Below are 57,671 nucleotides of genomic sequence, written 5' to 3' on the forward strand. Positions count from 1 at the left end.
CATCGCAGCTCGTTTGAGCAACGGTGCCTGTAGTAATTACAGGCAACACCGTATTGTTCAAAATCTGAACCACAGCTTTACTGGAAATACATCTTGTAACTTTATCAACCGCCACTACAGTATAATATCCTGCAGCAAGCCCAGCGTACGTGGCGCTTGCTTTATAGTTTGCAGCAGTGGTATCAGGGGTTCCAATATTTCCATTGAACCAATAATATCTAAAAGGACCTGTCGAGCCTGACCCCGTTGCAGTAATTGATCCATCGACCGGTGAACATTTAACCTGATGGGTGTTGATGATTGTGGAGACGGAAGGTGTGGTAAGGTTATCAACCACCGTTACAGTTTCAGTATCAACGCATCCATTGGCATCTGTAGCCTGAACAGTATATATACCGGCAGCGAGTCCAGAAACAGTTGCTGCGGTACCAATCTGGTTTACCGCCAGTGTATTATTTCCTTTAAACCATTTCCATGTATAGCCCGCCGTTACACCTGCTATATTTGCACTCGCAGTTCCGTTCGGAGTTGGTGTACATGAAGTTTGCTGTGCAGTAACCGTTGCTGTAACAGGCTGTATAGCTTTCGATTTGATCGTTACCAAAACCGTTGGTGAAACGCATTCACTCGTATTGTTGGTTGCCGTAACCAGGTATGTTCCGGCAGTAAGACTTGCATACGTTATACCGGTGAAATCAGGTGATGGCTTTACACTCGATCCGTTATACCATTGAAAAGTATATCCTGTAGTTACTCCACCAACATTAGCAGAAGCACTACCTGAATTAGGGGGTGTACATTTTGCATCGACTGTGGTAACAGAAACCGCCGGCTTTATCGTTGCATCGGTGACGTGACCTGATTGAGATGACTGGCATCCGGTTGTCTTCTCAGTAACCAAAACCGAATACGTCAACCCATCTGTATTGGACAACTCATGGCTCACGGATAACACTGTTCCCGTCAGCACAAGGGGACCTGCATACCATGCATAATTAAAATTACCAGGGGGTTCACCGCCATTGATAATGGCGTGCAATTTTCCATTGGGATTTTTGCAGTTGGTATAGCTTCTGTCTTCTACGATCTGAACGTTCAGTGTACGGGACTTCACGCCAACGGCAATGGTTTTAGAAGAAGAGCCGCATAATAAACCTTTATGAACAGCAAAAACAGAATAGGTTCCTTCTGTCAAACCCGTATAGGTAGATCCTACATAAGCTGCGGAAGCAGTTGTTCCCGTAGTAGCACTGTTGAACCAATAGAATGTATAGTCTGCAGTTTGCTTTACACCACTTACCAGCCTGTACGCTTCTACCGCGCCTGAAGGCAATGAGCTGTTACCACATTTTATATTATCGGATATAAGTGCTGTCTCAATTGCAAATGGATTTGGACTCACACTGGCAGAGGCCAGGTTGTTTGAGTAATCGCATTCTTTGAAATTGGTACTTGGAAAAGTCAACGGTGTAGTACTGCCGTTATCATTCAACACTACATATAGTGTAAAGGTACTCCCGGTACCTTGTACCGTAAGGTTACTGGCCGAAAAAGTATCACCAATGTTAAGGTTGTTCAGGGTAAGGGTAACCGTATTTAGTTTTACGGCACCGGCAACACGCGGATCTCCGCTATAAAAAGTTACGGGAAAAGAACCTGAAAGTCCAAGGTTACCAGAGTTCTTTATTCCAAACGAAACTGTAAAATTCTTATCGGGACATGTAGGCTTGTTAATCGTAATGGCGGTGTTGGGATCAAATATTATATCAGGCGATGCATAGGTTGGACATCCTTTTGAATCCAGGAATGGCGACTGATTTAAAAATGAATTTAATGCACGTTGTTGTCCTGCATTACAGGGAGATCCTGTTGAAAAAACAAGATGATGGAGCTGCTGTACCTTTGGAATTGTAAGATCGTCATTAACGTTCACATTGAAGTATGCATGTTGATTCCATACTTTACGCGAAGGCACCCATGATTCAAGGCTTGATGAGTATGTACGAACCTGTCCGTAGGCTGTGCGTGAGCCGTCATTTATATCATCATTATTATTCGTTGCGCAGGTTACGCATATCTCGGTTGATCCGTCACCATCTACGTCCACAACAATGGGATACTCACTGGAGGTACGCGACCGGCAAAGTGTTTGTGTTAATATTGCACCCGTTTTACCATTGATGATATATAGATAGCCTTCATCACGATATACTATTTCATTTGACTTGTCATTATTAAAATCAAAAACGGTTGATCCGGTAAAACCAGATGTCATCTCGGAAATATCAGATGACCATAGCAGTGTCATGTCCTCCTTCAAGGCAAATAACTTCTTTCCTGAAACGAACGTGGTGTTTAGTTTTCCATCACCATCAATGTCAGATATATTAAGGCGTCCCGTTCCTTCAGGCCAATTGTTGGGCGTGGCATATCTCTTATAGGCGTTGTTCTTAACGTCCCAGAAGAAAGCATGCGTAGCTCCGGTGGTTGATCCGGTAGAACCGCTGGTAAGAACATCCAGATAACCATCCTGATTGTAATCCGCCACACTGGACATACTGGTTACATAACCAAAGCTGGATTTCTTAGGAAAATAATTAGATGCGGCAGGGATTGATTTTACAAGCGTTAAAGATCCTGCATCTGCAGTACGGGCACCAAGGTTAACGGAATATATACTTCCACCCAAAACAAGTTCGAGTCCGGTGCAGGATGCGCAATCTGTTGTAGTCAACATATCAACGGCTACAGGTCCGCCATCTATATCGGTCCATGATCCACTTCCTTTTACAATTCTTAAACCTGTGGCCGCATCCAGAATCTCATTTCTATAATACAATTCAACTTTTCCGTCACTGCCAAAATCGGCAAGCCCTAGTGTTATCGGCAAACCGTATGCTGCTGTACTCCAAAGCTTAACGCCTTTACAGTCGTACGAGGTTATATAAAAAGTTGTCCCTATTTTTTCCGCTATAAAGATCTCCGCACAACCATCACCCTTTACATCGGCAATTACGTGGTCATAGAATTCAGCGGTACCTGTTATCGCAGCAGTATACTTAACGCTTAAGTTCTGTCCGTTTAATATATAGAGCTTTTTGTCACCGGGGTGTAACGTCACAACTTCTGGTATACCATCACTGTCCAGGTCACCAATCGCCATTCTACCATACGAATAAGTAGACCGGTCCTGAGAAGCTGACTCCAGTTTCATACCGAAATTGGCAACACCCGTGGGGGGAACCTGACAGAATTTGTCTTGACCTATATAGAAGTCTTTACAAAGTGAATTTTTAGCGCAGTCACCATCAAAACAGTCAATAAATCCGTCACCGTCATTATCAACTCCATCACCGCAACTTGATTCCTGTGCGAATGATGCGAAGTATAGCACCAGACACAGTGCGGTCAGCAGTAGTTTTTTACTCATAAGCTCAACTATAGACATGAATACAACCTGGAAAGAGAAAGTGAGAGACCGATCTTTAATTCAGGTTCAAATACCCCAGAAAGGTATTTTCTTTTAAAATGATAAAAATTGAAAGATCAGAAACATTCAGAGTCACGTAATAATTGGTATGTGTTTTACGATTTTTTACTAAAAAATAAGGCAAGCTTTATATTAAATTTATCATTAACGCAAACCATGTTAGCGAAAGTTAAACCCATTTCACGACCAAATAGTCAACTGAATACTAAATGTATCGTTATTCTTCTCTGCCTCCTTTCAATTGCTGCTATTGAAAATGTCACTGCTCAAGTAGTAAGAGTTGGGGTAAAAATTGGGGGACAATATGACTTCGTAAAAGTCGATCAAAAACGTTTCAAGGATACTGTAAAATTAGCTCCGGGTATAGGTTTCAACGCGGGACTTGTGCTTTCTTTCAAAGTAAGGAATCGGTACTTTTTGCATACTGAATACCTATATTCTACAAAAAGCAAAACTATAACGGGTAAATTCGATCCTGATCTAAAGGATAAAGTGACGTATCATTATTTTGAAGCGCCTATTTTATTCACCATGCACTTCAAAGGGCAGCTCGGAGAGAATAGAAATTTCAAATGGTATCTGGGGGCCGGGCCGAACATTGCCTACTTATTAGGAGGGCGCGGTGTTATATCTTCCGGTGAATTAGAAGAGAACGGCATTAGTTCACTATCCTATAAAATCAAATTCACACCGCGCGAGGACCGCGATCATATAGACGAGATTCACTACACCAATGTCAACAGAGTTCAATTTGGTATAAATATAGGTGCCGGAGCATTACTGGAGCCCATTCCCAAGCACAAAGTAATGATAGACCTGCGCTATACTTTCGATCAGACTTTATTTGGAAAGCAAAAGGCGGATTACCTCGTTCCTCATGACTATGATGATGACCTCCGGTTCAGAAACAGAGGCGTGCGAATCTCCCTGATGTATCTTCTTGAATATAACATTAGTAAAAAGGCACGAAACACAGGTAAAAGCACTATTAAAAAGTCATGATCTTACTTTTCTGGATATTCTTCCGGGTAAGCTTGTTACTCCTGAAATGCAAACTATATATATACTATAGTCAAAAAAAAGACTACGATATATAGAAGCACGGGGAATCGTACGTTACTATCAAATTTTCTCTTCAGGACTTATGTTCTGAAGGTCAGCGCTTTTTTTGCCGGGGAACAACGAACGGTATAAGAAGATGCTTGTCAACTCCCAACAATCAAAAGAAGCAATAAGAGCATCATTACTATCACCATTGTGGTTTTAGTAGCATAAAGAAGTGTGATCGTTTTCATTCTTGTATCGGATATTCTTCTCCTCACTTTTTTACAATAGTCTGTTCCTTCTCAACCTTGATGATCAAAGACCTTGTTTTATTGAGATTCGAAAGTTCTCAAGGCTGGGCGTAGAGTATAATGACCACCATCACTATACTCACACGCACCAACACATAACAGTGCACACACATTTTTAATCACAACATTTCAGTCTCTTATTAACCTTACCATCTGCCTAAACATAAACCATACATAATGACACAATATCTAAACATCACCTTGCAATTTTATTGGCAAGTGAATCCGTTTAGTATATAGCTGGTCTTGACTGCTGTATTCTTTATACTGAGATCGCTATCCAGTATAGTTTCCCGTATCCAACCTTTGGTTGCATCCCCGGCAGGTATAGATAGAATCGATTGATAGGTACCATCAGAGGTAATATCGAGTGAAGGACACATCACCGGTGGATTATAGTTATAGTATCCATTGCCTGGCCCCCACTCCCATACATAGTATCCCATGTTATGTTGATCAGCTTCTTTCAGCAACGTCTCGTAATCAATCGATCCTTTTGTTGAGCACGACTCATAGTCTGGTTCTTCATCGCCAGGCCAGCCACCGTATGCTGCCAACTCCCCTATAATAAAGGGAACATTCAGGTCGGCAGCTTTTTGAAGCTGGTCTTTTATAAAAGTAGACTGCACATATTTAATTGCCTCCTTCGACCAATAGGTATGCACCGAGAACATCACATTGTGATCGGGATCATGCGCCATTAAATCGGCTGCAGTATTTATGAATATATCCAGATTTTTTCCGCAGCCTGTGGCATCAATAATAAGCGGTGGACGAATACCTGCATTGCGCATATTCGTGATGGCGGTTTTGTAAGCACTCAGGAATTGTGACTCGGTCACATTATCATCTCCCGCCTCATTGGCTATGTTAACCAACAAAGCATGTTCATATTTTTGTACCAAGGCCACTACATCAGAGCGCGTCCAATAGTTAACCACTTTTGTGAGTTGCGAAAAATCACAGGTGGCGTCATGCATCTCTACCATAGGAATCATCTTCTGTGCGATGCAGTTCTTGATAAGATTTTCGAGTTGATTCAGAGATGTAGTCGTACCGTTGTCTGATACGGTTTGCCATACGATACGCACCGAGTTGGCGTTTGTCTTGGCGATCTCCGGAAAGTATCCGTCACCATTGGGATCCCCCTGATCAAAAACACTCATCTTGTTAACACCCTTTAATACAACAGTATTTCCACAAGGATCGGTAAGATGATCACCACTTACCTTAAATGTTTCCTGAGGCGATGTACTACCGGATTCTGAATCATCATCACTTCCACACCCTGAAAGGTATAGCAGGCAAACGAGCGGCAAAAATTTTAAAATTGCAATGGGAATTTTCATGAGAGTAACGGGTTGTTTGGTAATACAAAGCAATGCGATCATATAGCATAGATCAATTCCCTATTTGGGTAATTATACTATATTAAGAACCGTATAAAAAATAGCGTTAAAACTCCGGCAGGTTCACCAAGGAATTATAAGAAGGTATTATATACTGGCCGGCTTTTCTTGAAATATTACTAAATGATCTTTGCACGTATGGCCTTGGCAACAGCCTCAGGGCCACATTGGACGTGGAGCTTCTGGTATATATTTTTCAAATGCTTTTTCACTGTTTCAGGGGAGATCAGGATTTCAAGAGCAATCATGCGATACGAGAATCCCCTGGAAAGAAGTTCAAGTACTTGCTGCTCACGCTCAGAGATCCTATACTCATTTTTTGGAGCCGGTATCGTTTCACGAAAAGCGTTCAACACGCGGTGTGCAATACCGGGTGACATGGGGGCTCCACCCTCGAACACTTCCTTTATTGCCTGTACCAGTTGAGCTGAAGAATCTTTCTTTAGCAGGTATCCATCGGCCCCGTTGCTCAGGCATCGAAACAATTTATCATCATCATCAAATACGGTATGCATTAACACGCGAATCTCAGCGTGCTTTTCCTTAATGAGCCGCACCCCTTCTATACCACTGCGCTCAGGCATATCAATATCCATGATCACAACGTCTGGCCTATCCGTCTCTATTTCACTCACAACAGAACGACAATCGGGATGAGAACCTGCCACAGCAAATCCCTCAGTTTTACCAATGAGCAATTCCAGTAAATCACGCAGCTTGGTATTGTCCTCGTAAATAGAAACACGGATGGTTTGCATGGTATATAGCTATAAACGGAGTGCGGGTTAATCTTCAGTAGTATACAAAGCAAATTGGTTCATGCTCCATTAGCAATACCCTTTTCGGGTAGTCAGCCAATCGGAAATTCAAGTCGAAGTTTTGTTCCTTTGCCGGTATCGGAAAGGATATTTAGCGTTCCTTTCAGGCTCGCAGCACGAGCTTTAAGATTCAAGAGTCCATTCCGGTCACGCGGTATCTCCGGGTTAAACCCTACACCATCATCTTCAATGATCATCAATAACTTTTTGCGCTCCACCACAACTTGAACAGATGCATTGCTACAATGTGAATACTTGATGAGATTATTGACGGATTCTTTGAAGATGAGGTAAAAATTCCTGCGTTGCTCCATCGATAATTTGATATGTTCAAAATGCTTGGGCATGGCGAAGTTATAGTGGATCTGCTTTGCTTCGAATAGCTCAGACGCATACCGGGTCATGCGCGCAATCAGACTGGAGAGTGCATCATTTCTTGGACTGATGTTCCAGACTATATCATCGAGTGAACTGCTGATCTGCTGGGTCTCTTCTACCATTCGTTCTATAAATGAAGCTGACGGATGCGTTTGTGAGAGCTCCTTTCTGGCCAGTGTTCCCATGATGCTGATACCACTTAGCGAAGAGCCAAGTTCATCATGAAGATCCGCTGATATACGGTTGCGCACATGCTGAAGGCGAATAATCTGGTTGATACGATACCGGTAAAATGCATATAGCAACGCAATGATGGTGGCAATGATCAGAAGTTTAAACCACAGTGTCTCATAATATGCCGGCATTACTTCGATGCGAATGCTAGAAGCCTCCGGGCTCCAGTTGCCGAGGACATCACCGGTTTTCATGTGAAGTATATATGTGCCAGGGTTCAGGTTTGTAAAGTATGCCTGGTGATTGGTACCGCTATAATTCCATTCCTTGTCAAAGTCCTCCAGGTAGTATGCATATTCGTTGTCGTGATGCTTCCTGTAGTTGAGTGCTATAAAATCTACGCTGAAAGCATTCTCGTCAGGAGCAAGTTCAATTGGCTTTGAGAAATCAACGAAGTGCTCCTTACCATGAATTTTAAAGCTGGATATACCCAGCACAGGATTTTCAACAGGCCCAAGAATGCGGGCTACATTGATGATATTTATACCATTCTGATGACCAACATATAGTTCTTTGCCATCCTGACTGGTATAGATGCGCCCCATGGTATTGTTGTTGATCAGACCATCATTTACCGTGAAGCGTTTTAATTTCCGGGAAGTTGCATGATAGCAGTAAAGCCCTTCATAATTACCAGCCCAGACATTGCCGGCATGATCCTCGGCCAATCCCGCGATCTGCCTGTCAACAAATCCATCTTCGCCTGTGAGCACCAATGAAATTTTCCCGTCACGATCGGTTTTGGTAAGGCTTCCCCAACGGGCTGCCCACACGTTTTTTTGTTTATCGAGAAGAAGCGAGTTCACCGAACGATCCTGGATTCTGTCATCTATATCTGCAGGCTCTGCAAGCACAAAATTACCCGCACGTTCATCGCCCCTATATATACCTTGCATCGTGCCTAATAAAATAGTGCCGTCTGTATCCAGAAGCATATCATTGATCAGGTTGTTATTCTGTATCAGCGAATGCTGCATGGCATCCGGCCAGGGCGTTGCGTTTTTTCCGGTATTGAAATCCAGTATACGAATGCCTTCATCAGAGTTACCAATCCACAAGCGATCGTGTTTATCAAACAAACCGTACATAAAAAACGGCACCGAAAAATAACGATTGGCCTGCTCACTCAGCGGGGTTGAAATAAACCGTTCCTCTTCCGGATCATAAACAAATATACCGGGCCGCTTATAGTTCCAGCGGTTGGTTCCAATCCACAAAGTCCGATCTGGTCGTTGCGTAATCCACCTTGTATCTCCGCCATCCGGATAGCGGATCAGTGTAAATTCATTGGTGACTTTGTTCCATTGTACAATCCCCGTATGTGATAATCCGAGATATACTATATTGGGATACTCTATATCTGCAAGAATGACATTTACCGTGACCGGAAAAGATACTATACCTTTAGGGAGCCACAGTGCCCGAATTACATTACTGACTGGATTATACTTAATGATACCATCGGAAGTGCAAGCCCACACTATACCATCCTGCTTGTCGCGAACGATAGCATTGACTTCATAGGGATTCGGGAGCACGTCACTGAAAAAATAGAAACGTTTTTGCTCGGGCCGGAATACGCCAAGTCCAGAGTTATCACCAACCCATAAAATTGCATTCCCGTTTTCATCGACTCCATTTTCAAGAGCATTGATTTGGTTGGCGATGCGCCCGGTACTATAATGCTCATAGGTATTGCTGTGAGTATCGTACCGGATCAATCCCATGTTATAACTGCCGATCCAGAGAATTCCATTTTCCCCGGCACGGGCATCCGAAAGCAGTACAGGCTCCTGTGGCGCAACGTCATGGCTATCCGCACCAAAAACACAGTATAATGTATCTTTTAGCGGATCATACCGGAATAAACCATTATCCCTTCCAATCACCCACAAGTTTCCATCGGTATCCTCTGTAAAGGAAGCTTTGGTCCATACATACATGGTCTTCCGGAATGCATAATGTTTTGTCTTGCGGGTTTTTAAGTCCATGCGGTTTACGCCTTCACGATCACTATACCAGCCGTTGTTATTTTTATCGATAAAGAAAAATCCGGTAGTCTCTATATCTGGTTCCTGAGTTTTAGGAGAGCACTCCATTTGTAAGGAGATAGCATCAATCCTGCATATACCGTTGCGATCGGAAGATATCCACACATTGTTCTCATGGTCCGCAACAACGCCCGTCACAAAATTGGTTTCAGGCGAAGTATAGGGCTGGAACGTTGCACCATCATAGCGTACCACACACTGACGTGTACCGAACCACATAAAACCTGAATGATCTCGTGTTGCTGACAGCACTGTATTTCCGGGCAACCCGTCTTTCGAACTGATTACTTCAAAAGTAATTGCAGGCAATTGCGCATATACCGGCTTATATCGGGTAATGAAAATACACAGCAGTGCAATTATAAAATGTATCCGGAACGATGAGCGAAGAGTCATTGATTTTTTCCAATCGTGTACTAAGTTACAGCAGAATATTGCAGTATCACTGCGCTTGCACTAAAAATCATTTTACAAATATTTCATAAATGACTTAAGCAACGTAAAAAAAACCAACACACCTGCTATTTAAAATTACGAATGGTATACGTTAGGGTAAGCATAAAATAACGTGTCAACACATTGGTTTGCCGGTCTTCAATATAGGTCTCTGTTACATCGCGGCTGATGCTGTTGTTTTGATTGAGAATATCAAATGCATTCACTTTGACTTCAAGCGCATCATCTTTGAGGAACTTATAGCCCAGCCCCGCATTCCAGAACCAGATGCTTTGATCATACTCGGCTGATAGACCTTTATATAGGGTGTTGTTAAGATTGCTTGTGAATACAAATCCTTTCCAGAAGATCCAGTTAAGCCGCAAGGATGAGGTGTGACTAAAGTAATTATTATCGGATTGCTTTTGCAGCGTATTTTTTACAATGGTATAATTTGCTGTATACGACAATGTGAAATCAATCTTTTCGCTGATGTTGCTGCTCAATACGAGGCCCTGGCTGATACCATAGTTATTGGCCAGGTTCTTACTGCTGTTGATCATTGCAGGCGTACGATTATAGGTAAATCCAGTATTGAGGTTCATATTTGATTTTAGAAACGCAACGGGAAGACCATACGTCACCAGCGTTCGGAGTGTACTATATCCACTGATATTAATAGGGTACGACAATTGTGTACCACGCGTGAGTGCGATGTCGTTGACCACCGTATCTTTTACAGCAATATAGGATGCATTGGTGATATAGTCTTTGGTAAGACTGCCGCTCAGTAAAAACAACAAACTGGTAGATGCCTTCGGATCTGTTTTACCATAGCGTATGGTGAGGTTGTGGCTATAGTCTTGTGACAAATCAGGATTACCAGTCTTTAGGAAGAGTGGGTTCCGGTTATCGATTACATTTTGTAGCTGTGAGATGGAAGGTGCGTTGGTGGAAGTACGGTACATGACGCGCACATTCTCGCTTTGCGTAAACCTGTAATTGAAAGTCGCCTGCGGCAGTACATTCTGAAATGACCGATTCACCTCGAAGGCAACGGGAAACTCCTGATCACTCGAAAGACTGGCATGCTGAAAATTAAGCCCAGTATTGAAATTCAATTTTTTATTATTGAACCTATAACTCACTCCCCCCCGATTCGATATATATTTATTCTCAAATGCATTGGTGAGCAGTGTATCGAGTTCGGTATACCGGCCTGTTTCCGATGCGAGATTGTAGGTATTCTTATCGGTTGTGCTTTTGGTAAGCGAAGGCGTATAATTAAATTGTAACTGTCCTCTTTTTCCAATCGGTTCGGTATAGGCCAGAGTCGATGAAAGCGTATAGCTATTGGTATACTGATCGGATTGCTGATCTATAATGGAAGACTCCCCGGAAGATTCATATTCATTGAGAGAGTATAGATATGAATTACCGTCACGGTTATTGACATCGGTATTGACATTCCACGAAAGTGACCTCCCTCTCTTTTTAAACCGGTGCCGGAAGAGAACGCTATTCGAGAAGACAAATCCTTCATTATTGGCATTGTTGGTATTGGTAATCTTGCTTTCCAACGCGCTTGATGCTGAAGAATAATCGCCTTTCAAATTTGCCTTTGAATCATTCTTCTGAAAACTAAATTTAGGTGTCACCACAATGGAATTGGCCGTGTCAATAGTATACTCCAACCTGAAATTTAGCCGGTGGTTATAATTGGTACTGTTGGTGCGACTACGCTCATCATATACCAGACCACTGTCCTGTTGGGTGATATACATCCGATTCAGATTGGTGATCTGCTCGTTATCCGCCTGATTAAAAAAGTAACTTCCCGTAACTTCTGTTTTAGCATTCCATTTATCACTATAGTTTAATCCAACGGAGTGGGTAGTGGAAATACCGTTTTGTTGTCCTACTGAAAAATTGTTGCTACTTCCACCCCCGCCACCACGCTGCCCTCTTCCACCGCGGCCACCACCTTGCGGACTACCCGAAGAGCTTGTGACTCCCAATAAATCTTCATTGCTAAAATTCTGCTGGTTGATATTATTGCTAAGTCCTACCAGCGAAAGTTTACGATCACCTTTAAACGCATTTATATTTCCTCCGGCAGTATATCTTCCATCCTCTCCTGCCCCCGCATATACCCTTCCGAATTGTCCATTGTTCTTTCCCTTCTTGGTAACGATGTTCACCGTCTTACGCGTTTGCCCATCATCGAAACCCGTGAACTGCGATTGTTCACTCATCCGATCAAACACTTCAATTTTATCGATGATCTCTGCGGGAAGATTTTTCAAGGCAAGTGTTGCATCATCACCGAAGAATTGCTTTCCGTCCACCAGAATTTGCTGCACCGCCTCTCCTTGCGCTTTCACCCCGGTGTTGTCGGAGGTCATCCCCGGCATCTTGCCGATCAGGTCTTCGGCTGTTGCATCGCGGTTCGTTTTAAAAGCGTTGGCATTATACTGAATGGTATCACCTTTTTGTTCAACCTGTATAGATGTACCTTTGATCTCAATGCTCTTCAAGGTTGTTGCCGACTGATTCATTTTGATCTGTCCCAGATCGACTACGTCACTGTCGACACGCACACGAATACGTCTTGGCGTATAGCCTATATACGAGATCTTCAATATATACCTTCCGGCAGGTATAGCATTGAAAGTAAATTTCCCGTCAATATCTGTAACAGTACCTTTTTGTTTTGTGGAGTCGTTGAGTTGCTGCAAGAGCACCGTTACACCAATGAGTGACGTGTTGTCAGTGCTATCGGCCACTACGCCAGAAATGCCCGGCTGCTGAGCAAAACCGGTGTTGTAAATCAGACAGAGGAGCGCAATCCAACGTTTCATAAATATCGTAGAGGGATTAAAAAAGGGATATTAATCAACACAAATCAAATGAATAGTTATTCAGCACGGTTCTGTTTATGTAAGCGGAATAAAATCACCCATTTCGCGCAGGCGATTCCGGCAGAGGTGTAAACGATCTGCGTCTCATTTACAACATCCACAGTGTCAACGAAATGAAAGATATCTCATGCGTGCTGTTCGACCGGAACATTCACTCTGTTATATTTGAGGTTGAAAATGAAGGAGATGAAGGAGACAAAGCCGGGACGCATTCGCGATTTAATTTTTACATCCGACAACTCCTGTTTCATTGATTCTTACTGGCGGAAACGCTTCAAACATTCTGGTCGCACGATACGCTACGAACAACTCATCCATGCTTTTTGACCAACCAAAAATTGAGAAAAAAAATACTGCGCGTCCGGTTCTTCCACCGGGCACAGTCATCGATTATAAAATAGCTTTCTTATTCAACTTTGTTTCAGGAAAGTCAACGCGATTTGACCTGGAACCTGTTCTTGTATTTGAGAAGAATGGTGTTGTAGAGTATAAACGAATTTCGCTTCAGGCGGAAAGAGGTCTTGCTTACCTGCAACCTCTGGAAGATTCTTTTTACAAGGACTTGATGGAATTCTCGGACAATCAGTTGTTGGACTGGATGACCCGTACCGGCAATCGCTATATACGGAATCACTCCGGCTCGTGGGCACATGTATCTGCAAAGGAATTGATAAACCTGCGGAAGCACTATATCAATCTGCTGCACAAGCTATGGCCTACCTTGAGTACATGGCCCGCTATATTTATACTGAAAGCCGGGCGATTTCTGAATTATTCACAACTTCCGGTTAAGCTTGGCAAAGAACCTGCACGATTTAGTTTTACAGCAGATCGCAACGGTGATTTGATTGTATTGAAATTAGTGTTGTGGCTCGATGGTAAAAAAGCAGATCTCCGTTTACTCTCCGGCTTTATGCTCGAGCACGAAGGTATACTATATCTTCCCCCCGACCCTGCAGCACTGGCATTGATCGATCTCTTTCGCAACGGTCCACTGACATTTCCAATGTCTCAACGGGCAGATGTGATGCAGCGCTATATAAATCCGTGGCTTGAGAAGTATGAAGTGATCATCTGCGACAAGCTGGGGATTGAATTTGTGAGCCCCGAGTTGCAGCCACGCGTTATGTTGAGTGAGTTGAATGAAAGCAACCTGATGATCCGTCCACAATTTTCATATGAAGACGTAGTGGTGGATTATAGTGAAGAGCGTAGTCATGTAGCGGACTCAGCCGAAAAACTACGTGTGATTAAACGTAACGCTGACGAGGAGAAAAAACTATATGAATACCTGCGCACGTTGCATCCGTCCTTTTCCAGCCAACGCAATAATCAATATTACTATCTTCCGTTCGCAGATGTTATGAAGCATGGCTGGTTCATTGGCATGATGCGCAATGTACAACAGGAAGGCTATGCAGTGCATGGGTTACAAGAGCTTAAAAAATTCCGCTATACTACACATATACCACGCTTCAACATTACGGCCAGCAGTAACACCGATTGGTTCGATCTGAAGGTAACGATACAATGGGGCGACCATATGGTATCGCTCAAGGAAATCAGGCGTGCTATCCTCAACAAACAGGATACGATCATGCTGGAAGACGGCACTCTCGGTCATATACCCGAAGAATGGATCAGCCAATATAGTTTACTCTTAAGAACAGGAACAGAAGAGAACGGTACATTAAAAGTGAGCAAGCTTCACTATACTTTGCTCGAAGAGATCCTGGACAAGATTGATGACAACACAGTACAGCAAGATATAGCAGCACGTAAACGCAAATTGCTGGAATATGACACTATACAAAAAGCATCACTCTCAACGGAAATAAAAGCAAGCCTGCGTCCCTACCAGTTATCCGGATTTCATTGGTTGCAAACACTGGACGAATTGGGATACGGGGGCTGTCTGGCCGATGACATGGGTCTTGGTAAAACGCTCCAGACTATATCTTTCCTGCAGTATCTGAAAGAAAAATATCCGGGCAGCACGCAACTGGTGGTTTGTCCTACATCTCTTATTTTTAACTGGGAAAATGAAATTCAAAAGTTCTGTCCTTCGCTGCGGCACTATACTTACTATGGACTGCAGCGTGAATTTACAGAAGCACATTTTTCAGAGTATGATATTGTACTCACTACCTACGGTGTGGTGCGAAACGACCTTGAAAATCTAAGCGGTTTTCTATGGCAGTATATAATTCTGGATGAGAGCCAAGCCATAAAAAATCCGGATGCACGTGTTACCAAAGCTGTACAACAACTACATGCCGTGAACCGCGTTATACTTAGCGGTACTCCTGTGCAGAACAATACATCTGATCTTTTTGCACAGTTTAATTTTCTGAATCCGGGCTTGCTGGGCACGCGTGAATTCTTTAACCGTGAATTCGCACACCCTATAGATAAGCAGGGGAATAAAGAAAAAACACAGTATCTCAAACGACTCATTCATCCATTTACCCTGAGGCGCACCAAAGAGCAGGTAGCCAAAGACCTTCCTGACAAGACGGTAACCGTGCTGTGGTGTACGATGGATGCTGCGCAACGAAGGATATATAACCAGTATCGCGACAATTACCGTAACCTGCTATTGAAACGAATTGATGAAGAAGGTATAGCCAAGTCCGGTATATATGTACTCGAAGGTTTATTACGCCTTCGCCAGATTTGTGATCACCCTGCCATGCTGGATCATATTCCCGGTGATGATGAAGACGCCGTAAAGAGCTCTGTAAAGATCGAAGAACTTACACGCGAGTTGCAGGAGAACGCGGGCAATCACAAGTTCCTGGTGTTCTCTCAGTTCACCGAAATGTTACACCTTATCAAAAAGGAATTTGATGAAACGGGTATAAGTTATTGCTACCTGGATGGAAGCACTTCACTTGCAAAACGTAAAACTGAAGTTGAGAGATTCCAGGAAGACGAAACCGTTAAGGCTTTCCTCATTTCATTGAAAGCCGGTGGTGTTGGTCTTAACCTTACGGTAGCCGACTATGTCTACCTGGTAGACCCGTGGTGGAACCCGGCTGCCGAACAACAGGCCATCGACCGTGCACATCGTATAGGCCAGAAGCGAAAAGTATTCGCCTATAAAATGATTTGCAAGGATACGGTAGAGGAAAAAATCTTGCAGATGCAGGAGAAAAAGAAAATGCTCGCAGATGAACTGATTCACGAAGATGCTGGATTCGTCAAAAATCTATCCCGTGATGATATAGAGTTTCTATTTGGTTAGGCACACGGCTTTTACAATATTAGTCCCTATACAAGGCCATCTTCCAACGGAGATGGCTTTTGTCTTTTATCGTTTTACGCCGACTCGCATATATACCTATACCATCTTCATAGCACTGGATAGTTCTGACCCTGCGATTGGGTAGCGGGATGGTCAGAGCCCCCGCTGGTCTTGCCAGGGATTCTACAATCTGAAAGGCCTCACGCTTTTTTCCTATGACAGGATGAACTACGCTTCGAACAGTCAACGAAAGAACAGACCGGTAAAATCGCGCTGGTGTAGTCTTGTCATAAATCGGGTAAAGCATTACGAAGTTGGTATGATTATTTATTCCCTTCACCAGCCCGGAAAGCGAAAGGAAAATTGATGAGAGTTGGGAAAAGATATTTCCGGAATATATAGAAAGCTTCCGTGTTATACCGGAGACTTCTTGTTTACATCGACACAAATTTCAGTTACATCTATATAAATAAAGTATTCGTCACATATAGGAAGAAATTCTTTATGGATCAGTTTCGTGTATTTATTTTAGGTAGGTCTATATATCGTGTAAACAGTTTTTAACTCTATGCATTTTTTTTACAGATCCTTCAAGTATACACTGGCAATATTCTACATCGTTGCCTCAGCCTATTCAACATTTGCTCAAACCGTTATTCACTACGACAGTGGGTATACGCTTCGTAACAACCAACTGGGGCACTATTACAAAATGGCAAACTTCAGTAACGAAGCGTTGCTGCGGGAGTTTACATATTGGAAAACTGTAAACGGTGCTGTTACAGAGTTCCTGAATTTCAGAGTGATGTTTCCGACGGGATTCAACAAGAATAATACTTCCACGAAATATCCACTTATCGTGATGATGCATGGTGCCGGTGAATCCGGACGCTCGTGGGAAGGACATTATAATTACGGACCGGAAGATGCGCGCTTCGATAACAACAGTACGAACACTGCATATCCGGGGCCCTCACACGTAGCGGCTGTGCTCCGATCTCCTTCTGATGCGCGTTCATTTCCCGGCATTGTCATTATACCGCAGGTAAGTCACAGCGGCAGTTGGCAAAATGGTTGGGAAGACGGAGCGCTTGGCGCCAATATGCGCATGACCATTGGTGTGATTGAATATTTCATTCAACAGTATAATGTTGATCGCGATCGTATCGCTGTACACGGACTGTCCAATGGAGCGAAGGGTACATGGGATGCGGCAGCCAAACGGCCTGACCTTTTCGCCGCCATGCTGCCGATGTCTGGTGTAGGAAGTAATTTCGAGGCGATGTCGGATATACTCGTGACTATGCCCATCTGGTTGTTCCAGGGAGGCACGGATACAAACCCGAAACCACAGGCATCACAAGATTTGGTAGACCTGCTCAAAAGCAAAGGTGGCGATCCCATCTATACTGTATATCCAACCTTAGGTCACAACACATGGACTACCGCCTACGCGGAGCCCAATTTCTTTTCCTGGATTCTGCAGCAAAATAAAAAGAGTATATATGTATTTGGACGCCAAACGGAGCTTTGTGAAAACGGTGCTATAAAACTTGGCTTCTCGGATGGCTTCCTTGCATACCAATGGACCTTTAACGGAGCAGATATACCGGGTGCTACATCGCGGTTCTATACCTTGAATCAAACTGGTATATATACCGTGAAATTTAAAAGAAGCGAAACCGAGTGGGACGAATCATTCCCCGTAGAGATCACACCCAAATCTGCCTCTACCTATTCTCCTGAACTCACCAATAGCGGAACACGGATTATACCCATTGATTTCACGGGAACAAAAAATGATACACTTAAACTTATAGCACCCGAAGGCTTTCCTCAATACTACTGGTATAAGAACGGAGCCCCGTTTGATACCACAACGACCCACACAAAAGTTGCTTACTTCCTGACAGGTTCAGGAACGGTAGGCACAGCCGCGCAGGCCGGTGAATATGCTGTAAGAGTAAAAGAGAATTCAGGGTGTGAAAGTTTACTATCACCGCCCGTCACTGTAAGCTATACCAGCCCGCATGTTATACCGAATGCTCCAACCCTGGCAGCAAGTGGTATATCTGCTGTCTCTGAAAAAGAAGTACAACTCCAGTGGACCGACAACTCTGCCAACGAAGAGTACTTTGAAATCTGGAGAAACCGGACCAACACGAATGGCTATACCAGTCAACCTTATAAGTTGGTTGCCACGGTACCGGCCAATACAACAAGTTATAACGACACGAACTTGCGTCCGCTGGCCCGCTACTTTTACCGCGTTCGTGCTGTCGGCTCAGGCGATGGAAAGTTTGCCACCACCGAAGTGAACATTACCTTGCCAAATGATGCAACCAAGCCAACGCCACCTGAAAATCTTACCGTCACCGATATTGAAGATACCCAGATTTCCATTTCATGGGATGCTTCCTCCGATAACGATCAAATTGCAGGTTATGAAGTATACCTTGGTTCTACTATTGTAGATACAGTTACCACCACCAGCTATACTTTTACAGACCTCACACCCAGCACAACCTATTTTATTAATGTCCGCGCAATAGATTCCCGCGGCAATTTTTCAGATTTTCCCGGTGAAGCTATAGACGTTACCACGTTGGCTCCTCAAAATGGATTGCTATACTCCTATTATGAACCGCTGAACGTGCCCACGACCTTTACATTGGCGGAATACTTCAGTACGCCACAAACGCCTGTAAAGCAAGGCGTGGTCAGTAACTTTGATATATCTGTGCGAAACCGGGACATAAAATTTGCTTTCGTATTTGAAGGGTATATCAAGATCAACACGGCAGGCAACTATATATTTTATTCAAGGTCCGATGACGGAAGCCGGGTATATATAGACGGCGTTCTTCAAATCGACAACGATGCGCTGCACGATGGTACTGTTGAGAAGAATAAAACGATAAACTTCACCACAACCGGCAAGCACGCCATTCGCGTGGAATACTTCTATGCGAACAGCCTTGCACAAACATTAGCCGTTACCTACGATCCGCCTGGCACTGGAACCGGGCTCGGCAAGCAAACCATCCCTGACACCCTGCTATACCGTACCTCTGCCACTCCGGTCTCATACTACTCGAAAGCATCCGGTGATTTGAATGATGTCGCCACCTGGGGAACGGCAAGCAACGGAGGGGGTACTGCACCGATAAACTTCACAGACGCCTATCAGTATTTTTACATCAGCAATCGCACAGGAACCACTACACTATCTGCGCCCTGGGCGGTGACAGGTGCTGGCTCCAAAGTTATCCTTGGATCGAACTTAACTCTTACGCTAAACGAAGCATTGACGGGAACATTGGAAGCTGGTGATAACACGGTGATCAACCTCAATCACGAGACTATACCTACACTCGGCACATTGGCGCCAACGTCCACGGTAAACTTCAATGTTACCGGTACTGTGCCGAACAGTGCTTATGGAAATCTAAACCTGACCACCGCGACAACAACTAAAACTTTACCGCTTAGTTCCATTGCTGTAAGGGGTAATCTTACCGTTGCTGATGGTGTTACCCTTCAGGGAAGTGAAGCGAATAAATCTATAGTAACCGTAGACGGGGACATGACTTTCCTCGGATCGGCTAGCGGACTTCCATCCGGTCAATTATATTCCCTGGCTTTCAGGGGTGGCAAGAATCATACATTAACACTAAGCCCGGAGGAAGGCTTGAATATATACCAGCTTATGCTGGACTATGGTGATGCGTTAACGCTTGAGAAAAGTTCATCCGATCCGGTCGATATTCAAATTGGTAACAGCAGTGGTGGCGGATTGATACTCAACACGGGCGCTATATTTCAAGTGGATAATAACAATCTATCGCTCACCGGTAATGTAGCCATGAATCCAAACGGTGAAACCGGGGTGATTGCAATGAAGGGTGGTGACCTTACGATCAACACAACCTCTGCATTATCTTCTACCATTGCCTTTGCTGAGACTGCCGATAGTATTCACAACCTTACTTTGTCATCGACCAATGCCGGTAAATTTAATTTACAGAATTCTGTTAAGGTCAAGAACCTGGTGACGCTCACCAAAGGCGAACTCAACAGCTATAGCGGCAACCTGGTATTGGTGTCCGATAAAAATGGAAGTGCGCGTATAGGTTCTCTTCCCTCCGGAGCAAAAATTATTGGTGATATTGTTTATCAACGGTATATGGATGGTGAGGGCAAAATATACCGCTATATAGCATCGCCTATAAAAGAGTTTCGCGTTGCCGACATCCAGAACTATATACCGGTAACCGGTTTATTCAAAGGACAAAGCTCAGGTCCCGGTATCAATTCAGCAACGCCATCTTTATTCTACTACAACGAGCCTGCTGGTGGATGGCAGAGTTTCCCTCCTGAAGGCGGCTCCAATGACGATACATTACGCATCGGCAAAGGATACTCGATCTTTGTTCGTGAAGCAACAAATCCTACAACGTGGGAGGCTACGGGTAATCCGTATCAAGGTAACTTTGTGTTCCCCTTAACCGGAGGAACACTCGGCCAGGACAATGGATGGAATTTACTGGGCAACCCATACCCTGCTCCTATACAATGGACAGGTGCTGCCGATACAAAATGGAATTCACTCCAGAACGTAAGCAACACGGTACATGTACGCGAAAATTTTGGTACCGAGTATAGATGGCGGGTATGGAATGGTACCACTGGAAATCTAGCCAATGGTATTATTGCACCGGGCCAATCGTTCTGGGTACAAACAACATCGAATGCTCCTGCATTGAGTATAACTGAAAACGCCAAGGTTACCACAGACGGTTCTTTTTACAGGGATGACAACGCTCCGGAAGCTATCGAAATCAGCATGACCAATGGCACCTTTACCGATGAAACCTATATCCAGCTTGCGTCCACCGGAAGCAACCGGTATAGCAAAACTGAAGATGCCGTCAAGCAATTGAACACATACTTCAATCTCTCGTCACGATCAGAAGATAGTGTTGCTCTTGCCATCAACAGAATCTCAACAGATTTCTGCCAGCAGAGTATACCCTTGCAAATCGATAACGCATCCAATGGCGGCTATGCGTTGAAATTCAAAGGTGTTGATAATACGATCACGAAAGTATATTTGAACGACAAGTATCTCGACAAGAAAGTGGAAATCACCAGCGACCTGGTATATAGTTTCGCAGTCACCAGCAATGCGCTGTCAAAAGGATCACGGTTTGAAATTATACTGGACAGACCGGCTGTTACATCAGTAACTTCGATGAGCGCATCATCAGGTTGTGAAAGTGATCCTCTCATTACACTTGAAGATACACAGCCTGATGTAGGATACCAGGCATTTCTGGGAGATATACCTGTATCGGAGAGACGAATATCAAATGGTGGCATAGTTGAACTTCCGCTTAATTATAGCCGAATACACAGCGGTGCTTTTGATATTGTCATTAAGGCCGGATATGGATCCGGAGATTGTCCTGCCGTTGCTATGGCTAAGACGGTAAACGTGGTCATCGACTCTTTACCCAAGCCCTATATTACCGTTGCTGGCAACACACTATCTACAACACATCGGAATGGACAGCAATATCAATGGTCGCTGGATGGTGAACTTCTGGCAAATGAAACTACTTCGTCCATCACCCCGATTGTCTATGGAGAATATGCAGTCACTGTCACCTGGGGAAGTTGTCTGAAAGCATCGGATACGATTCGCTATATGCCAACCGGCAGCGAAGTTTCATTGGAGAAAATGGCAACCGTCTCTCCCAATCCGTTTACAGATAAACTAACGATCATGCTGCGGGATCGGTCGGTAAAAACAATATCCATTTCTAACCTGGTAGGAAAAGTGATCACTGAAAAAACGATAAGCACGCAGGATGAAAGTGTAACCTTCGACCTGACCGATATAGCGCAAGGCACCTATATATTATCGATTGGTGATGCACGGTATAAAGTCGTTAAGAAAACGTAAGTCGTCAATCATTCACAAACCTTTATACCTTAATGATTAAACTTGATTGCATACACACTGGGCCAGAACTTGCCCGTGACGTAAACATTTCGGCTGGCAGAATCATATGCGATACCGTTCATCTCCAGTGAATTTTCATTCCTGGAGCGAGCATCCATTGCAAGAGAAGTCAAATCTATACGCCCTGCTATCGTACCGGTAGCAGGGTCTATTTTTAAAATATAGTTTGTGGTATAGAGATTGGCATAGATAAAGCCGTGGATATACTCGAGCTCATTTACATTGCGCACAGGGCCGGTATGATCGTGAACATGAATAGTCTTCACCGGTTTTAACGTGGCCGAATCAAGATAGATAAGTTTATCCGTGCCATCACTCATAATGAGATGTATACCATCCGTTGTAAGCCCCCATCCTTCCGGGGTGGTCAATGCAAATTCTCCTGTCTTGCGAAAAGTCGTTGCATCATATATATAGCCCTTCTTTTCCCGATAGGTTAGCTGGTATAGCTTATGGTTCAGGAACGTGATGCCTTCACCGAAAAGGTTTCGATCAATCTCTACTTTCGGGTCAATCTTCCCGGTCTGCAAATTCAGGACACCCGCCAGTGATCGCGTGTTCGGCATTTCGAGTGGCGAGCCTGTGCTTTCATATAGCATCCCTTGATGCATAAGCAATCCTTCTGTAAATGAATTTGTATCGTGCGGATAGGTCGCCACCACACCATAGTTTATAGCAGGGGGCGCATCCGCTGATGCCGGCTGTGAAGTCTTATCCTTGCGATCTGTATTGCATGCAGACAAGAGCGAAAGGAGAGTTACCAGCAATGGAAAGAAAACACGAAGTATGCGCAAAGGAGTATTGTTTAATGCGCCTCGAAGATACAGATTAAGTTTAAAATTCCGCCCGTATTTCAGGTACCTATATCTTTCATGATATATCCTACACCGCGAATGTTTTCGATCTTTAATGCCGGGTCATTCTTTAAATATTTCCGGAGCTTTGAAACAAAAACATCCATGCTGCGGGCTACAAAAAAACCATCGTCTTCCCAGATCGCTTTCAGGAATACATCGCGCTCGATAAGCTTTCCGGTATGCCGGAAAAACATTTGCAATAGTTTACACTCTTTATAGGTCAGGCGTGTATCCTCACCGTTGGCATGGAGTAACAGGTTATGAATGTCAAGCATGGAGTTACCGGCCTTCAGGATTGAAGACCTGTTCGTGGTAGCCGCAAGCCCGGATGAGCGCTTTAAAATCGCCTCTATTCGATACTTGAATTCCTGTATACTGAAAGGCTTGCACACATAATCATCCGCGCCAATCTGAAATCCACGGATGCGATCATCAAGTTGATTTTTAGCCGTCAGAAATACAATCGGGATCTGCTGATTATACTTCCGTACTTCGATGGCAAGATCAAATCCATCTTTCTCCGGCAACATGATATCAAAGATGCACAAGTCAAATATACCATTGTGAAAGGCCGTTAATCCTTTCTCACCACTCGCATACAGATGTACCTTCCAGCCATGCGCATCCAGGGTGTCCTTGATGAGAAAGCCAAGACTTTCATCATCTTCTACGAGCATTATTTGAGGACTTTCGCTCATGCCTTCGGAAGTATAATTTTCACTTCTGTCCCCTTATTCAATTCACTAAAAAGATTTACCTCACCGCGATGAGCTTGTATAACGCTCTTCACAAAACTTAATCCCAATCCAAAACCTTTTACCGTATATACATTGCCTGATCGCACACGAAAGAATTTTTCGAATACTTTGCTTCGCATATCGGGAGCTATACCGATACCATTATCCGAAATGTCGATTTCAATTTTATCGCCGAGATCTTTTGTGCGCACCAGAATTTTAGGTTGATGTGGAGAATATTTCTCCGCATTATCAATGATGTTGGTGATGGCTTGAAGTAGCAGATCTTTATCGCCCAGGATTGTAGCATTACTTGCGTTAAACTCAAGCTGGAGTACACCGCTCCGCTCCTGCACCTTGAGCAAAAAAGCCTCGGCACAGTCTTCGATCAACCGGTGTATATCCATTGCTTCCAGCACCGGGCGTTTCATATACTCTACGGAGACGCCACTCAGCACCTGGTCTATTTTCTGGCGAAGTCTTTCGTTTTCCTTTAACAGGATATCGATATATACCTGGTCTGCCTGACCAGCAATCTTCTTCTGCAAAATTTCACCTGCAATACGGATGTTAGTTACAGGGGTTTTGAATTCATGCGTCATGTTGTTGATAAAATCACTCTTTAGCTCTGCGAACTTTCGTTCGCGTAAGAGCGATGCGATCGCATAGGCGAAGAATCCCATCATCAGCAAAAGAATGATGGTGGAGAAAATCCATACGCCCAACTGTGCGGCGAGGTAACTTTGTTTCTTGGGGAAGTATATAGCAAAGTTTTTCTCAGCATGACTGCGTTTATAACCTGCCACTTCAGCTTCCAGCCTGCGTGTTGCCTCTACGTAGTTCCCGTATACCAGCGTATCGTCAACAGCATTATATACTCCGAGCTCATAATCCACGGAGAGGCTTCTTCTGGCAAATTCCTTTTTCACCAGGCTATCCAGGAGTTGATCGTTGAGTTCACTGTTGGTGGCAACAAAGAAGAAACTTGATGACATCTTTTTCACCTCGGCATCCTTGGCAACGGAATCGGCCACTTTCTTTAAAGCCACCTGCACTGTATGATCGAATTGTTTTTCGGCTACATCAAACGCCTTCCGAAACCAGTATACCTGTACAATCATCAGACAAATAAGGACCAGTGTTCCCGCCAGAATAATTCCCCGGAGATGCTTGCTTTTCATACACTAAAAATAGCAGATTAAGAGTCTACTTGTAAATCCTTTTCCATTTTTAACACTGCATTAACACTTCTTTACACTGCTTAACCCTAAACCAAAGCCCGCTGCGGTAGCATTGTGAAAAGTATTTACATGTTCCTTAAAACAGACTACCGATTCTTCCTGGCAGCGTTGCTGCTCATCCTGACAGCCTATATATGCATGGCGTTCGATCCTGCAGACAATGGCTTTGGCATCCTTACCCTGTGGGTTGCACCACCGTTGCTCTTAGCCGGACTCCTCCTTCCTATACCCGGTATCATCGGCGTGCAGAATCTTGCCTCTATAGTCTCACGCGCCATCCTGGAAATGAATACGTGGAAGTTTGCTTTCGGTATACTTGTGTTTCTGATTTCATTTTCAACCTATATCATGACGCTGGAACCCACTGCAAGTCTTTGGGACTGCTCTGAGTTTATAGCCTCTTCCTACAAGCTCGAGGTTCCCCATACTCCGGGAACGCCATTGTCATTATTGATTGGACGAATATTTACAATGTTCGCGTTCGGAGATGTACATGCAGTCGCCTGGAATCTCAACATCATGAGTGCCTTTTTCTCGGCCCTTACTGTTTTACTGGTCTATCATATTATATACCTGCTAGCCGCCCGTATACAGATGCAAGGAACGTATACAACAGCGTTACTCATCATTGCATCAGTATGCGGAAGTTTATGTCTGGCTTTTTCGGACACATTCTGGTTCTCTGCTGTAGAAGCAGAGACCTATGGCCTGGCCTGTTTTTTCATGCTGCTGATTCTATGGATGATTCTGAAGGGAACAGATCTATCCGAATCCCTGCGTTCGCGGTGGCTCGTTCTTATAGTATATATCGCGGGCCTCTCCTATTGCATCCATCCCATGTGCCTGCTCGCTTTACCGGTGCTTCCTTTTGCCTGGTATACAAGCCAGAAACCATTAACGTTCTGGAATGCGGTATTACCCATTGCGCTGGGAGGATTTATAGTTTTGTTTATCAACAGATTTATAGCTGTAGGTATATTTGAACTGGCCTTTTACCTGGACCTCTTTGCTGTAAATTCATTGCACTTACCTTTTTATACTGGCGCCTTTACACTGCTGATCGCACTGATCGGATTGTTTATATTTTTACTGCGGAAATACGCCATGCATCAGGTATATACCTGGGCGGTGATATTTCTGTTGACCGGTTTTCTGCCTTACGGTATGTTGTTTGTCCGGTCAAATCACAATCCCCCCATTGATGAAACAAGCCCTGAAAACTTATCGATGATCAAGGCTTACATGAACCGGGAATCCTATGGCTCACGACCGCTTTTGTACGGCCCTTACTTTGATGCCCAGGTAGAAGATGTACAGCCCGGAAAAAAGATATACCACAAAGGAGATAATTCGTATGAATTTTCCGGCAAGCTATCGCAGTATATCTATACTCCTGCGCGACAGACGCTCTTGCCGAGGATCTATAGCAACGAAGCCAATCACATTGAAACGTACAGGCAATGGACAGGATTGCAACCGGGTGAAAAACCGGGCTTCCGTGAAAATATACTATACCTGCTACGCTACCAGCTTAACCACATGTACCTGCGGTATTTCCTTTGGAATTTTGCCGGCCGCGAAGGCGATATTCAAAACAGCCGCTGGCTTACACCTTGGGATGGATTGTCCAAGCAAGTTCATCCACAACAGCGAGCCAGAAATCAATATTGGATGATACCGTTGATACTGGGTATAGCGGGCGGCGTGTTTCAGTATCAAAAAAACCGAAAAGATTTTATTGCGATCAGTATCTTCTTTTTACTAACCGGAATCGTCCTTGTTCTTTATCTCAACTCAACTCCCAATGAGCCGCGCGAACGTGACTATATTTATGTAGGTTCTTATATAGCGTTTTGCATCTGGATCGGGCTCGGTGTCCATGCATTTTATTATATACTAAAGCAATGGCGAGCTGCCCTAATTGTGAGCAGTATTATTACCACGCTCGTTCCGCTCTGGATGCTCTATCAGAACTATGATGACCATAACCGCAGCGGGCGAACGTTTCAAATCGACAACGCGCGAAATTTACTAAACAGCTGTGCTCCCAACGCAATTCTCTTTACGGGTGGTGACAACGATACATTTCCCTTGTGGTATGTGCAGGAAGTAGAAGGGTATCGTACCGATGTGCGCATTATGGTGCTGAGTTATTTCAACACCGACTGGTATATCAGTCAGTTACGAAAAGCATACTACGAATCAAAACCATTTGAGTTAACGCTTACGGAGAAAGACTATGAGCAATACGGGCCCAATGATGTACTATACTTACAGGAAAGTATACCCAACGGAATTGATGTCACCAAATACCTTGCCCTGTTAAAGGCCGGCCACCCTGCCCTGCGCATGCAAACCCACACCGGAGATGTATACTCGGTTCTTCCATCCAAAACACTCCACCTAAAAATAGATAAGGATGAATTTCTTAAAAATGATCACGGACATTTTTTATCTGAAGCCGAAATCAGCAATGAGCTGTCGCTACAGGTCACGGAGCATTATCTTCAGAAAAACGCATTGGCTTTTCTTGACCTGGTAGTTAGTAACGCATGGACAAGACCTATATATTTTAACTTTACCTCACTGAATACTTTTGGTCTGGATCTCAAGCCATATGTTGTGCAGGAAGGAACGTTGTTTCGTCTCTTCCCGATTAAACCAAGCAAAGACGGCATCGCCATGAACACAACGCTGATGTATAAGAACCTGGTAGAGAAATCCGATTACGCTAATCTTTCGAACCCGAAAGTATATTTCAACTACGAAGACTATCACCTGCGAATAATCATGCCCGTTCAGCAATCTTTTAATATGCTCGCACAAGCACTTTATGAAGAAGGCAATCATGCACTGGCCGAAAAGGTATTAACCGAAGCAGTTGATAAAGTATACCTCGACCACCTGACGCCTTCTATTACCAACCTCCAGGCTTCGCGCATGCTGCTCGCCCTGGGTCGAAAAGATCTGGCAGAACATCTTTCACAGAACGTCTTTCAATATTATTATGCTGCCGCGCAGCAAGATGATGCTGATCCGGAAGATCTATACCTGGCCGAAAAATCTGCAGATATACTGAGCCTGTTGGGTGAAGATATATACCTGGAAAAAGTGAACAGCCTGAAAGCCTTAGCAGGGTATGTGGAGTAAATATGTTTTTATTCTGTTAGCGGTTCTTCGGACAAACAATTTCCCAGAGATGACCATCGGGGTCTTTGAAGTAGCCGGTATATCCCCAATCTTCATCTTTTGCCTCTCGTGGAATGGAGCCTCCGGTACGTGCTGCCCCTTGCAGGATAGCATCGAGCTCTTCGCGGCTATCGGCTGTACAGGATAGGATACATTCCACTGCGCTCTGTGAGAGATGGGGCTCGGCTTTTGCCAAAGTAGAGAATGAAGCAAACTGGTTGCGTTCAATGAGGAACAATGATAATCCACCATCCAGCTCAATGACGATGATACCTTCGTTAATACCGGGTGTCGGCAAGCCAAGTCCATCGCGATAAAATGCCAGGGATTTCTCCAGGTCGTTTACCGGAAGTGAAATCACATTGATCTTTGGTTTCATACTTTGAGTATTAGTCCTTAGAGATGTTTAAAATATATAGCGTTTGCAAACGCGTGGTATAGTATATATTATTTATTCGTCAGCTTTTGTGTGGCGGCCTGGTCTACGAACCAATGCAACGATCCGCCTTGCGGGCGAATCAGCTGTGCCGGGTACTCGACTATATTTTGCGCATCTTCATGGATGTGATGCATCGCTTCTGCTTTCGATGCACCGTATACCAGGAAGGCAACGTTCGCAGCCTGGTTAATACACGGAGCCGTTAGTGTGATGCGGAACATCTTTACTTTATCGATATATATTTCCTTCACCAGCGATTCTTTTTCGTGCAACACCGCGGTGTGCGGAAAAAGAGACGCCGTGTGCGCATCATCACCAAGGCCCAGCAATACCAAATCAAACCGCACAGGTTTATCAGAAAAATATCCCAGCAGATCTTTCTCGTAGTCTTCCGCTGCTGCTGCCGGCTCAAGTTCTGTTTTCATCCGGAAGATTTGTCCCGGTGAAAGATCCAAAGGATCGAATAAGGCTTTCTTGGCCATCAGATAGTTACTGTCGGGATGATCAGCAGGTACATATCGCTCATCTCCAAAAAAGAAAAATACCCGTGACCACTCGATCTGCTTGCGATACTTATCGGTGACCAGAAGCTCATATAGCTTTTTGGGAGAACTTCCTCCTGACAACACAAGTGAAAATCTTCCATGCAGATATATAGCTTCCTTCGCCTGTGCTACCACAAAATCAGCGAGTGCGGGAAGAAGGTCATCCGCGCCATCAAAAACGTGAATCATCTTACTATTACTTTTTAGCGTTTTTCAACGGAAGTGTAAACCAATGAAAGCCATCTTGCGCGATGAGCGCCTCGGCCGTTTCCGGCCCCCACGAGTCAGCCGAATAATTCGGGAAGCTCAAACTCTTTTTACCAGCCCAGGCATTCAGGATTGGCATGAGCAGATCCCATGCGGCCTCTACCTGGTCACCCCGCATAAAGAGCGTCTGGTCACCCAGCATCGTATCGAGTAACAACGTTTCGTATGCCTCCGGAGTATCGCCAGTATAGGTACCGTTGTAATCAAAGATCATATCTACGGGGTTCAACGTCATATCCAATCCAGGACGTTTGGCTTGCACCTGCAGGCGCACGCTCATCTCTGGTTGAATGCTGATGATTAACCGGTTCTGCTGCCATCCTTCTATAGCTTCTGAAGGAAAAATCATGTGTGGTACATCTTTAAACTGGATGGTAATAACGGATGAAGATTGATGCATTCGCTTGCCGGTACGCAAATAGAATGGGACACCGTGCCATCTCCAGTTATCAACAAAAAATTTTATAGCGGCAAACGTCTCCGTGTTAGATTGTGGATTTACACCTTGCTCTTCGCGATATCCTACAACTTCTTTTCCTTCAATCCATCCCTTGCTATACTGACCGCGCACAGCGTTCTTCTTGATGTCTTCGGGGTTGAACTTGCGCATGGAGTGCAGTACATCTACTTTACAATTCCGCACTTTGTCTGCTTCAAAACTTACCGGTGGCTCCATGGCTACCAGGCAAAGCAACTGAAGTATATGATTCTGGATCATATCGCGAAGTGCTCCGGCATCATCGTAATAACCACCACGACTTCCCATTCCGAGTTGCTCGGTTACCGAGATCTGTACGTGATCTATATAGTTCCGATTCCACAGGGGTTCAAATATAGAGTTGGCAAAACGGAAGGCGAGAATATTTTGAACCGTTTCTTTGCCCAGGTAATGATCGATGCGGTATATCTGTTGCTCAGAAAAAACGCTGCCGAGTAATTGATTCAGTTTACGTGCAGAGTCAAGATCATGACCAAACGGTTTTTCGATTACGATCCGTGACTTGGTGGCGTCAACGGCTAACTTATGTTTTGATATATTTTCGGCAATCGTGCTAAAGAAGCGTGGCGCTACTGCCAGGTAATAGATTACATTGGGATCTATACCAGCCTCTTTCTTAAATGTAGCAATGCGCTGCGACTGCTCTTCGTATGTTTTGGAATCGTTGATATCGGAGACCTGGAAATGAACATGCTTGGCAAAAGCCTCCCATTTTCCCTGATCAGGTTTTCCACTTCGTGAAAACTGGTTGATATCTTTTAAGAGTACTTCTCTGAACTGGTCGTCTGTGAAACCGGTACGTCCCATCGCGACAATGGAAAAATGATCGGGCATCCATCCATCTACAAATAGATTATAGAGAGCGGGTACTAGTTTACGCGAAGTAAGATCGCCTGTTCCTCCAAATATAAAGAAGATGGTGGCCTGTGATTTAATAGAGTCTGTTGCTGAGCTCATTCCTTTGTACGGGTTGATCGTAGATTAGTGAAGCAGTTTATTTGGTGAACCATTGTGTATGGAACACACCTTCTTTGCCGATAAGCTCATAGGTATGTGCACCAAAGTAATCGCGCTGTGCCTGTATAAGGTTCGAAGGCATGCGCTCACTGCGGAATGCATCGAAGTAACTGAGCGAAGCAGTATAGGCTGGTATCGCTATACCTGCGGCCGTAGCAGCCGATACAACCTGGCGCATGCCCCCGATCACGCCATTTACTTTTTGTGCTATACCTGCATCCAACAGTAAATGTGGTAACTGATTATCTTTTTTATAGGCCTGGTATATATCTTCCAGGAACGTAGAGCGGATAATACATCCTCCGCGCCAGATCAACGCAATGTCGTCCATCTTTAATGCATATCCATATTCAGCAGAAGCTTGCGACAGCAAATGCATACCTTGTGCATAGGCGAGCACGGTGCTGAAATATAGCGCCTCTTCCAAAGACTGTATAAATTTAGTTTGATCAGCAGTGATCTTCAACGCACCATCTTTATAGAGTGCTGATGCTTTGGTTCGAAGCGCTTTATACTTGGAGAGATCGCGCATCGATACAGCAGTATCAATAGTAGGGATTGGCAATTGTAAATCCATCGCTACCTGCGAAGTCCACTTGCCTGTACCTTTCGAGCGCGCTTCATCTTTGATATCATTGAGTAACAGATGCGATGCTCCGGGTGCCTTGAAGCCAAATATATCGCGCGTGATTTCGACGAGGAACGATTGTAAACGTCCTTCGTTCCATTGTTTAAAGATAGATTGGATCTGATCGCCTGGTAGGTTCAATCCTTTTTGCATTACCTCGTAGGTCTCAGCAATAAGTTGCATCAAGCCATACTCGATACCATTGTGTACCATCTTTACAAAATGTCCGGATGACCCGGGGCCTATATATGTAACACAAGGATCGCCTTTTACTTTGGCAGCTATAGCTTCAAAGATGGGTTGTACAACTTTATAGGCTTGTGGATCACCACCCGGCATCATGCTTGGGCCTTTTCGTGCACCTTCTTCACCGCCTGAAACGCCCATACCAAAAAAGTGAAGTCCTTTATTCTTCAACTCCTCGGCTCTGCGATTTGTATCTGTAAAGTGTGAGTTCCCTCCGTCAATGATAAGATCTCCTTTGTCAAGTAAAGGAGCGATCTCCGCGATAGCGCTATCAACAATTTTACCAGCCGGTACAAGTAACATTACCGCGCGTGGCTTCTGCAAGCTGCCGATAAATTCCTGCAGTGAAGTGAATCCTTTAACATCACCCTTTACTGCTTCCTTGCCTAAAAGTTCTACTTTGGATGCATCTTTATCATGACCTGCCACTTTAAATCCGTGGTCTGCCATGTTCAAAAGAAGATTACGTCCCATGGTACCAAGACCGACCATGCCGAGAATATAAGAATCACCTTGCATTGTTATATAGATAAGATTTAATGTAATACTAAGCTTTATTTCCTGAACTACTTTTATTTTTCGACAGCACTCTTTACGGTCAACTATTTACTTTTATTTTCATGATAACACTAAAGGATTAACTCACGCCTTTAGCTTTTACCTTCCAACTGTTTGACCTTCTCGAGTCTTCGCTGATGGCGTTCGGCTCCTGTGAACTTTGCTTTCAGAAAAGCAGTGATGAGTTCCTTTGCCATTTCGTCACCGGTAACACGTCCGCCAAGACAAAGTAAATTCATGTCGTCATCTTCAACTCCCTGATGAGCAGAAAAATGATCATGGATTAATGCTGCGCGCACACCGGGAATTTTATTCACCGCGATGGAAGCTCCTACCCCACTTCCGCATATGGCGATGCCGCGTTCTACTTCTTTTGCAGCCACAGCTTTTGCCAACGGCACAACAAAGTCGGGGTAATCATCTCCATCATCACGTACGTGGGCACCGAAATCCTTTACTTCGTATTGTTGAGATAAGAGAAAATTCCTGATCACTTCTTTCAAAGCGAAACCTCCATGGTCTGCAGCGATTCCTAGTTTCATCTTGATTCTACGTATGCGTGTTACTAATCGGGTTTTAAATTAAGCAAAGGATTGGACTCCATCATCAAAGCGGAGATTTTTATAAAGGATGTTTAATAATCGCCTCCGGAAAAAAACCGATTCCTATACAAATGCACTATTTTTTTGCAAGAATCATTTTAAACGATTCCATGTTCAGCGAGCCGTTGAATACTGTATTGATGACACTTTCATTATACCGTAAGTATACTATAGCTCTGATAAACTATAGACAGAGAATTAAAGTTTCGTAAACAGTATAGTAAGAATACGAGGGATTGTATTTCGGTCATCGTCATCAAAGTATTCATCTATATCTGCAATGACGAGTCCATGTTGCCGGGCGGCCTGTATAAAATCGGAAAGGTTGTGATTGAAACATTCAAGTATATGCCGGCCTTCCGCAGTATCGAACCTGGCCTTGGAACCCGAGTATTGTTTGAACGGATGGAGTTCGCCAACGTAAACATAACCACCACGTTGCAGTACGCGGGAAGCTTCCCGGAAAATGTGATCGAGGTCCTGTATATGTTCCAGTACCAGACTAAACGTTATGAGGTTATACGACTCTTGCGCGAATGCCCAATCCGTTGTAATGTCGGTTTGTTGAAACTGAACACAGAGTGCCGTGATCCTTTGTTTTGCTTTGGCTAACATTTCTTCGGATAGATCAACGGCAGTGATATGCTCTGCCTTCTCAACAAGCCATTGTGTATTCTTGCCCGTGCCACATCCAACTTCGAGTACACGACCAAATGGTATATTGGCTAACGTTTTTCGTAATGCGTGGGCTTCAAGATCTCGGGTCTTGTTATCGTTGGTATCATATTGTGTGGCCCAAAGGTTATAGGCTTGACGCGTATCCATCATCTATGCAGTATACTTTCTAAAATAATTATATTAACGCCAGATCAATATATTAACGCTGCATTTACAGTATAAGATTCACCGTCCGTGGAATATACCAGAGCAAATATGTTCCTTCAAACATGCGCTCAAATCTCAGATATACTTCTGCCTACATTACCATCCCCTACTCCCTCGTCTTCATCTTCGTCCGTATCGCTATACTCCAGCGAATGATCTTCTTCATCGGGCGAGCCTGAAATTTCCTCCTGCTGGAGTGACTTCAAATCCTCTTCTTCTTCGGGCTTTGAAGTGCTTTTCTTTTCCTGTGTATGCTCCGATTTCTTCTTTAATCCCTTCATAATTGTATGTGCTCGTTTGCAGCCATACCCGTAAAATTGCGTTCCAACAAATCCATTGAAGGAGAACCATCGCTACACAATCGTATTCAGAATTCTTGACAGAGATGAAGTTTTAGGGATATACACCTTTGTTATTATCCTTGCTTTGATTCAAAATGTTTATCCAGAATTTCAATCACTTCGTTCTTGAAGAGTTGTTTACTGCCTTCAATCATATCCATATGATTCACTTCAATGAAGTGTAGCATCTGGCCATAGTCGGTGCGCTTGGTAAAAAAATAATCGCGAAGCTCATCGATGAGGTAGTGCATCTTCTCACGGTCTTCCAACTCTTCATAATACTGACCTTTCACAAAATTCTTTAAACCGGTTTCAGTAAGAATTTTACTAATCAACATCTGACGTGTGTTCTGCACCAGGTTGATGTGATCGATGCGGAATGTTTCCAGCGGATCAAACTCTAATTGTACTTCACGCAGACAAAGTTGAATATGCTGGTCTATCTCTGCAAAGAATATAGCAGAGTCAATGTGGCTGTTCTCTTTTTCAAGTACAGTCTGGAATGCGGATCTATACCGCTCCAGGTTTATACCCGAATGCTGCAACTCGATCAGTTTACTTTTAATCTGTAATGCTTTCTGCGGTGCTACTTTAACATTGAAGCGATGCTGAATATACTCTTCAAGTCCCTTGTCGGAGAAGAGTCGCTCAATCAAACTTTTTCTTGCTTCCTGCAAGATCTCACGAACCTGGAGCGGTACCAGGTTCATGTCCCAATCCTCAATTTTCCGGATGCCGTTGAATGTTTTTACCGTTCTCATACACTAATTATTTTAGATATTCAAAACTACAATAAACTAATATAATTAGTAATAAAATCATTAACTATTTTATTGGCTACTGACTACCAATACTTTATAAGCACATCCGGTTAACCTTAGAAATTGTTCTCTGAATAATCAGGCATTCAGCAAGTGCGGTTTTTGCTTGTATACATGCCAGATAAATTCCCCGAAAATAGTATTGGCCCACGCAAACCACTTGCGTGTAAATTTCTTCGGATCGTCTTTGTGAAAAGATTCATGCATCAATCCCGTGTCGCCATGTGTGGCCTTCAATGTACGAATGCAATCTTTTATCTCTTCATCACTTGTACTTGTCAATCCGCGCATGATGATACTCAATGGCCAGATCATGTCCATGCCGGCATGAGGTCCACCTATACCAGAGGCGGCCTTCCCTTTGAAGAAGAATGGATTATCATCCGAGAATAAAAACTTTCGTGTGTTGAGATATACCGGGTCATCCATTTTCACTGCACCCAGGTATGGAAGAGAGAGAAGGCTCGGTATATTTGCATCGTCCATCAGGTTATGACTGCCCATGCCGTTCACTTCAAACGCATAGATCTTTCCATATACTGCATGATCAACGGTGCTATAGATCTTGAGTGCATCCGACACCTCTTGTGCCAATTGTGACAGTTCATCGGCCAACGCTTTGTCATTTGAAATTGCGAGCACCATTTCAGAAGCTTGCTTTAAACTGACGACAGCAAAAAAGTTAGATGGAATTAAAAACGGAAATATAGTCGCATCATCGCTGGGGCGAAACATCGAGCAGATCAAGCCTACCGGTTTCACCGGATAGCCATATCCTGCGAGCGGAACACCATCCGTAGCCCAGGCTGTTGTGCGTTGAAATGTATAGGGCCCCTGGCCATCTTTACGTTGTTGCTCTTTAAATACTTTCAACGTTGCCTTCACTGCCGATTTCCAGGATGCATTGAACGGAGTTGTATCTTTTGTCAGTGTCCAGTAATTGTAAGCGAGCCTGATTGGGTAACACAACGAATCGATTTCCCATTTGCGCTCATGTATACCCGGCTGCATGGTAGTAAGGTCATCTTTCCATTCGCTTACTTTAGCGTTGTCGTCATAGAAAGCATTGGCATATGGATCTTTCAGTATACATTTTGTCTGACGATTGATCACGCCTGCAATTAAATTTTGCAGCGCAGGATCAGATTTCATAAACGGAAGATAAGGCCAGATCTGCGCAGTGCTATCGCGAAGCCACATTGCATCAATATCACCGGTGATAATATAGGTATCAGGATTATTACCTTGCGCTTTTAAAAATACTGTGGTGTCCAATGTATTGGGAAAACAGTTTTCAAACAGCCATCCAAGTTCTTCATCCTTCACTTTGGATCTGAATTCTTTAATAGCAGCTTCAACCGATTTGCTTGAAAAATTTCTCGACCCGACAGCAGGACGCTTCGAAGTATACTTTGATTGATCACTACCGGATACGGGTAATGTATTGATGAGTAAACCCGTACTCAGTAACCCGGCACGCTGTAAAAATTCAAGTCTGTTCATTTGTTCGGATGAGTTTTCTGTAATCTATATAACCCGATGATTTTCGGGTGGCGGCAAAATAGAATATCACGCCAAGAAAACAAAGTTAAAGAATGTCGTTTTTCATTTACAAGTCGTTCGTGTCTTCGTGTGTGTACACACTTCATGTCAACCTTTTATTTCGACAAATGAAAATGCAACATGTCCACTGCCTTCCTCACCCGAGAAGCCAGTAAAATGATTTAACACAGGCACAGTTTTATCAGCTCAGTACATAAAAAATATCATGAAAAGAATAGCAGGATTTTTTATCGGAATGTTTATCATCGGCATTACCGCAGTAAACGCTCAGCAATCAAAAGACTCGACAAGCACGCAACCGCGAACATCCACGCGTACCGAGTCCAACCAGTTCAACCAGAAAGACTATACACTTGTACAACCCTCAGAAATACCGTCATCGCTCCGCGAAACACTTAAAGACAACCGGTATACCGGATGGGAAAATGGCAAAGTATATAAAGATAAAGACAACAACGGTTACTGGGTTCGGATTGCCTCAGGCAGTGACGTTCAGAATTTCTTCTTCGATAAAAACGGAAAGGCTGCTGACAAAGGGCCGGGTGTTGGTAAGTCACCTCAATAAGCTTCTCACGAAAGCCGGTTTGATCACCGGCTTTATATTCACTATATATTTCAACCTTGAAAATTGATGCCGGCTATAGATGATTGCGTTGAAAGCATTTGTAGCAGCCACTGGCAAACAGCGGCATCACCGAAGACGAAAAGATTTGTTTTATTCGTAAGCGTTATCTGTTATCATTACAGGATCGTACACGATAGGCAGCAGGCATCTGCGCACATGGAAGGATGAGGGCCAACGTTTTAAAAGCATTTCAAAGCTGGAATTACAGATTGTATTTTTCAGGTCAATCCATTTCATTAATTGGTACCTGGATGCAACGCACAGCCGTATACTGGCTGATCTATGAAAAGACGCAATCCTCTTTTATGTTGGGGGTTGCTGTTTTCGCTGCGCAGTTTCCTTCATTTCTTTTTTCAATCCTGGGCGGTGTAATTGCTGATCGGTATAACCGCTATAAAGTATTACTCTTCACCCAATTGGCCTCACTCATACAAGCAGCACTGCTTACAACGCTTGTCCTATTGGACAACTATATGGTTTGGCAGATTCTTGCATTGAGTGTTTTGCTGGGCATCATCAATGCGTTTGATGTACCCGCGCGACAAGCTATGGTATATGATATGGTGGATAACAAAGAACATTTGCCCAATGCTATAGCGCTTAACTCCTCCATGGTGCATACCGCCAGGCTTATCGGGCCGGCAGTCTCGGGCCTTGTGTTGCAGCAATACGGTGCAGCAATCTGTTTTCTTGTCAACGCTTTGAGTTTTATAGCCGTAATCACTTCGCTACTGTGTATGAAACTGCCACCGTATAAAAAACGTGAGCATGTTAACAACGCTTTCATTGATCTCAAGGAAGGCTTCGGCTATTTAAAAAATACACCTGCCATCAGCACGATCATGTTAATGCTGGCCTGTATAAGCTTGCTGGCGTTGCCCTATATAACATTGTTGCCGGTATATGCGAAGGAGATATTTTTAGGAGAGGCGTCAACCTTCGGATATCTGAATAGCTTCGTGGGGCTCGGTGCTGTATGCGGAGCGTTTTTCCTGGCATCGCTCAAGTCAGGAACGAACCTGAAAAAAGTTTTATTCTTCAACACCCTGATCTTCGGCCTGGGACTTATTATATTTTCACATCTCACACATTTACCTATAGCGTTACTGGCAATCGCCTTTACCGGTTTTGGTATGATGTCACAAACTACCATTAGTAACACATTGATTCAAACTACGGTCGCCCCTGCTATGCGTGGCCGCGTGATCAGTTATTACGCCATGGCTTTTTTTGGCATGCAACCTATCGGCGGTTTATTGGTGGGAACACTATCGCATTACCTGGGCGCTCCCAATACTATATTGATTGAAGGACTTGCTACCTTACTGATCGCGTTGATCTTCTTTCCTTTTTTGCGCAGAGATTTACTGAAACGAAAACATAAGATCAAGATTGACCAGCTCGAAGAACGATCAATCGAGACTACCTAGATCTATAGCTATAGGTACAAAACATTACTGATACATTATTGCCAGACCAAATGAAGCCCGCGATCTTTTCCGTATAGCGGATCGTGCGAAGGAAATGGAACAGCAGCGATGTTCTCGAGCACTTGCGGGCGATCTTCCGGTGCACCTTTCTTCAGGTCATAGCTGCGTCCATCCGGATAGGCACCAACAACTCCGAAGTTTCCTTCGTCACCCAGGTTCTTATGGCCTACTCCTGCCGGGATCACAATAACATCTCCTGCATGTACATCTACTTTCTTTCCATGTTCTCCGCCCAGGTGAAGCAATGCGGATCCGCTATATATACCCAACACTTCATGTGAGGTACTATGATAATGATGAAATGAGTATACACCGTTACGCCAGGAGTTTGTCCAGTGGTTGGATGCGAAAGTCTTCTCCAGCCATTCTGCACCAGCATCGCCATTCTTTGAAAAAACATTCCGGTATACCAGTAGTGGATATTTACTATTTGGAATTGAGCCATCGTCTGAAAAATAGAGCGCCTCAGGTCGTATAATTGGTGTTGCCATAGCTTTTACGGTTTCATACCCGTGTGAATAAGCTTGTCAATGATAAAAATCGTTCCTGTTTATATTGATGGCATAACAATATGCTATGGTTACAAGACTCCTTGCCACGCAGCAACGTTGGTGGTTTGACACAAAAAATGCTTGTGCTCTCAATTTATAACATGTGCTATATTTTTATGAGCAGCGGGACTGGTGCTTTTTTACTCCGGCTTTATCTCTATAACAGAGCGGTTGGGTGGTATGGCGGCACGACTATATATACATCTCCAGCGTGATCCCTGTTCAACACCTTCTACTGTATTGCCATCTTCAATAACAGATCCATGATTAAAAATATACTCTGCGTACGAGTATAACAATCCAGCGATTTGGCCCGGGTCATACTGTAAAAACTGAATCTGGAAATCCGGAAGCCCCAGAGCCTGAAGGCCTAAACTATCCATGAGCATCCCCTTCCCTTCTACATTGAACAACCGTACATTGATGAGCGCATATAGATTTCTAAATCCATGTTCTTCAATCTGCTTCAAGTACTCTTCCGGTTCGATTAGTTTCTCACTCGCAGGGAAATATATAGCAGTTGGCTTGAGCGCCTTTACAACAGCGGTCAGGAACTTCTGGTAGTACTCTACCCGGTCCTGATGCGTCAATAACATTGACATGAGGTCTCCCACCATCAAGTCATATTTACATGTACCGGCGGTTGCCTCAGCATTGTGCCAATGCCAGGCCTGTCGGTATGCGCTTGCTAATGTCTGCTGACTGAATTCTTTTTCAGGTTTGAATATAGTACCCTGTGCGGGCAGGTCACCCTCACCATACCTTACGATATAATCACGGAAAAAATATTGTCGTGAACGCTGATTTTCCTTTGAACCAATGTCAGTTGACGAAAATAATGGAAAATTCCTGACAATCTCCTGCTCTAAAACGGCATCATCCCATGTCGGTTCAGATGTAAACAAAAGCTTTGCAAAGAGCATCTGCATCTCATTGGAAATCATTGGTTTTTCATTCGCCGACTCCTTCTTTTTACTCCAGTTGAACAGGGCCATTCTAGTTTTGATTTATTTGAACATTGCGTTAATTCTTACATGTGACAATTATAGCGGTCGAAAAGTTACCAAAGTATAAACAGTTATTACCTAACTTTCAAAAATCAATTTAACCTGAATAACCTTTATCAAGCATGAGTAAATCTAAAAAAACAGTTGCTGAAAATCACGGGCAGAAAGTTACATCCAAGGAGCTCGCGCTTATCAAAAGACTGATTAAAGAACATACCCCCACTGTTGAAATTGCAAAAGCTGCAGGGCGTTCTTTAACTGCTTTACGAAAAATTACATTCCGCGCAGGATTATCGTTGCGTAAAAAAGTCGCCAAGGTTAAAGCTACCGCACCGAAAAAGGCTGTTAAAAAGTCTGCGAAAAAAACATCGAAGCGCGGTCCTGTACTTATTCACTAGCATTGCAAGAATCCGGCTATAGATGTAGTATACTATAGATGGACTTCATCTATAGTACACACGTTTATTATACTATCAAGTATCGATCACCTTCGTGATTGACCGATTAGTGTAATGTAAAAACAGCACTTCTTTTTTGTGGCAACCAAACTGAAATGCCACTCCATTAATACTTCCTCCAAACGGCTAGTTTTTCTCCATGGGGGCGGGAATGCTCGGATCCTATGAAGAAGAGTTGCCGTTGGTCACTACTCTTTACTATTCTGTAATCACCTTTTTAGCTCTGCGTTAATAGTACGTTGCTACATATTCTGTTTGCACACCCACCTGTAAAAATGCGTGTGGCATCTTCTTCATTCTTATAAGTTGCCCTTATACAGTGATTTCGTTTAAAGGCAGGACACTTTTGAAGTATTTATGCCTGCAATGTGGTATACATTGCTATAAAATTAATTCGAACTTCAAACCTTGAGAAAGGTGTTGCACAACACCCGGTATATATAATTTTTCGTATCGATGATACTGTGAATCGTTTTTGTATAAACCGGTTGCAACTTTCAATCGTCTTTATCAGAAACTTAACGTTTGGGACATCACGTTCACATATTTCTATCATTTCAATTAGCAAACATTTTGTACATTTTGCCCGAAGTTGAAAAGTGAAAGAATCAGGTTATGGAAAATCTATTCATGGAGGAAACACAAGATACTCCTCGTGTTGCGTTAAGTAAAAGCAAAGAAATTTTTGAGATAGCCGGCAGATCGTTACCCGAAGACGCAGTTGATTTCTACAATCCTATTTTAGATTGGATCGCAGAATATGCGAAGGCTCCCAATACGGTTACTAATTTTGCATTCAGGCTGGAATATTTTAATACTGCTTCATCCAAATTAATTCTCGACTTACTTCATGCACTAAAAAGTGTGAGAGGAATAAAAGTCCTCTGGTATTTTTATGAAGATGATGAGTCTATAGACGATGCCGGGAAAGAATATGCCGAACAAGTAGATATACCTTTTGAATTCAAAACTATACCTTAACGTAATTCACAAAGGGTTTACTTGGGATTATGCCAATCCTGGTTCCAGATGTCAGTATACTTCTCGGGATGTGCTTTGAACTGCGCATGTACATACGGGCATAGCGCGATCACTTTCAGATTATGTTCCCTGACATAATCAACCATGGTCGACAATAATTTTGCCGCTGTCCCCTGACCACGCAGTTTTTCCGACACTTCAGTATGATATACTGTTAAGTTTGATCCTACTATGCTAATCACCATTTCGGCAAGCCGTTCGTCACCTTCCTTTACAAAAAATGATCCTCGCCCATGGCTGTTTATTTCGAACTGAATTTCGCTCATACGTTCTGATTACTCCTCGACAATTTAAACACATTTCGTTTAACGAAGGAATACAGTTAATCATTAAATTTGATAACGATTCACAAATATGTTAAATGTATGGCCGATGCATCAGTATACAGGCACCATGATAAACTCTTCTGTTGGCGGGATATAGTACGATTAGAAGATTTACAACGGAGCTGTTACAAAGCGTCCGATACTTTATACTATATCTATGGCTCAACAGTCCTATCCGGAAATAAGATATGCCGGGCTGTAGGCATTTAATCCTTGTATAATATTTCTAGTATGTCCAGTTAATGTCAAGTTCAGAATATCTTCATCCGAGCTATCTACCCATAGACCGTTAACTTTTTCTTTGATAAATCTCGAGTGGCCGGGAAATATCTCTATGCCACATTTTTCATAGAATGCGCGGCTTGATAAATCACAAAAGCCGATGGCTTCAATACCTCTTTCCTGCAAGTAATCGAGTATACTTTCAATAAGCAGTGAGCCGTGACCTGTTCTTGGTTTCTGGGAAACAAATCCAACTAATTCTGCGATCGTATGAACAGAGTCCGATATGGAGATTTGAAAATTATAGTTGATGCGCGATACCGACAATACCGTTGACGTTTCATCAACAAGCATGTGAAATTCATTATTGTAAAACAGGTCAACGAATTCAGAATGTGTCAAATGCAACCACTCTTCGATCTGCCACAACTGCAGAATTGCAGCGAATTGAGATAAAGAGAGTTCTGAGGGCTTCTTTACAACATACGAAGTCATATCATCTTATTGAGGATCAAAGATGCAACAGAAAATTATATAGCAAATCAAAAAGTGTTAAACATCATTAGGATATATGGGTAAAAATGCGGCACTTGAAGGCCGAATCCGTTTTTGATTGATGAAGTGCTAGGCCAATTGTATCAGCCTTGTTTCCGGCAGTAGTGAATATGAAGACAGTGAATCTTTACCTGCCATTTTTTCTAACCAACGACTAACTTCGACTTATTGGGCATTCGCGTTTTTTAGATCCCAAATTTTTATTCACGGTAAATGAAACGGTATATTAGTTAATCTTTAAAAGATCATGCAAAATGAAGAGCTAACTTCCCATACTCCACTTTGTCATTGGTATGTGTAGCCTTGAAATTGTCATTTATGAAAATGAAAAGAATACATCTGTTTGAGTTTGAAGATTTGTCCTGGTTTCCAAACTCGATGAGAGCAAGTCTGACCAGGCTTCTCACGGTGATGCATAATCTTTTGAATACACAAAAAGATGTGGCAAAACTGATCCTCCGGTTATTTGATCATTCTGCCCCAACCTCGATTATAGATTTATGTTCTGGAAGTGGCGGTCCCATGCCCGGGGTTGCAACCCTGTTAAAGAATCATTATTCGATAAAGAATTTAACACTAACCTTAACAGATTTATACCCCGACAAAAATCTGGCGGGTAAATTAAATAATAACGACATTATATATTTACCTGCTCCGGTTGATGCCACTGACGTACCCGTTACCTTGCAAGGTATCAGAACCATGATATGCAGCTTTCATCACATGAAACCTGACACAGCGCGAAACATATTGGAAAATGCCAAAGACAGCAAACAGCCTATATGCATCTTCGAAATAAGCAATAATAGTTTTCCTGCATTCTTGTGGTGGATCGCTATACCCTTCAACTTTATAACTGCATTTTTCATCACACCTTTAGCCAAAGGTCTAACCTGGCAGCAAATTTTACTTACTTATATATTGCCGGTAATACCGTTCACTTTTGCCTGGGATGGTGCTGTGTCCAATGCACGCACCTATACACTAACGGATCTGGACATTCTCCTGGAAGGATTGTATTCAAATAACTATCGCTGGGAGAAGGGAACGATCAGCGGCAAGTCAACAAAGCTATATTTACTAGGCTTCCCCATTCAAGCCCATGAAAAAGTTGTGGATTGAATGAAGACGCATTAGATTACAATACAGAAAGCAAACTAAAAATTACGCTTAAGCTAAAGTACCATGACTGATTACTCACATATATATTACCGGATCATTTTATTAGTTACCATGTCACTTGCATCCACGAAAGCAATAGCACAAAAAAGCAGTCAACTGGTTCGGCTTGCTATCATTGAGGTTGACACAGCCCACCTTGATGTATATAATGAATTTTTAAAGGAAGAAATCGAAGCTTCCATTAAAAAAGAACCGGGTGTCATTACCTTGTATGGAGTGGCGGAGAAAGAAAATCCGGAACGCGTTACGCTTTTCGAAACCTATGCTGATTCAAGTGAGTACAAGTCTCATCTTGCTACTCCACATTTCCAAAAATATAAACAGGGCACTCTTCAAATGGTAAAGCATCTTGAGCTGCAAGAAACTCAGCCAATTCTTTATATCCGGAAACCTGACCTTGCAAAAGCACCTGCTCATAATCTCTTCATACGGCTTATCAAAATGGAAATAGACTCAAAAGAGATTGACAACTTCAAAAGACTAGCACAAAGTGTGATGTTACCCGGGCTCCAAAAAGAGCCGGGTGTTCTGGTAATGTATGCCGTGGCCAGCAAGAAAGAACCAACCAGTGTCAGTATACTGGAAGTGTATGCAGACTCAGCAGCATACAAATCACATTTGAATACATTGCATTTTCTCAAGTACAAGAAGGAATCAGAAAAAATGATAAAGTCATTAACGATGATTGATGTAAAGCCCATCGCGCTCGGGTCGAAGCCACAAGAACGCGGAAAACGATGATCTTATGAATAAAAAAATGCAAACATAAAACATGTGCTATACTATAGGTAATTTTAAAAGTGAGCAAGTAAGTTTACTGCTCAACAACTTGGAATAATGAATTATCTTCAACGTCTGCCCTCCTACTTCGCATGGTTTGCCTTTTGCGCTTTGATTGGATGTTCTGGAAAAAAAGATATACCAGGACCAGTCAAAATTTCAGTCCATGATCCCTACTTGTATAAAACTATACGAGTCTTTGCATATAAGAGTCTGGATCAGGTCGATTTAGCTTATCCGAAAATGGATGCTGGAGGGAACGTTTCAATGAAATTTACCTTGCGAAAACCAACCTTTGCCTTTATACAGCTAGGCGACAAATACAGTGAAGTATACTTAGCGGCAAAGACCGATATCACTGTATCCGGTGATGAAGATGCTCCAGAAAAACCTTTGCATTTTTCAGGTCACGGTGGAGACTTATCCAACTACCTGGCACAGAGTGCGCTCATTACAGAACAAATAAAAACGAAAGGCGGTAACTATATAACTCAGTTAGAACCACCTGCTTTTTTACAGCGTTACGACTCATTGAAGACGGCTTTAACACATTTTTGCGATGCCTACATCGATAGCCTTCATCCGTCACCTGATATCGCAGATTTACTGAAAAAGAAAAATGATCTTAAACTTCTCGCCCTCGCCTTGGAGTATACATATACCCTTCAAACAAAAGCGTTATCGGCAGAGAGCGATGTAAAGGAATTTATATTGCCGGATCGACTTCAGCAGGCAATTAGGGATATACCTTTTGATCCGGTTTTCCTGAAGCTGGGTATATTTGATTATCACATGATACTGCTTATGTATCTGCATACAAAAATTTATAGTCCTATATGCTTCCAGGATGCCTCAGTCAAACCGAAGTATATTGAAAACAAAGCGGACCTCGAATTAAAGAACGGTGACTACCCAGCGGAGATAAAAGAATACCTGATCGCTTTAAATGTTAATCACTGGCTGAGCACAACGGGCATTACACCCTCTATCGATTCAATTCTTACTTCGTTTAGAAATACCTATAGCGATTCAAAACACTTGCCCGCCTTACAGAAGAGTTATGAAGAATGGCTGACCATCACGCCTGGCAAAACGGCCCCGGACATTGCAGGCAAAACGATAGAGGGTATGCCGGTTTCATTGCGTGACTTATCCGGAAAGGTAGTATATATTGATATATGGGCAACGTGGTGCATGCCTTGCCGTGAGGAAATTCCGTACGCCAAAACGGCTTCAGAAAAAATTCGCTGGTAATAGCAACATTGTATTTCTGAATATTTCTGTTGATGCCGATCTGCGAGCCTGGATTAAAATGATCGAAGGCGATACGGAATGGGAAGGTATACATATCAACCAGACACAAGAACAAAGACAAGCGCTTTGGAAGAGCTATAAAATGTATGGCGTGCCGACCTACATCATAATTGATCGGGCCGGAAAAATTGTAAGTGTACAAGCTAAAAAACCATCCGATCCCGAATTACAAGTTGAATTAAAAGCGTTATTAAAATAAGGTTGCTATATTTTAATGCTGATGTTTCTTGCCAGTGCTGCCATCTGTTGCTGCCTCATTACCGGATTTAGGCAACTGCGACACTTTGTAGTCAGCAATCAATGCAGGGTCACCAAATATATAGAATAACTTTTCTTTCATTGTTTGTGCCTGTATTACATCTTTAATCATGTCAACATATTCGTGGAAGTTGATATGTAGCGGGTTATGCTTGGTTGGGATGTTATGGGTAATGCCATATTGAACTATAACTTCTTCCCGTTGGTATGTCCCAAACATTCTATCCCAAAAAATGAAGGTAGCTGCAAAATTTTTGTTGATGTACTGAGACTGTGACCCATGGTGAACACGGTGATTGGACGGGGTTGCAAAAATATACTCAATCCAGGGATGAAGTTTTCGGATATACTCTGTGTGTACCCAGAATTGAAATAAAACAGCAACTTGGTTGGTTAAAAATATAATAACCGGATGAAACCCGATCAACGCCACAGGTAGTATAAATATAATTTTTACGTATTGTACCCAGCTCAAGCGAAAAGATACTGTCAGGTTATACTGTTCACCGGAATGATGCGGAATGTGAGACGCCCAAAAAAACCGAATATGATGTGAAATGCGATGTGTCCAGTAACTGCAAAAGTCGAATATAATATAACAAGGAATAAAAGTCCACCAGTTTAACTCCATGCGCCATGGCACCAGGTTATAAACTAACACAAACAAGAAGAAGAGAAGGGTTTTAATGCAAACGCCTATGGCAACATTCCCCAAGCCTACCAGGATGGATCCTATAGTCTCGTTGGTCTTATAATAATTTCTTTTTTGATGCGTCGATACAAGATACTCGATTAATACAAAAAGAAACATGACCGGTGCTGCATAAACGATAACATTCGGGGAGCTCTTTTCAAGCGTCTCCAAATCTTGCAGCGAAAGCTCGGCTGCTCCAAACAATTCATCCATTTATCGGGGTGTTAAGTTCTAGTATTATAATATTCTCTATAATACTATGCCGGTCTATCAATGACTAGCGGTTTCATCTACAGATAGGAAGCACTTGAAAATTCATTCCATGACAAACATTACTCATTAGGCTTAACAGGAACAGGTTTGGTTAAGAGGCCATTTATCTACATTACTTGCAGACAAAATCTATCATTCATTTTACAAACGAATATGCTTGGTATTTATTAGGCATCTTACAAAGATTATCTACAAATATACACAACTGTATACGTCTTAGGTGTAATGATACAACATCGTATGAAGCCTTTATACCAAGCTGCATAAACATGCAGCATACTTTTCGGACAGCCATAACGCAAACCTATATATTAACCAACTGCTTTCTGCGTAATCGTCCTATACAAAATGTTACCAGTTCCCTCCTCATTGGTTGTAATCATTTTAGAGTGAGTGCCGCAGATATGCATTACTGATTCAGTTGCATCCTGTGTAAAACCGCTTTGCGGATAGGCACAGAACAAGCAGAATGCTTGTGTTTCGCAGAACTTATTCCAGAGCTGCTCCAATCGTACTGTTGCCCCTACATGCCCCCTTGCCCATAGAACTGCTACCATCTCCCCGAAGGCGCGAACCGGACGTCCACCAAGTCTTGCTTTGGCGATAATATCGGAAACCAAATGCACAAAAAGCGTTTCGTCAGGCCAGTCGTTTACCATGAACTTAGAAAGCGTTGCCTCCGCGTCCAACGGAATATACAATTCGTTTTCAGATGTAACATCAAATCCAGCAAGCTGCAATTTGTAGTTTAAGGCCCGCAAGTGAGACGCCGTGGCAATGACAATTACACATTCTCCGGCATTTATACCACCTGCCACAAACCCCAGTAACAACTCCAAAAAGCTATCATCTGTTTCATAGATTTGAACCACATGGTCGCAGGGTGCTATCTCAGCCCAAAAGACATCGCTGTTTTCTTTTTGCCAATCACTATTCACTTGAAGTGCTCCCATAATTTTTTAGTTTCATTAGATATCAGATGACTATACTGTTGCTTGTGAACATGGAAGATATATATGAAAGGTGGAGCCCTCGTTTATTTTACCTTCGGCCGTCATCCTTCCATGATGTCCTCCAATGATTTTTTTACAGATCGCAAGACCTATACCTGTTCCTTCAACCTGAGATTTACTGTGAAGTCTGTTAAATATTTCAAAAATCTTCTCAGCATGCTCAGCATGGAAACCAATTCCATTGTCTGAAACGGTAATGTCGTAGAAGTCCTGCGAATCGTGCATGCCTGGGAGCTGTGTATTGCGTACTATACTGCATTGAAATACAATTTGAGGAGTAGAGGATTCTTTGGAAAACTTAAGTGCATTACTGATCAGGTTTAGAAACACCTGGTGAAACTGAAAACGAATCACCGGTAAGGTTGGCAATCCTTTATTTTCAATGCGGGCACCGGTTTGTTCAATCTTTACTTCAAACTCCGTTATTACTTCCTGGAGGAGTTGATTCAAGTCTGTTAATTCAAGGCCACTCTCGATGTTTGTAGTTTTGGAATATAAAAGTATATCCTGGATAAGCGCGCGCATCCTGTTGGAGGCAGACTGAATCTTATCGATATAATCTTTGCTCCGGGATGAAAGCTTATCTCCATCTGAATACACAACGCGATCAATAAATGTTTGAATCTTCCGCAAAGGCTCCTGTAAGTCATGACTGGCTATATGTGCAAAAGACGAAAGCTCATTGTTGATTTTTTCAAGCTCATGATTTTTCATGATCAGTGCTTTCTCTGCCTTTCTTAATTCCAGGTTTCTTTTCCGCAAGTCATCGGTTCGGTTAAGCACCATTTTTTCAAGAGAAGATTTTATTTCCTCCTGAACAGATATATCTTGAATAATTCCGGTATACCCGGTGAATCGATTATTAGCATCAAACTGCGGAATGGAGTTAGCATAACAAACGATGGTCCTGCCAGTGGAACTTTCTATTCTGAATTTAGCTTCAAAAGTCTTTTTTTCAGATAGCGATTTTCTCCACGCAGTTTCTATATTTCTTCTATCGTCCGGATGAATAACGTTGAGCCATTGGCTGCCCCAGACCATCTTCATTTTTTTTCCCGGTCAGCTCACTCCATTTACTATTGAGAAAAATACATAACCCATTCTCATCTGTAGTCCATATAATTACCGGGACCAAATTACTCATCACTTTAAAGCGTTCTTGATTTTCACGCATTGCCTTGGCAGCAAGTTTTTGAGCCGTGATATCAATTGTAAAACAACGGGTATGGACAAATTCACCATCCTTCCATAGTACACTTGAATTAATGGTGACAAAGCGAGATGATCCATCTTTACAGAGCAGCTCTGCTTCGCAGTTTTTAATTATTTCTTTCTTGCGAAGCTTACACAAGATTTCTTGTATTATTTGTTGATTCTTATGAAAGCGTGTTATAGGTTGACCTATATATTCATCGGGCTCATATCCCAACATCGTTAGTTCTTCGCGATTAGCCCAGATAATGATTCCATCTTCATTTACCCAATGTAAACCTATCGTTGCATTTTCAAAGTAGTCATGCAGCGACCGTTCAACATCAAGTTCTGAACTAATGTCGGATGCATAAAAAATAAACCCACTAACCTTTTGATTGTAATCAAACTCTGGCCGAATGTCTACCTCCATACAACGATATTCTCCATCGTGTTGAAAGGAAATGGTTAGGTGAGCAGGTTCACCAACCAAAGTTTTACCTAAATACCGTTGAATTTGATTAAAGATTTGTTCACCTATAATTATCGGAAAGGAGTTTCCAGCGGGATCATCGATGCGGGAAAACCATTTTCTAAAACCTTGATTAGCGTATTGCACCACCATGTTACAATCAACGCGGGCAATAAGCGCTGGTATAAAATCAATAAGCTTATCGAAAGACACTGATTGTTCCGAGAGATTTTGCTCAGATAAAGAAACATTGCTTACTTCTAATCTCATCTCACAGGGGTATACCGTTCCCCTATAAAAGTGCTGGACAATCGAGTACTTCAAGGGCAATTGTTATAACTCCTAATAAATCATGCCAACAATAAAAAATACTTCTAGAGTCCCGTCAAATACTCAAGAAAAACTTAAGTTCATACTAGTTTGTGGAACTGTTTACTCAATCAAAAGGCCGGATTCGACCTAGCTTTTACACCGCATCCTTACCGGTGTCTATAGCTAAAACAACAGTATAGTTTACATATATGATGAGTTACTTCAACTCCAAAAAAAGGTTCGATAATTTCAATAGACTTCCCGGACAGGATATACCAGATAATACCGCGATGGGAACAACCGATTCAAGGTTATACCACCATAAACTGAATATACCCCGGCTGCATCACCTTGGAAATGATACACAAAATAAAAGCTGTTGGAACTCACTCTTCCCCTATCGACTATAGGTTTGAACTTCTTGCTTTTAGTCTTGCGAAAGACACCCATAAATATTAAACTCGAATGTGATAAATATTGGCATTGGGCAATCGATGCGCATCGCTATGGCTATATAGCAGTGATTTATATACCGTTATTATCTGAGAGAGTAGACCTTATTGATTGTTCATTCCCGTCTACATTCACTGGTAGCGAGCAATAAGATTGGGCAGTCGAACCTGCCAGGAACAAGGAAACAAGGACGTATTATAAACTATAAAAGTATTATAAACTATAAAATATCTCACCATGAAAATTCGGGCTGGCCTGTTGTCCTTCTTTTTGTTATGCAGCACTTATATATATAGTCAACGTTACTGGGTTGCATCTACTTCTTCGAACTGGAATAATACGGCTAATTGGTCTGCAACTTCTGGTGGTATAGGAGGAGCTTCTGTTCCGGGCGCATCAGACGCCGTTGTATTTAATGGAGCGGGTGGCCTGCAAGGAAATTGTATACTGGACATAGCCCCTACTGTATCCTCGGTTACTGTAAATGGATATAGCGGCACGATTGATCTGAACGGATTCAACCTGATAAGCTCCGGAACGACAGCAGCTACTTTTACAACGGGTTTAATCACGAATGGAGGCGCACCAGCAACCATTACCATAAATACTACAGGTATAGCAACTTTTAACGGCACACACTTTGGTATAAGTACCGCTATAGCTCCTCTTGTAACCTGTACGGCCAGCCAGGTATATCTCAACGGCTCTATATTCTTCGGCACAACATATCTTGAGAAAACGGGTGGCACAAATAATTTAGGATCCGGAGGAAATACATTTCATGGCACCACCACCCTTGCAAATTCCGGAAGCGCATACCTGGCAACAGGATTTAGTTCTCCCGATGTTTTTAATGCTGATCTTACCGTAACCAATACAGGTTCATCCTTCATTGGTCTTGCTGACAACACACTCAATAACATGTTTAATGGCAACATCATCGTTAACTCTTCCGGTAGCGGTTCCGGTTTTTTTTCAGGAATATTATTTGCCAACGGTCCTGGCGCAACCGGCACAAAATCCTCTTACCTGGCTAACGGAAAAACAATCAGCGTGGGCACGGGCTACACATCCGGTACACTTTCATTGGCAGGATTTCATCAGGCAGATGCCGCTACAGCGCTAAGCTTAACGACCACAGGTTCAAGTGTACTATATATTGGTCCTTCTACCGCTTTCGCCGGCAACGTAATGTTTAAAGCTCCACAGGTATACCTACAGGGATGCACCTATAGTGGCACTGCTTATCTTGAAAAAAGTGGCGGCACCAATAATCTTGGTACAGGAGGAAATACATTTCAGTCTGCAGCAACCATTGTCAATTCCGGAAGCGCATTCCTGGCTACCGGATATAACAACGCGGATACTTTCAATGGTGACCTTATCGTAACCAATACCGGAACAGGATGGGTTGCTATGGCCGATAATGCAAGCGCAAGTATATTCAATGGGAATATCACAGTTAATTCTACCAATGCAGGTGCCAATGCAGGCATTACATTCGGCAATGGTCCGGGTACGAATGTGGCAGCTACCCTTGCCAGTGGTAAGACTATTACGGTAGGCTCCGGCTTCTCGGCTGGCAAACTTTTACTGAGGCGATTTGTACAGTCTGGCAGCACTGCACAAAATCTTACCTTCACAGGAACCGCAGCTTTATACCTGGGGCCGTACTCAACATTTAATGGCGCTGTCACATTTATCACACCACAGGTATACCTGCAAGGTGCCACCTATAACAACACCAGCTATATACAGAAGAATGGCGGCACTAATAACGCAGGTGCAGGCGGAAACATTTTCAATAGCACTACTACACTGGTAAATTCAGGAAGTGGCTGGCTGGAAACTGCTACAACAACTGCAGATATTTTCAATGGAGACGTAACGCTGACCAATACAGGTTCTTCAATTATTTCAATGGCTTCAGCTACTGCCGGAAATATGTTTAATGGAAACATCATTGTAAACAGTACCTCTGGTATAGGAATCAGATTTGCCAACAACACTACCACCGGAGCGGCAACATTGGCAAGCGGAAAAACCATAACCGTTGGCAGTACTGGTTTTAGTGCGGGAACATTAACATTGCAAAAATTCACACAATCCGGTAGTACTGCACAGAATATGGCACTTACTGGAACGGCCACATTAACCTTGGGGCCGTCTTCGGTTTTTAATGGTAATATTATTTTTACAGGCCCTCGTATTCTTTTGAATGGAAGTATATATAATGGAACCGCTTCGATCACAAAGAATGGAACAACAACCAATACTTGTGATGGTGGCAATGTATTCAACGCTACCACGAGCTTGACCAACAGCAGCGATGCAATATGGCTTTTTGCCAATATCACGGGTGATACATTTAACGGCCCGGTTACATTCTCACAGACCTCGACTGGTGCATTGCAACCTGCCTATAATGGCACCAATTCTTTTTACGATAATCTCATCGTAAGTAGTGCCAACGTTGTGACACTTGGATCAGGTACAGGTGTTGTTCAATTTGCTGGCAGCAACAATCAAACAATTACTTCTGCAAGTTCAATTCCGGTGATCCAGCGATTGACGATGAGTAAAGCATCGGGCGCCAATACAATTACACTAAACACGCCTATAAATATAGGGTCAACAGCAACACTCACTACGGGTATAATTAACACAACGACTTCCAACTACCTTAATTTCTTAGCAGGTAGTACGGTTAACGGAGCGAGCAATGCAAGCTATATCAATGGACCCGTGCGAAAGACGGGCAACACAGCGTTTATATTCCCGACCGGCAATGCATCTACATATCGCTCCATTGCTATATCTGCGCCCGCCGTTGGCAGTGATGTTTTCACTGCTCAATATTTTAAAACCAGCCAGGCCTTTGGTGATCAAAGTACATTCACGGCTCCACTGGTAAGAGTGAGCGGCTGCGAGTATTGGACACTTGACAGAACCGTTGGAACTTCCAATGTAAATGTTACACTTAGTTGGAACAGTTCGGGCTGTACCGGTCCCTATATAACGGATCTGTCTGCATTGCTTGTAGCGCGGTGGAATGGAAGTGCCTGGGTTACGCAAGGTAATGGAGGAACGAGTGGAGATGCTACAGCCGGAACGATCGTTACTACTCCGGCAGTAACAACCTTTAGTCCTTTTGCACTGGGTTCAACTTCTCCGAATAATCCCCTACCTGTAAAGCTACTCTCCTTTACCGCTGATCAAAAAGGAGACAAAGTATTGCTGGAGTGGAAAACTGTATGGGAGAAGGATAACGATTTCTTTGTCATTGAGCGATCTTCTGACGGATTGAATTATCATACCGTAGGTAGACAGCCTGCTTCAGGTAATAGTAGTATCATACAACATTATATCATGGAAGATCATACACCTTACCTGGGAAGATCTTACTATCGGATTAAGCAAACCGATGTGAATGGTGCTACTGAATATTTAGACACAAAAACGATTACCATACGGAAAGAAGAGAACATTTCGGTATTTCCAAACCCGTTTGATGGCGAGAATATAAATTTTCTGGTTACCGGATTTAAAGAAGGTAAATGCAATTATCTAATCCTTGATATCTCAGGAGTTCAGAGGTTAAGCGGAGAAGTCCTCATTAGCGGAAAAGAGAACGATCCTTACAAAGAAAAATTATCGGAGGCACTCGCTGCAGGTATATATTATCTTCAACTATATAAAGATAATTTTTCAAAAACCATAAAACTGATTGTCCGTCCGTAGCACGGTTTATGGTTATAGAAGACACCGTGCACTCCGTGTCTTTATACAACGTCTCCCCTAGAGCATACAGCGCGTCAGCATAAGAGTATGTACTTTATTTCATATGTCATTGTATGTGTATTTACCTTGCGCGTCAATTACCGTGCTTTGGTATCTTTAATCAAGTCAGGTTAAGTATATCCACAATCTATTCAAAGATAATTCGCTGCATATATAGATTGAATTTCGACATGTCATGAGTCCGCTGTGTTATCATTGAGTAAAGAAATTTTCATGGATAATAGTAGGAAAATATAGCCACCGATGTTCTTATATTTGGGCAATTGTCTCAATACCAAAGACTCGATTATTAAAAATGAATATGAATTCACCATTTATTGAAATAATAGAAGCTACCACACCAGATCCAAATCTTTTGATGTGGAAATTTGCAGATGAAGATAAAGAAATTAAGAATGGAGCAAAGCTTACTGTTCGAGAATCTCAGATAGCTGTTTTTCTAAATGAAGGTAAACTCGCAGATGTTTTTCAGCCGGGGCTTCATACGTTAAGCACTGAGAACATTCCTGTCATAACTCGTTTGAAAGGTTGGAAATATGGATTCAGCAGTCCGTTTAAAGCAGATGTATATTTTGTAAATACCCGGCAGTTTGTTAACAACAAATGGGGCACACCTGCACCCATTATGATGAGAGACCCGGAGTTTGGTCAAGTTAGGGTTCGTGCCTTCGGTACATTTGATATTCAAGTAAAAGACCTTGCTATATTCTTTCGTCAATATGCAGGTTCATACCAGACCTTTAATATTTTCGAATTGCAACATGAACTTCGGGATTTTATTGCACCAAAATTCGGAGAGGTGCTCGCGCAGCAAAATATATCCGTTAAAGATATAGCAGGAAGTGTGACAGAATTGGGTAAGAAAATAGAACCATTTCTAAAACCATATTTCGCTCAATTCGGAATTGAGTTGATTTCATTTACCATCACAAGTGTTACACTACCCGATGAAGTTTCAGCTCACTATGACAAGATAACCAATATGAATATGGTATCCGACATGGACAAGTTTACCAAATTCAATACTGCGCAAGCTATAGGTGAGAAGGGAACTGCTTTAAATGAAGCCACTACCAATGCTATGGCCATGGGAATGATGATGAATAAAATGCAACACGTTAATCAACCTCCGGACGACATTACCGCCAAACTACAAAAATTAAAAACGCTTTTTGAATCTGGCTTGATAGACGAAGCAGAGTATAAAGCAAAAAAAGCAGACCTGATTGATAAACTATAAAAACTGAGATGGAAGAAAATAAAAAAACTCTTTCACTGCTGGAACGAATGAAACAAAAGGCCGTGGAGCAGAAATCGTATGGAGGAGAATTTACTGAAGAACCTGCAAAAGTGAATGCAAGGACCTGCCAGAATTGTGGCGCGGGAAGATCTCAACAAGATGGACTGACACATTGTGCTTACTGTGGATTTGAATTTCTATCGGTAAAGCTTACCGATGGCATCAACATCAAAAAAGAAGATAATACTCAAAACATTTAAACTGTGTCAGTATTTTTTAATAACGAATTTGAAAACAGCCGACTACCAGTTGTAAAAAAAGAAATGCAAGAGACCAAAGAACGTTTCTTTGCATTCATCGGCAAATTGGAAGATAAACTAAGAGAATTCACAGCTGCATCTATTCCTGAACTGGTAGCACTGAATGATACTGATACAGATCAATTCAAGCGGGGGTATCACAGAATGAAATCTGCAGTGCTAGGACAACTGGACAGCATTCAAAAAAAAGCGCTCGATGTCAAAGAAGAAAAAATCACTTGCTTCCCGTTCCCAAATGACGATCATGAAATTTCAAAGATATACCACCAGTTTAGAAATGAATGTTACGATCGCTTTTTTCAGTTAGACGAATTATATAGCAAATGCCGTGAGCAAGTAGAGAGTACTCACCAGGAAGACTTTGAATCCAAGTATCAAAAAATTCTAGATGAGTATGAAACTCTCAAGGATAAGTTTCGCTGTGAGCAATGTGGAAGTCCCGTGACCATTGATAAAATATATTTTACAACAACCTATATTACCTGCCCCTCCTGCCAAACACGAAATACTTTTGAACCGAGCTCGCAAGCCAAGATGCTGGAGCATATTGGAAGAAGCCTCGCCGAACAACGAACAAGTCATCTTCTCAAAGAGCATGATGAAATTCCTCAAAAAACTCAAACCCTATACCTGCAACGACATGAGATTGAATTGAGCCTCATTCACGAAAGTGATAAAAGGATCATCGAACAAAAGAGAGCACAGATGCAGGAGATGGAAAAACAGAAGCTCGAACTTGAAAGTAAACGTCCGGCTTTATACCAAACGTATTTACGGGCAATGTTTGATGAATGGAATAAAATTAATCCAGCGTTGGCTGATGAACACGAAAAATTTTACAACCGATTACTAAACGATTATCATAAATAAATTAAAATTCAATTATGAGTAATTCTCTATTAGAACCCGTTCACGGAGTATCATTGTACGACTATGCAGCCGCGGCCGCAAAAATGGCTACGGGCATTGATCAAAAAGAAATTTGTAAAACATTAGGAATCGAACTTGCTGTATTTGAAGAGGCATCTGCCTTGTGGGTGGCGCGAATGCAAGAAGACAGTACCTTCGAAGTATCTATACTTTTCGGACAATACTTTGGTGAAGCTGATAAGCATCCAAAACTAAGCGGACTTCAAGCTCAGGTGAGTGAAGAAGGAAAAGTCAATCTAGAGAAAATTAAAACCGACCGATATTTTTATGAAGAGTTGAACGGTGCCCGACAAGCTGCCTATGATTATGGCTATGATGGCGCGCAATGGATACAAGATAACTTTGGAATTTCGCTTGGCGAT

The 57,671-nt window shown here is 42.8% G+C and carries 44 protein-coding genes (1 of these 44 running past the window's edge); 18 read left to right on the top strand and 26 right to left on the bottom strand.

Annotated features, from left to right (window positions below; genetic code table 11):
• Positions 1-3,430: FG-GAP repeat domain-containing protein (locus tag B5Y40_RS19280; protein ID WP_159453740.1), on the bottom strand; the 3,430-nt coding region annotated here is incomplete at its 3' end.
• A 216-nt stretch (positions 3,431-3,646) separates the two neighbouring features.
• Between B5Y40_RS19280 and B5Y40_RS19285 the strand changes: the two genes are divergently transcribed.
• Positions 3,647-4,492 (top strand): porin family protein, encoded by an 846-nt coding sequence (locus B5Y40_RS19285; protein ID WP_079688494.1) that lies wholly within the window; start codon positions 3,647-3,649, stop codon positions 4,490-4,492.
• Positions 4,493-5,054: 562 nt separating this feature from the next.
• Here the strand turns inward: B5Y40_RS19285 and B5Y40_RS19290 are convergent.
• The 4 genes from B5Y40_RS19290 to B5Y40_RS19305 all read right to left on the bottom strand — a co-directional run bounded on the left by B5Y40_RS19290 (position 5,055) and on the right by B5Y40_RS19305 (position 13,031).
• Positions 5,055-6,194 carry a glycoside hydrolase family 5 protein gene (locus B5Y40_RS19290; protein WP_159453741.1) on the bottom strand — a complete coding sequence of 380 codons (1,140 nt, stop codon included), beginning with the start codon at positions 6,192-6,194 and terminating at the stop codon, positions 5,055-5,057.
• A 179-nt stretch (positions 6,195-6,373) separates the two neighbouring features.
• A complete protein-coding gene (locus tag B5Y40_RS19295; RefSeq protein ID WP_079688496.1) occupies positions 6,374-7,012 on the bottom strand; it encodes a response regulator in 639 nt (212 codons plus the stop codon).
• Between the two features lie 92 nt (positions 7,013-7,104).
• Entirely contained in the window at positions 7,105-10,131 is a 3,027-nt protein-coding gene (locus B5Y40_RS19300; RefSeq protein ID WP_079688497.1) for a ligand-binding sensor domain-containing protein, read from the bottom strand.
• A gap of 125 nt (positions 10,132-10,256) precedes the next feature.
• The gene (locus tag B5Y40_RS19305; RefSeq protein WP_079688498.1) at positions 10,257-13,031 is read right to left on the bottom strand and encodes a TonB-dependent receptor; all 2,775 of its coding nucleotides are present in this window, start codon (positions 13,029-13,031) and stop codon (positions 10,257-10,259) included.
• Positions 13,032-13,277: 246 nt separating this feature from the next.
• Here B5Y40_RS19305 and B5Y40_RS29685 point away from each other — a divergent pair, with 246 nt between their 5' ends.
• Complete coding sequence (locus tag B5Y40_RS29685) at positions 13,278-13,418, top strand: hypothetical protein (protein ID WP_159453742.1); 141 nt, start codon at positions 13,278-13,280, stop codon at positions 13,416-13,418.
• On the top strand, positions 13,408-16,338 hold the full coding sequence (locus B5Y40_RS19310; protein ID WP_143785840.1) for a DEAD/DEAH box helicase: 2,931 nt from the start codon (positions 13,408-13,410) through the stop codon (positions 16,336-16,338). Before B5Y40_RS29685 ends, B5Y40_RS19310 begins: the two co-directional genes overlap by 11 nt.
• 19 nt (positions 16,339-16,357) lie before the next feature.
• Here B5Y40_RS19310 and B5Y40_RS29405 read toward each other — a convergent pair whose 3' ends face one another.
• The gene (locus tag B5Y40_RS29405; protein WP_143785841.1) at positions 16,358-16,645 is read right to left on the bottom strand and encodes a hypothetical protein; all 288 of its coding nucleotides are present in this window, start codon (positions 16,643-16,645) and stop codon (positions 16,358-16,360) included.
• A 261-nt stretch (positions 16,646-16,906) separates the two neighbouring features.
• Between B5Y40_RS29405 and B5Y40_RS19315 the strand changes: the two genes are divergently transcribed.
• Positions 16,907-22,306: a fibronectin type III domain-containing protein gene (locus tag B5Y40_RS19315; protein ID WP_079688500.1), complete on the top strand. Its 5,400-nt coding sequence runs from the start codon at positions 16,907-16,909 to the stop codon at positions 22,304-22,306.
• 29 nt (positions 22,307-22,335) lie between these two features.
• Here B5Y40_RS19315 and B5Y40_RS19320 read toward each other — a convergent pair whose 3' ends face one another.
• Genes B5Y40_RS19320 through B5Y40_RS19330 form a run of 3 tightly spaced genes read right to left on the bottom strand, consistent with a single transcriptional unit; the run spans position 22,336 to position 25,141 of the window.
• A complete protein-coding gene (locus B5Y40_RS19320) occupies positions 22,336-23,160 on the bottom strand; it encodes a glutaminyl-peptide cyclotransferase (RefSeq protein WP_159453743.1) in 825 nt (274 codons plus the stop codon).
• Between the two features lie 59 nt (positions 23,161-23,219).
• Entirely contained in the window at positions 23,220-23,921 is a 702-nt protein-coding gene (locus B5Y40_RS19325; protein ID WP_079688502.1) for a response regulator transcription factor, read from the bottom strand.
• Positions 23,918-25,141: a sensor histidine kinase gene (locus B5Y40_RS19330; RefSeq protein ID WP_079688503.1), complete on the bottom strand. Its 1,224-nt coding sequence runs from the start codon at positions 25,139-25,141 to the stop codon at positions 23,918-23,920. Before B5Y40_RS19330 ends, B5Y40_RS19325 begins: the two co-directional genes overlap by 4 nt.
• A 129-nt stretch (positions 25,142-25,270) precedes the next feature.
• Between B5Y40_RS19330 and B5Y40_RS19335 the strand changes: the two genes are divergently transcribed.
• Entirely contained in the window at positions 25,271-28,351 is a 3,081-nt protein-coding gene (locus B5Y40_RS19335; RefSeq protein WP_079688504.1) for a glycosyltransferase family 117 protein, read from the top strand.
• Positions 28,352-28,367: 16 nt separating this feature from the next.
• On the opposite strand, the gene B5Y40_RS19340 is transcribed toward B5Y40_RS19335, so the two are convergent.
• The 9 genes from B5Y40_RS19340 to B5Y40_RS19380 all read right to left on the bottom strand — a co-directional run bounded on the left by B5Y40_RS19340 (position 28,368) and on the right by B5Y40_RS19380 (position 36,741).
• Complete coding sequence (locus B5Y40_RS19340; protein ID WP_079688505.1) at positions 28,368-28,769, bottom strand: VOC family protein; 402 nt, start codon at positions 28,767-28,769, stop codon at positions 28,368-28,370.
• 68 nt (positions 28,770-28,837) lie between these two features.
• Complete coding sequence (pgl, locus tag B5Y40_RS19345; protein ID WP_079688506.1) at positions 28,838-29,563, bottom strand: 6-phosphogluconolactonase; 726 nt, start codon at positions 29,561-29,563, stop codon at positions 28,838-28,840.
• A 7-nt stretch (positions 29,564-29,570) separates the two neighbouring features.
• Positions 29,571-31,097, bottom strand: coding sequence for a glucose-6-phosphate dehydrogenase (gene zwf, locus B5Y40_RS19350; RefSeq protein ID WP_079688507.1), 1,527 nt, complete (start codon positions 31,095-31,097; stop codon positions 29,571-29,573).
• 37 nt (positions 31,098-31,134) lie between these two features.
• Positions 31,135-32,550 carry an NADP-dependent phosphogluconate dehydrogenase gene (gndA, locus tag B5Y40_RS19355; RefSeq protein WP_079688508.1) on the bottom strand — a complete coding sequence of 472 codons (1,416 nt, stop codon included), beginning with the start codon at positions 32,548-32,550 and terminating at the stop codon, positions 31,135-31,137.
• Between the two features lie 131 nt (positions 32,551-32,681).
• Positions 32,682-33,131 carry an RpiB/LacA/LacB family sugar-phosphate isomerase gene (locus B5Y40_RS19360; RefSeq protein WP_079688509.1) on the bottom strand — a complete coding sequence of 150 codons (450 nt, stop codon included), beginning with the start codon at positions 33,129-33,131 and terminating at the stop codon, positions 32,682-32,684.
• A 258-nt stretch (positions 33,132-33,389) separates the two neighbouring features.
• Positions 33,390-34,019, bottom strand: a complete 630-nt coding sequence (locus B5Y40_RS19365; RefSeq protein ID WP_245840652.1) for a class I SAM-dependent methyltransferase — start codon at positions 34,017-34,019, stop codon at positions 33,390-33,392.
• Positions 34,020-34,144: 125 nt separating this feature from the next.
• Positions 34,145-34,357, bottom strand: a complete 213-nt coding sequence (locus B5Y40_RS19370; RefSeq protein ID WP_079688511.1) for a hypothetical protein — start codon at positions 34,355-34,357, stop codon at positions 34,145-34,147.
• A 134-nt stretch (positions 34,358-34,491) separates the two neighbouring features.
• A complete protein-coding gene (locus B5Y40_RS19375) occupies positions 34,492-35,178 on the bottom strand; it encodes a hypothetical protein (protein ID WP_079688512.1) in 687 nt (228 codons plus the stop codon).
• Positions 35,179-35,316: 138 nt separating this feature from the next.
• Positions 35,317-36,741 (bottom strand): glycoside hydrolase family 125 protein, encoded by a 1,425-nt coding sequence (locus tag B5Y40_RS19380; protein ID WP_079688513.1) that lies wholly within the window; start codon positions 36,739-36,741, stop codon positions 35,317-35,319.
• 265 nt (positions 36,742-37,006) lie between these two features.
• Here B5Y40_RS19380 and B5Y40_RS19385 point away from each other — a divergent pair, with 265 nt between their 5' ends.
• Together B5Y40_RS19385 and B5Y40_RS19390 are read left to right on the top strand one after the other, a co-directional pair.
• Positions 37,007-37,366, top strand: coding sequence for a hypothetical protein (locus tag B5Y40_RS19385; RefSeq protein WP_079688514.1), 360 nt, complete (start codon positions 37,007-37,009; stop codon positions 37,364-37,366).
• A gap of 224 nt (positions 37,367-37,590) precedes the next feature.
• The gene (locus tag B5Y40_RS19390; RefSeq protein ID WP_079688515.1) at positions 37,591-38,856 is read left to right on the top strand and encodes an MFS transporter; all 1,266 of its coding nucleotides are present in this window, start codon (positions 37,591-37,593) and stop codon (positions 38,854-38,856) included.
• 35 nt (positions 38,857-38,891) lie between these two features.
• Here B5Y40_RS19390 and B5Y40_RS19395 read toward each other — a convergent pair whose 3' ends face one another.
• Positions 38,892-39,407 carry a cupin domain-containing protein gene (locus B5Y40_RS19395; RefSeq protein WP_079688516.1) on the bottom strand — a complete coding sequence of 172 codons (516 nt, stop codon included), beginning with the start codon at positions 39,405-39,407 and terminating at the stop codon, positions 38,892-38,894.
• A gap of 200 nt (positions 39,408-39,607) precedes the next feature.
• Positions 39,608-40,462: a DUF4261 domain-containing protein gene (locus B5Y40_RS19400; protein ID WP_079688517.1), complete on the bottom strand. Its 855-nt coding sequence runs from the start codon at positions 40,460-40,462 to the stop codon at positions 39,608-39,610.
• 134 nt (positions 40,463-40,596) lie between these two features.
• Between B5Y40_RS19400 and B5Y40_RS29830 the strand changes: the two genes are divergently transcribed.
• Both B5Y40_RS29830 and B5Y40_RS19410 read left to right on the top strand, forming a co-directional pair.
• Positions 40,597-40,872 (top strand): hypothetical protein, encoded by a 276-nt coding sequence (locus B5Y40_RS29830; RefSeq protein ID WP_079688518.1) that lies wholly within the window; start codon positions 40,597-40,599, stop codon positions 40,870-40,872.
• A gap of 675 nt (positions 40,873-41,547) precedes the next feature.
• Complete coding sequence (locus tag B5Y40_RS19410) at positions 41,548-41,913, top strand: DUF1987 domain-containing protein (RefSeq protein ID WP_079688519.1); 366 nt, start codon at positions 41,548-41,550, stop codon at positions 41,911-41,913.
• Positions 41,914-41,930: 17 nt separating this feature from the next.
• Here B5Y40_RS19410 and B5Y40_RS19415 read toward each other — a convergent pair whose 3' ends face one another.
• Both B5Y40_RS19415 and B5Y40_RS19420 read right to left on the bottom strand, forming a co-directional pair.
• On the bottom strand, positions 41,931-42,239 hold the full coding sequence (locus B5Y40_RS19415) for a GNAT family N-acetyltransferase (protein ID WP_079688520.1): 309 nt from the start codon (positions 42,237-42,239) through the stop codon (positions 41,931-41,933).
• Between the two features lie 231 nt (positions 42,240-42,470).
• Positions 42,471-43,016, bottom strand: coding sequence for a GNAT family N-acetyltransferase (locus B5Y40_RS19420; protein ID WP_079688521.1), 546 nt, complete (start codon positions 43,014-43,016; stop codon positions 42,471-42,473).
• Between the two features lie 378 nt (positions 43,017-43,394).
• Here B5Y40_RS19420 and B5Y40_RS19425 point away from each other — a divergent pair, with 378 nt between their 5' ends.
• The 4 genes from B5Y40_RS19425 to B5Y40_RS19440 all read left to right on the top strand — a co-directional run bounded on the left by B5Y40_RS19425 (position 43,395) and on the right by B5Y40_RS19440 (position 46,551).
• Positions 43,395-44,198, top strand: coding sequence for a hypothetical protein (locus B5Y40_RS19425; protein WP_245840658.1), 804 nt, complete (start codon positions 43,395-43,397; stop codon positions 44,196-44,198).
• A gap of 63 nt (positions 44,199-44,261) precedes the next feature.
• Entirely contained in the window at positions 44,262-44,999 is a 738-nt protein-coding gene (locus B5Y40_RS29690; RefSeq protein WP_159453744.1) for a putative quinol monooxygenase, read from the top strand.
• Positions 45,000-45,095: 96 nt separating this feature from the next.
• A complete protein-coding gene (locus tag B5Y40_RS19435) occupies positions 45,096-46,292 on the top strand; it encodes a TlpA family protein disulfide reductase (protein ID WP_079688522.1) in 1,197 nt (398 codons plus the stop codon).
• Positions 46,243-46,551 (top strand): TlpA family protein disulfide reductase, encoded by a 309-nt coding sequence (locus tag B5Y40_RS19440; RefSeq protein WP_159453745.1) that lies wholly within the window; start codon positions 46,243-46,245, stop codon positions 46,549-46,551. Before B5Y40_RS19435 ends, B5Y40_RS19440 begins: the two co-directional genes overlap by 50 nt.
• 12 nt (positions 46,552-46,563) lie before the next feature.
• On the opposite strand, the gene B5Y40_RS19445 is transcribed toward B5Y40_RS19440, so the two are convergent.
• The 4 genes from B5Y40_RS19445 to B5Y40_RS19460 all read right to left on the bottom strand — a co-directional run bounded on the left by B5Y40_RS19445 (position 46,564) and on the right by B5Y40_RS19460 (position 50,523).
• Complete coding sequence (locus B5Y40_RS19445) at positions 46,564-47,517, bottom strand: sterol desaturase family protein (protein WP_079688524.1); 954 nt, start codon at positions 47,515-47,517, stop codon at positions 46,564-46,566.
• Positions 47,518-47,888: 371 nt separating this feature from the next.
• Positions 47,889-48,530: an MEDS domain-containing protein gene (locus tag B5Y40_RS19450; protein ID WP_079688525.1), complete on the bottom strand. Its 642-nt coding sequence runs from the start codon at positions 48,528-48,530 to the stop codon at positions 47,889-47,891.
• A gap of 30 nt (positions 48,531-48,560) precedes the next feature.
• Positions 48,561-49,637 carry a PAS domain-containing sensor histidine kinase gene (locus B5Y40_RS19455; RefSeq protein WP_079688526.1) on the bottom strand — a complete coding sequence of 359 codons (1,077 nt, stop codon included), beginning with the start codon at positions 49,635-49,637 and terminating at the stop codon, positions 48,561-48,563.
• Positions 49,585-50,523, bottom strand: coding sequence for a PAS domain S-box protein (locus B5Y40_RS19460; RefSeq protein WP_079688527.1), 939 nt, complete (start codon positions 50,521-50,523; stop codon positions 49,585-49,587). Before B5Y40_RS19460 ends, B5Y40_RS19455 begins: the two co-directional genes overlap by 53 nt.
• A gap of 732 nt (positions 50,524-51,255) precedes the next feature.
• On the opposite strand from B5Y40_RS19460, the gene B5Y40_RS19465 reads away from it, so the two are divergent.
• From B5Y40_RS19465 to B5Y40_RS19485, 5 genes are all read left to right on the top strand, one after another.
• The gene (locus B5Y40_RS19465; protein ID WP_079688528.1) at positions 51,256-54,759 is read left to right on the top strand and encodes a T9SS type A sorting domain-containing protein; all 3,504 of its coding nucleotides are present in this window, start codon (positions 51,256-51,258) and stop codon (positions 54,757-54,759) included.
• 361 nt (positions 54,760-55,120) lie between these two features.
• Complete coding sequence (locus B5Y40_RS19470; protein ID WP_079689265.1) at positions 55,121-56,059, top strand: SPFH domain-containing protein; 939 nt, start codon at positions 55,121-55,123, stop codon at positions 56,057-56,059.
• A gap of 8 nt (positions 56,060-56,067) precedes the next feature.
• Positions 56,068-56,319: a hypothetical protein gene (locus B5Y40_RS19475; RefSeq protein ID WP_079688529.1), complete on the top strand. Its 252-nt coding sequence runs from the start codon at positions 56,068-56,070 to the stop codon at positions 56,317-56,319.
• Positions 56,320-56,322: 3 nt separating this feature from the next.
• Positions 56,323-57,249, top strand: coding sequence for a TFIIB-type zinc ribbon-containing protein (locus tag B5Y40_RS19480; RefSeq protein WP_159453746.1), 927 nt, complete (start codon positions 56,323-56,325; stop codon positions 57,247-57,249).
• 14 nt (positions 57,250-57,263) lie between these two features.
• Positions 57,264-57,671: the 5' portion of a DUF6620 family protein gene (locus B5Y40_RS19485; RefSeq protein ID WP_079688531.1), read on the top strand. 171 nt of this gene lie beyond the right edge of the window; the window shows 408 of its 579 coding nt (coding positions 1-408); it begins with the start codon at positions 57,264-57,266; its stop codon lies beyond the right edge, outside the window.

The organism is Ohtaekwangia koreensis (assembly GCF_900167975.1).
In the GTDB taxonomy this organism is placed as follows: domain Bacteria; phylum Bacteroidota; class Bacteroidia; order Cytophagales; family Cyclobacteriaceae; genus Ohtaekwangia; species Ohtaekwangia koreensis.

What these genes read in the sequence shown, in the direction of transcription:
- B5Y40_RS19365 (WP_245840652.1), bottom strand. Translation starts at nt 34,019, where the DNA reads ATGATGGATACGCGTCAAGCCTATAACCTTTGGGCCACACAATATGAT.
- B5Y40_RS19340 (WP_079688505.1), bottom strand. Translation starts at nt 28,769, where the DNA reads ATGAAACCAAAGATCAATGTGATTTCACTTCCGGTAAACGACCTGGAG.
- B5Y40_RS19310 (WP_143785840.1), top strand. Translation starts at nt 13,408, where the DNA reads ATGCTTTTTGACCAACCAAAAATTGAGAAAAAAAATACTGCGCGTCCG.
- B5Y40_RS19330 (WP_079688503.1), bottom strand. Translation starts at nt 25,141, where the DNA reads ATGAAAAGCAAGCATCTCCGGGGAATTATTCTGGCGGGAACACTGGTC.
- B5Y40_RS29690 (WP_159453744.1), top strand. Translation starts at nt 44,262, where the DNA reads ATGACTGATTACTCACATATATATTACCGGATCATTTTATTAGTTACC.
- zwf (WP_079688507.1), bottom strand. Translation starts at nt 31,097, where the DNA reads ATGAGCTCAGCAACAGACTCTATTAAATCACAGGCCACCATCTTCTTT.
- B5Y40_RS19460 (WP_079688527.1), bottom strand. Translation starts at nt 50,523, where the DNA reads ATGAGATTAGAAGTAAGCAATGTTTCTTTATCTGAGCAAAATCTCTCG.
- B5Y40_RS19315 (WP_079688500.1), top strand. Translation starts at nt 16,907, where the DNA reads ATGCATTTTTTTTACAGATCCTTCAAGTATACACTGGCAATATTCTAC.
- B5Y40_RS19435 (WP_079688522.1), top strand. Translation starts at nt 45,096, where the DNA reads ATGAATTATCTTCAACGTCTGCCCTCCTACTTCGCATGGTTTGCCTTT.
- B5Y40_RS19385 (WP_079688514.1), top strand. Translation starts at nt 37,007, where the DNA reads ATGAAAAGAATAGCAGGATTTTTTATCGGAATGTTTATCATCGGCATT.
- B5Y40_RS19420 (WP_079688521.1), bottom strand. Translation starts at nt 43,016, where the DNA reads ATGACTTCGTATGTTGTAAAGAAGCCCTCAGAACTCTCTTTATCTCAA.
- B5Y40_RS19295 (WP_079688496.1), bottom strand. Translation starts at nt 7,012, where the DNA reads ATGCAAACCATCCGTGTTTCTATTTACGAGGACAATACCAAGCTGCGT.
- B5Y40_RS19425 (WP_245840658.1), top strand. Translation starts at nt 43,395, where the DNA reads ATGAAAATGAAAAGAATACATCTGTTTGAGTTTGAAGATTTGTCCTGG.
- B5Y40_RS19335 (WP_079688504.1), top strand. Translation starts at nt 25,271, where the DNA reads ATGTTCCTTAAAACAGACTACCGATTCTTCCTGGCAGCGTTGCTGCTC.
- B5Y40_RS19360 (WP_079688509.1), bottom strand. Translation starts at nt 33,131, where the DNA reads ATGAAACTAGGAATCGCTGCAGACCATGGAGGTTTCGCTTTGAAAGAA.
- B5Y40_RS29685 (WP_159453742.1), top strand. Translation starts at nt 13,278, where the DNA reads ATGAAGGAGACAAAGCCGGGACGCATTCGCGATTTAATTTTTACATCC.
- B5Y40_RS19415 (WP_079688520.1), bottom strand. Translation starts at nt 42,239, where the DNA reads ATGAGCGAAATTCAGTTCGAAATAAACAGCCATGGGCGAGGATCATTT.
- B5Y40_RS19380 (WP_079688513.1), bottom strand. Translation starts at nt 36,741, where the DNA reads ATGAACAGACTTGAATTTTTACAGCGTGCCGGGTTACTGAGTACGGGT.
- B5Y40_RS19455 (WP_079688526.1), bottom strand. Translation starts at nt 49,637, where the DNA reads ATGAAGATGGTCTGGGGCAGCCAATGGCTCAACGTTATTCATCCGGAC.
- pgl (WP_079688506.1), bottom strand. Translation starts at nt 29,563, where the DNA reads ATGATTCACGTTTTTGATGGCGCGGATGACCTTCTTCCCGCACTCGCT.
- B5Y40_RS19470 (WP_079689265.1), top strand. Translation starts at nt 55,121, where the DNA reads ATGAATTCACCATTTATTGAAATAATAGAAGCTACCACACCAGATCCA.
- B5Y40_RS19300 (WP_079688497.1), bottom strand. Translation starts at nt 10,131, where the DNA reads ATGACTCTTCGCTCATCGTTCCGGATACATTTTATAATTGCACTGCTG.
- B5Y40_RS19450 (WP_079688525.1), bottom strand. Translation starts at nt 48,530, where the DNA reads ATGGGAGCACTTCAAGTGAATAGTGATTGGCAAAAAGAAAACAGCGAT.
- B5Y40_RS19390 (WP_079688515.1), top strand. Translation starts at nt 37,591, where the DNA reads ATGAGGGCCAACGTTTTAAAAGCATTTCAAAGCTGGAATTACAGATTG.
- B5Y40_RS19370 (WP_079688511.1), bottom strand. Translation starts at nt 34,357, where the DNA reads ATGAAGGGATTAAAGAAGAAATCGGAGCATACACAGGAAAAGAAAAGC.
- B5Y40_RS19395 (WP_079688516.1), bottom strand. Translation starts at nt 39,407, where the DNA reads ATGGCAACACCAATTATACGACCTGAGGCGCTCTATTTTTCAGACGAT.
- B5Y40_RS29405 (WP_143785841.1), bottom strand. Translation starts at nt 16,645, where the DNA reads ATGCTTTACCCGATTTATGACAAGACTACACCAGCGCGATTTTACCGG.
- B5Y40_RS19305 (WP_079688498.1), bottom strand. Translation starts at nt 13,031, where the DNA reads ATGAAACGTTGGATTGCGCTCCTCTGTCTGATTTACAACACCGGTTTT.
- B5Y40_RS19285 (WP_079688494.1), top strand. Translation starts at nt 3,647, where the DNA reads ATGTTAGCGAAAGTTAAACCCATTTCACGACCAAATAGTCAACTGAAT.
- B5Y40_RS19325 (WP_079688502.1), bottom strand. Translation starts at nt 23,921, where the DNA reads ATGAGCGAAAGTCCTCAAATAATGCTCGTAGAAGATGATGAAAGTCTT.
- B5Y40_RS19410 (WP_079688519.1), top strand. Translation starts at nt 41,548, where the DNA reads ATGGAAAATCTATTCATGGAGGAAACACAAGATACTCCTCGTGTTGCG.
- B5Y40_RS29830 (WP_079688518.1), top strand. Translation starts at nt 40,597, where the DNA reads ATGAGTAAATCTAAAAAAACAGTTGCTGAAAATCACGGGCAGAAAGTT.
- B5Y40_RS19375 (WP_079688512.1), bottom strand. Translation starts at nt 35,178, where the DNA reads ATGAGAACGGTAAAAACATTCAACGGCATCCGGAAAATTGAGGATTGG.
- B5Y40_RS19290 (WP_159453741.1), bottom strand. Translation starts at nt 6,194, where the DNA reads ATGAAAATTCCCATTGCAATTTTAAAATTTTTGCCGCTCGTTTGCCTG.
- B5Y40_RS19400 (WP_079688517.1), bottom strand. Translation starts at nt 40,462, where the DNA reads ATGGCCCTGTTCAACTGGAGTAAAAAGAAGGAGTCGGCGAATGAAAAA.
- B5Y40_RS19465 (WP_079688528.1), top strand. Translation starts at nt 51,256, where the DNA reads ATGAAAATTCGGGCTGGCCTGTTGTCCTTCTTTTTGTTATGCAGCACT.
- B5Y40_RS19475 (WP_079688529.1), top strand. Translation starts at nt 56,068, where the DNA reads ATGGAAGAAAATAAAAAAACTCTTTCACTGCTGGAACGAATGAAACAA.
- B5Y40_RS19445 (WP_079688524.1), bottom strand. Translation starts at nt 47,517, where the DNA reads ATGGATGAATTGTTTGGAGCAGCCGAGCTTTCGCTGCAAGATTTGGAG.
- gndA (WP_079688508.1), bottom strand. Translation starts at nt 32,550, where the DNA reads ATGCAAGGTGATTCTTATATTCTCGGCATGGTCGGTCTTGGTACCATG.